The 56383-nt window shown below is 68.0% G+C and carries 50 protein-coding genes, 1 other RNA gene and 2 pseudogenes (1 of these 53 cut by a window edge); 23 read left to right on the top strand and 30 right to left on the bottom strand.

Going from position 1 to position 56383, the window contains the following annotated elements:
- The 3 genes in view from dxs to FHS82_RS17115 are tightly spaced (at most 30 nt apart) and all read left to right on the top strand, a layout consistent with a single transcriptional unit that may run on beyond the window.
- Nucleotides 1-1360: the 3' portion of a 1-deoxy-D-xylulose-5-phosphate synthase gene (gene dxs, locus FHS82_RS17125; protein WP_246225404.1), read on the top strand. 563 nt of this gene lie to the left of the window's left edge; only the last 1360 of its 1923 coding nucleotides appear in the window; its start codon lies off the left edge, out of view; the stop codon is at nucleotides 1358-1360.
- Nucleotides 1361-1390: 30 nt separating this feature from the next.
- Entirely contained in the window at nucleotides 1391-2119 is a 729-nt protein-coding gene (locus tag FHS82_RS17120; protein WP_166955108.1) for a TlyA family RNA methyltransferase, read from the top strand.
- A complete protein-coding gene (locus tag FHS82_RS17115) occupies nucleotides 2116-3450 on the top strand; it encodes a class I SAM-dependent RNA methyltransferase (RefSeq protein ID WP_166955106.1) in 1335 nt (444 codons plus the stop codon). Before FHS82_RS17120 ends, FHS82_RS17115 begins: the two co-directional genes overlap by 4 nt.
- Nucleotides 3451-3469: 19 nt before the next feature.
- Here FHS82_RS17115 and FHS82_RS17110 read toward each other — a convergent pair whose 3' ends face one another.
- The 19 genes from FHS82_RS17110 to FHS82_RS17020 all read right to left on the bottom strand — a co-directional run bounded on the left by FHS82_RS17110 (nucleotide 3470) and on the right by FHS82_RS17020 (nucleotide 26199).
- Nucleotides 3470-4378, bottom strand: coding sequence for an outer membrane protein assembly factor BamD (locus tag FHS82_RS17110; RefSeq protein ID WP_166955104.1), 909 nt, complete (start codon nucleotides 4376-4378; stop codon nucleotides 3470-3472).
- 134 nt (nucleotides 4379-4512) lie between these two features.
- Entirely contained in the window at nucleotides 4513-5463 is a 951-nt protein-coding gene (lpxC, locus tag FHS82_RS17105; RefSeq protein ID WP_166955102.1) for a UDP-3-O-acyl-N-acetylglucosamine deacetylase, read from the bottom strand.
- 411 nt (nucleotides 5464-5874) lie between these two features.
- Entirely contained in the window at nucleotides 5875-7632 is a 1758-nt protein-coding gene (ftsZ, locus tag FHS82_RS17100; RefSeq protein WP_166955099.1) for a cell division protein FtsZ, read from the bottom strand.
- A gap of 94 nt (nucleotides 7633-7726) precedes the next feature.
- The gene (ftsA, locus tag FHS82_RS17095) at nucleotides 7727-9079 is read right to left on the bottom strand and encodes a cell division protein FtsA (RefSeq protein ID WP_166955097.1); all 1353 of its coding nucleotides are present in this window, start codon (nucleotides 9077-9079) and stop codon (nucleotides 7727-7729) included.
- Nucleotides 9076-10002 (bottom strand): cell division protein FtsQ/DivIB, encoded by a 927-nt coding sequence (locus FHS82_RS17090; RefSeq protein WP_166955095.1) that lies wholly within the window; start codon nucleotides 10000-10002, stop codon nucleotides 9076-9078. Before FHS82_RS17090 ends, ftsA begins: the two co-directional genes overlap by 4 nt.
- 339 nt (nucleotides 10003-10341) lie before the next feature.
- Entirely contained in the window at nucleotides 10342-11271 is a 930-nt protein-coding gene (gene murB, locus FHS82_RS17085) for a UDP-N-acetylmuramate dehydrogenase (protein ID WP_166955093.1), read from the bottom strand.
- A complete protein-coding gene (murC, locus tag FHS82_RS17080) occupies nucleotides 11268-12677 on the bottom strand; it encodes a UDP-N-acetylmuramate--L-alanine ligase (protein WP_166955091.1) in 1410 nt (469 codons plus the stop codon). Before murC ends, murB begins: the two co-directional genes overlap by 4 nt.
- 102 nt (nucleotides 12678-12779) lie before the next feature.
- Nucleotides 12780-13916, bottom strand: a complete 1137-nt coding sequence (murG, locus tag FHS82_RS17075; RefSeq protein ID WP_166955089.1) for an undecaprenyldiphospho-muramoylpentapeptide beta-N-acetylglucosaminyltransferase — start codon at nucleotides 13914-13916, stop codon at nucleotides 12780-12782.
- Nucleotides 13909-15057: an FtsW/RodA/SpoVE family cell cycle protein gene (locus FHS82_RS17070; RefSeq protein WP_166955087.1), complete on the bottom strand. Its 1149-nt coding sequence runs from the start codon at nucleotides 15055-15057 to the stop codon at nucleotides 13909-13911. The genes murG and FHS82_RS17070 overlap by 8 nt, the downstream gene beginning before the upstream one ends.
- Nucleotides 15058-15068: 11 nt before the next feature.
- Nucleotides 15069-16481, bottom strand: a complete 1413-nt coding sequence (murD, locus tag FHS82_RS17065) for a UDP-N-acetylmuramoyl-L-alanine--D-glutamate ligase (protein WP_166955085.1) — start codon at nucleotides 16479-16481, stop codon at nucleotides 15069-15071.
- Nucleotides 16482-16597: 116 nt separating this feature from the next.
- Nucleotides 16598-17701 carry a phospho-N-acetylmuramoyl-pentapeptide-transferase gene (gene mraY, locus FHS82_RS17060; protein WP_166955083.1) on the bottom strand — a complete coding sequence of 368 codons (1104 nt, stop codon included), beginning with the start codon at nucleotides 17699-17701 and terminating at the stop codon, nucleotides 16598-16600.
- 47 nt (nucleotides 17702-17748) lie between these two features.
- Nucleotides 17749-19266: a UDP-N-acetylmuramoylalanyl-D-glutamyl-2,6-diaminopimelate--D-alanyl-D-alanine ligase gene (locus FHS82_RS17055; RefSeq protein WP_166955081.1), complete on the bottom strand. Its 1518-nt coding sequence runs from the start codon at nucleotides 19264-19266 to the stop codon at nucleotides 17749-17751.
- Complete coding sequence (locus FHS82_RS17050; RefSeq protein WP_166955079.1) at nucleotides 19263-20741, bottom strand: UDP-N-acetylmuramoyl-L-alanyl-D-glutamate--2,6-diaminopimelate ligase; 1479 nt, start codon at nucleotides 20739-20741, stop codon at nucleotides 19263-19265. The genes FHS82_RS17055 and FHS82_RS17050 overlap by 4 nt, the downstream gene beginning before the upstream one ends.
- A gap of 36 nt (nucleotides 20742-20777) precedes the next feature.
- On the bottom strand, nucleotides 20778-22580 hold the full coding sequence (locus tag FHS82_RS17045; protein ID WP_166955077.1) for a peptidoglycan D,D-transpeptidase FtsI family protein: 1803 nt from the start codon (nucleotides 22578-22580) through the stop codon (nucleotides 20778-20780).
- 34 nt (nucleotides 22581-22614) lie between these two features.
- Entirely contained in the window at nucleotides 22615-23004 is a 390-nt protein-coding gene (gene ftsL, locus FHS82_RS17040) for a cell division protein FtsL (RefSeq protein ID WP_246225403.1), read from the bottom strand.
- Nucleotides 23004-24044 carry a 16S rRNA (cytosine(1402)-N(4))-methyltransferase RsmH gene (gene rsmH / locus FHS82_RS17035; protein ID WP_166955075.1) on the bottom strand — a complete coding sequence of 347 codons (1041 nt, stop codon included), beginning with the start codon at nucleotides 24042-24044 and terminating at the stop codon, nucleotides 23004-23006. Before rsmH ends, ftsL begins: the two co-directional genes overlap by 1 nt.
- Nucleotides 24041-24526, bottom strand: coding sequence for a division/cell wall cluster transcriptional repressor MraZ (locus FHS82_RS17030; protein WP_166955073.1), 486 nt, complete (start codon nucleotides 24524-24526; stop codon nucleotides 24041-24043). The genes rsmH and FHS82_RS17030 overlap by 4 nt, the downstream gene beginning before the upstream one ends.
- A 383-nt stretch (nucleotides 24527-24909) precedes the next feature.
- Nucleotides 24910-25302: RNase P RNA component class A (gene rnpB, locus FHS82_RS17025), an RNA gene on the bottom strand.
- Between the two features lie 57 nt (nucleotides 25303-25359).
- Nucleotides 25360-26199, bottom strand: coding sequence for a lytic transglycosylase domain-containing protein (locus FHS82_RS17020; protein ID WP_166955071.1), 840 nt, complete (start codon nucleotides 26197-26199; stop codon nucleotides 25360-25362).
- Between the two features lie 565 nt (nucleotides 26200-26764).
- On the opposite strand from FHS82_RS17020, the gene FHS82_RS17015 reads away from it, so the two are divergent.
- Nucleotides 26765-26998, top strand: a complete 234-nt coding sequence (locus FHS82_RS17015) for a YMGG-like glycine zipper-containing protein (protein WP_166955070.1) — start codon at nucleotides 26765-26767, stop codon at nucleotides 26996-26998.
- 90 nt (nucleotides 26999-27088) lie between these two features.
- The gene (locus FHS82_RS17010) at nucleotides 27089-27904 is read left to right on the top strand and encodes an N-acetylmuramoyl-L-alanine amidase (RefSeq protein WP_246225402.1); all 816 of its coding nucleotides are present in this window, start codon (nucleotides 27089-27091) and stop codon (nucleotides 27902-27904) included.
- 9 nt (nucleotides 27905-27913) lie between these two features.
- On the opposite strand, the gene FHS82_RS17005 is transcribed toward FHS82_RS17010, so the two are convergent.
- From FHS82_RS17005 to FHS82_RS21370, 3 genes are all read right to left on the bottom strand, one after another.
- Nucleotides 27914-29395 (bottom strand): AMP nucleosidase, encoded by a 1482-nt coding sequence (locus tag FHS82_RS17005; protein WP_166955068.1) that lies wholly within the window; start codon nucleotides 29393-29395, stop codon nucleotides 27914-27916.
- 42 nt (nucleotides 29396-29437) lie between these two features.
- Nucleotides 29438-30766 carry a LysM peptidoglycan-binding domain-containing protein gene (locus FHS82_RS17000; protein WP_166955066.1) on the bottom strand — a complete coding sequence of 443 codons (1329 nt, stop codon included), beginning with the start codon at nucleotides 30764-30766 and terminating at the stop codon, nucleotides 29438-29440.
- Between the two features lie 107 nt (nucleotides 30767-30873).
- Entirely contained in the window at nucleotides 30874-30999 is a 126-nt protein-coding gene (locus FHS82_RS21370) for a hypothetical protein (RefSeq protein WP_281351147.1), read from the bottom strand.
- Between FHS82_RS21370 and FHS82_RS16995 the strand changes: the two genes are divergently transcribed.
- A complete protein-coding gene (locus FHS82_RS16995) occupies nucleotides 30998-31606 on the top strand; it encodes an LOG family protein (protein WP_166955064.1) in 609 nt (202 codons plus the stop codon). The genes FHS82_RS21370 and FHS82_RS16995 overlap by 2 nt on opposite strands.
- Here FHS82_RS16995 and cysS read toward each other — a convergent pair whose 3' ends face one another.
- Nucleotides 31607-33211, bottom strand: coding sequence for a cysteine--tRNA ligase (gene cysS, locus FHS82_RS16990; RefSeq protein WP_166955062.1), 1605 nt, complete (start codon nucleotides 33209-33211; stop codon nucleotides 31607-31609). It abuts the gene before it with no gap.
- Between the two features lie 182 nt (nucleotides 33212-33393).
- On the bottom strand, nucleotides 33394-34770 hold the full coding sequence (gene mgtE / locus FHS82_RS16985) for a magnesium transporter (RefSeq protein WP_166955059.1): 1377 nt from the start codon (nucleotides 34768-34770) through the stop codon (nucleotides 33394-33396).
- Between the two features lie 367 nt (nucleotides 34771-35137).
- On the opposite strand from mgtE, the gene pstS (FHS82_RS16980) reads away from it, so the two are divergent.
- The 8 genes from pstS (FHS82_RS16980) to FHS82_RS16945 all read left to right on the top strand — a co-directional run bounded on the left by pstS (FHS82_RS16980) (nucleotide 35138) and on the right by FHS82_RS16945 (nucleotide 42117).
- Nucleotides 35138-36169, top strand: coding sequence for a phosphate ABC transporter substrate-binding protein PstS (pstS, locus tag FHS82_RS16980; RefSeq protein WP_166955057.1), 1032 nt, complete (start codon nucleotides 35138-35140; stop codon nucleotides 36167-36169).
- A gap of 166 nt (nucleotides 36170-36335) precedes the next feature.
- Complete coding sequence (pstC, locus tag FHS82_RS16975) at nucleotides 36336-37304, top strand: phosphate ABC transporter permease subunit PstC (protein WP_166955055.1); 969 nt, start codon at nucleotides 36336-36338, stop codon at nucleotides 37302-37304.
- A 10-nt stretch (nucleotides 37305-37314) separates the two neighbouring features.
- On the top strand, nucleotides 37315-38214 hold the full coding sequence (gene pstA, locus FHS82_RS16970; RefSeq protein ID WP_166955053.1) for a phosphate ABC transporter permease PstA: 900 nt from the start codon (nucleotides 37315-37317) through the stop codon (nucleotides 38212-38214).
- Between the two features lie 21 nt (nucleotides 38215-38235).
- Nucleotides 38236-39069, top strand: a complete 834-nt coding sequence (gene pstB / locus FHS82_RS16965) for a phosphate ABC transporter ATP-binding protein PstB (RefSeq protein WP_166955051.1) — start codon at nucleotides 38236-38238, stop codon at nucleotides 39067-39069.
- Between the two features lie 11 nt (nucleotides 39070-39080).
- On the top strand, nucleotides 39081-40103 hold the full coding sequence (gene pstS / locus FHS82_RS16960; protein ID WP_166955049.1) for a phosphate ABC transporter substrate-binding protein PstS: 1023 nt from the start codon (nucleotides 39081-39083) through the stop codon (nucleotides 40101-40103).
- A gap of 305 nt (nucleotides 40104-40408) precedes the next feature.
- Complete coding sequence (locus FHS82_RS16955; protein WP_166955048.1) at nucleotides 40409-41080, top strand: hypothetical protein; 672 nt, start codon at nucleotides 40409-40411, stop codon at nucleotides 41078-41080.
- Nucleotides 41081-41241: 161 nt separating this feature from the next.
- A complete protein-coding gene (locus tag FHS82_RS16950; RefSeq protein WP_166955046.1) occupies nucleotides 41242-41544 on the top strand; it encodes a hypothetical protein in 303 nt (100 codons plus the stop codon).
- A 198-nt stretch (nucleotides 41545-41742) separates the two neighbouring features.
- Nucleotides 41743-42117 carry a hypothetical protein gene (locus FHS82_RS16945; RefSeq protein WP_166955044.1) on the top strand — a complete coding sequence of 125 codons (375 nt, stop codon included), beginning with the start codon at nucleotides 41743-41745 and terminating at the stop codon, nucleotides 42115-42117.
- A 30-nt stretch (nucleotides 42118-42147) separates the two neighbouring features.
- Here FHS82_RS16945 and FHS82_RS16940 read toward each other — a convergent pair whose 3' ends face one another.
- Together FHS82_RS16940 and pdxY are read right to left on the bottom strand one after the other, a co-directional pair.
- A complete protein-coding gene (locus tag FHS82_RS16940; RefSeq protein ID WP_208394304.1) occupies nucleotides 42148-42879 on the bottom strand; it encodes an NUDIX hydrolase in 732 nt (243 codons plus the stop codon).
- Nucleotides 42876-43724 carry a pyridoxal kinase PdxY gene (gene pdxY, locus FHS82_RS16935; protein ID WP_166955042.1) on the bottom strand — a complete coding sequence of 283 codons (849 nt, stop codon included), beginning with the start codon at nucleotides 43722-43724 and terminating at the stop codon, nucleotides 42876-42878. The genes FHS82_RS16940 and pdxY overlap by 4 nt, the downstream gene beginning before the upstream one ends.
- Nucleotides 43725-43889: 165 nt before the next feature.
- Between pdxY and FHS82_RS16930 the strand changes: the two genes are divergently transcribed.
- Both FHS82_RS16930 and FHS82_RS16925 read left to right on the top strand, forming a co-directional pair.
- Nucleotides 43890-44408, top strand: a complete 519-nt coding sequence (locus FHS82_RS16930) for a DedA family protein (RefSeq protein WP_166955034.1) — start codon at nucleotides 43890-43892, stop codon at nucleotides 44406-44408.
- A 257-nt stretch (nucleotides 44409-44665) separates the two neighbouring features.
- Nucleotides 44666-45826, top strand: a complete 1161-nt coding sequence (locus FHS82_RS16925) for a patatin-like phospholipase family protein (protein WP_166955031.1) — start codon at nucleotides 44666-44668, stop codon at nucleotides 45824-45826.
- A gap of 94 nt (nucleotides 45827-45920) precedes the next feature.
- Here FHS82_RS16925 and FHS82_RS16920 read toward each other — a convergent pair whose 3' ends face one another.
- On the bottom strand, nucleotides 45921-46133 hold the full coding sequence (locus FHS82_RS16920; RefSeq protein ID WP_166955028.1) for a hypothetical protein: 213 nt from the start codon (nucleotides 46131-46133) through the stop codon (nucleotides 45921-45923).
- A 280-nt stretch (nucleotides 46134-46413) separates the two neighbouring features.
- On the opposite strand from FHS82_RS16920, the gene FHS82_RS16915 reads away from it, so the two are divergent.
- The 5 genes and pseudogenes from FHS82_RS16915 (at nucleotide 46414) to sfsA (ending at nucleotide 52218) form a co-directional block, all read left to right on the top strand.
- A complete protein-coding gene (locus FHS82_RS16915) occupies nucleotides 46414-47025 on the top strand; it encodes an anthranilate synthase component II (RefSeq protein WP_166955025.1) in 612 nt (203 codons plus the stop codon).
- Nucleotides 47026-47051: 26 nt separating this feature from the next.
- Nucleotides 47052-48077: an anthranilate phosphoribosyltransferase gene (gene trpD, locus FHS82_RS16910; protein ID WP_166955022.1), complete on the top strand. Its 1026-nt coding sequence runs from the start codon at nucleotides 47052-47054 to the stop codon at nucleotides 48075-48077.
- Nucleotides 48074-48901: an indole-3-glycerol phosphate synthase TrpC gene (trpC, locus tag FHS82_RS16905; RefSeq protein WP_166955018.1), complete on the top strand. Its 828-nt coding sequence runs from the start codon at nucleotides 48074-48076 to the stop codon at nucleotides 48899-48901. Before trpD ends, trpC begins: the two co-directional genes overlap by 4 nt.
- Before the next feature lie 208 nt (nucleotides 48902-49109).
- Nucleotides 49110-50576: pseudogene (locus FHS82_RS21210) on the top strand (DEAD/DEAH box helicase); the annotation flags it as partial.
- A 916-nt stretch (nucleotides 50577-51492) separates the two neighbouring features.
- A complete protein-coding gene (gene sfsA / locus FHS82_RS16895; RefSeq protein WP_166955010.1) occupies nucleotides 51493-52218 on the top strand; it encodes a DNA/RNA nuclease SfsA in 726 nt (241 codons plus the stop codon).
- A 3-nt stretch (nucleotides 52219-52221) separates the two neighbouring features.
- Here the strand turns inward: sfsA and FHS82_RS16890 are convergent, their stop codons facing one another.
- Nucleotides 52222-53076, bottom strand: a complete 855-nt coding sequence (locus FHS82_RS16890; protein ID WP_246225401.1) for an FkbM family methyltransferase — start codon at nucleotides 53074-53076, stop codon at nucleotides 52222-52224.
- A gap of 140 nt (nucleotides 53077-53216) precedes the next feature.
- Here FHS82_RS16890 and map point away from each other — a divergent pair, with 140 nt between their 5' ends.
- Nucleotides 53217-54044, top strand: a complete 828-nt coding sequence (gene map, locus FHS82_RS16885) for a type I methionyl aminopeptidase (protein WP_166955006.1) — start codon at nucleotides 53217-53219, stop codon at nucleotides 54042-54044.
- A gap of 192 nt (nucleotides 54045-54236) precedes the next feature.
- A complete protein-coding gene (radC, locus tag FHS82_RS16880) occupies nucleotides 54237-54935 on the top strand; it encodes a RadC family protein (RefSeq protein WP_166955002.1) in 699 nt (232 codons plus the stop codon).
- A 67-nt stretch (nucleotides 54936-55002) separates the two neighbouring features.
- On the opposite strand, the gene FHS82_RS21535 is transcribed toward radC, so the two are convergent.
- Together FHS82_RS21535 and FHS82_RS21530 are read right to left on the bottom strand one after the other, a co-directional pair.
- Nucleotides 55003-55830, bottom strand: a complete 828-nt coding sequence (locus FHS82_RS21535; protein ID WP_465270102.1) for a methyl-accepting chemotaxis protein — start codon at nucleotides 55828-55830, stop codon at nucleotides 55003-55005.
- Between the two features lie 42 nt (nucleotides 55831-55872).
- A pseudogene (locus FHS82_RS21530) lies at nucleotides 55873-56301 on the bottom strand (PAS domain-containing protein); the annotation flags it as partial.
- Nucleotides 56302-56383 lie beyond the last annotated feature (82 nt).

Raw genomic sequence — 56383 nt, 5'->3', positions numbered from 1 at the left:
GCTCTCCGCGCATCTGGCGCGCATCGTCTCCAGCGGCACCTACCGTTCGCTGCGCGAAACCGGCAAGCAGATCGTGAGCCGCCTGCCGCGCTTCTTCTACGAGAAGGCGCAACGCGCCGAGGAATATGCCCGCGGCTTCTGGACCGGCGGCACCCTGTTCGAGGAGCTGGGGTTCTATTATGTCGGCCCGGTAGACGGCCACAACCTCGACCACCTGCTGCCCGTGCTGCGCAACGCCCGCGCCGCCGAGGACGGGCCGATCCTCGTCCACGTGGTGACGCAGAAGGGCAAAGGCTATGCTCCCGCCGAGGCCGCGGCCGACAAATACCACGGTGTGAACACGTTCGACGTCGTCACCGGCGCGCAGGCCAAGCCCAAGGCCAACGCCCCCACCTATACGCGGGTGTTCGCCGACAGCCTGATCCGCGAGGCGGAGCGCGACGAGAAGATCGTCGCCGTCACGGCCGCCATGCCGTCCGGCACCGGCCTAGACCTCTTCGGGCAGGCGTTCCCCAAGCGCACCTACGACGTCGGCATCGCCGAGCAGCACGCCGTGACCTTCGCGGCCGGGCTGGCGGCGGAAGGCTACAGACCGTTCTGTGCCATCTACTCGACGTTCCTGCAGCGCGCCTACGACCAGATCGTCCACGACGTGGCGATCCAGAACCTGCCAGTGCGCTTCGCCATCGACCGCGCCGGGCTGGTGGGGGCCGACGGGCCGACGCACGCGGGCTCGTTCGACATCGCCTATCTCGGCTGTCTGCCCAACATGGTGCTGATGGCGGCGAGCGACGAGGCGGAACTCGTGCATATGGTGGCGACCGCCGCCGCCCACGACGCCGGTCCCATTGCGCTGCGCTACCCGCGTGGCGAGGGCGTGGGCTTGGAGCTGCCCGAACGGGGCGAGGTGCTGCCCATCGGCAAGGGCCGCATCGTGCGCGAGGGCAACCGCGTGGCGCTGCTGTCGCTGGGCACGCGCCTTGCCGAGGCGCTCGCTGCCGCCGAGCAGCTGGAGGCGCGCGGCCTTTCCACCACCGTCGCCGATGCGCGCTTCGCCCGGCCGCTCGACCTCGACCTGCTGCGCCGCCTGGCGCGCGAGCACGAGTGCCTGATCACCGTCGAGGAAGGATCGCAGGGTGGCTTCGGCGCCTTCGTGCTGCACGCGCTCGCGCAGGAGGGCCTGCTCGACCAGGGCCTCAAGGTGCGCACCATGACGCTGCCCGACACGTTCATCGAGCACGACAAGCCGGAGTGTATGTACGCCGCCGCCGGGCTGGACGCGGCCGGCATCGTCGCCACGGTGTTCGCGGCGCTGGGCAACGCCTCCGCGATCGCGGACGTGCCGGCGCTCAGGGCGTGATCCCGGGACGCGGAAACGGATAGGGTCCGGATGTCGGAAAGGCGCAGGGCGGATGTCGTGCTGGTCGAGCGCGGCTTTTTTGACAGCCGCGCGCAGGCGCGCGCCGCCATCGAGGCGGGCGGCGTCAGCGTCGACGGCGCCGTGCTGCGCAAACCCTCGCAGACCATCCCCGCAGACGCCGGCATCGTGGCGCAGGCACCTCATCCCTGGGTGTCGCGCGGCGGTCTGAAGCTCGCTGCTGCTCTCGACGCCTTCGGCTTCGACGTCACGGGGGCCGCGGCGCTCGACCTCGGCGCCTCCACCGGCGGCTTCACGCAGGTGCTGCTGGCGCGCGGCGCGGCGCATGTGCACGCGGTCGATGTCGGCCACGGACAGTTGCATCCGCTCGTCGCGGGCGACCCGCGCGTCACCGCGCTGGAGGGCACCGACGCCCGCGCGCTCGCCGGGCGCGGCATCGGCCCGTTCGATATGCTGAGCGTCGACGTCAGCTTCATCTCGCTGAAGCTCGTGCTGCCGGCGGCGGTGCCGCTGCTGAAACCCGGCGCGGCGCTCGCGGCGCTGATCAAGCCGCAGTTCGAGGCCGGTCGCGCGCATCTCAGCAAGGGCATCGTGCGCGACGAGGCGGTGCGGACGCGCGTATGCGAGGACATCCGCGCCCACGTCGCCGGGCTCGGCTTCACCGTGAGCGGCCTCATCCCCTCCCCCATCGAGGGCGGCGACGGCAACCGCGAATATCTGATCGGAGCCCGCCTGTCATGACGCTGGACGCCACACTGACGCTGACGATAGCCCGCCTCGGAGCGCGCGGGGACGGCATTGCCGACACGCCTGCCGGTCCCGTCTACGTGCCCTATGCGCTGCCCGGCGAGACGGTGCGCGTCAGCCTGCCCGCGCCTGACCCCTCGACCGGACGCGCCGCGCGCTCCTCGATGGGCCGCGCGGACGCGCGCGCCGCCCTGATCGCCGTCGAGCACGCCGCGCCTGACCGGCGCGCGCCCGAATGCGTGCTGTTCACGCGCTGCGGCGGCTGCGTGACACAACATATGTCGGAGGCTACCTATGGCGCCTGGAAACGCGACAGCGTCGTCACCGCGCTGGCGCGCGCCGGCATCGACACACCCGTCGAACCGCTCGTGGATGCGCACGGCACAGGCCGCCGGCGGGTGACGTTCCACGGTCGGCGCAGGCAGGACGCGGACGGTGTCGACGACGCCGTCGGCTTCATGGCCGCGCGCAGCCACGATCTCGTGCCCGTCGCGCACTGCCCGGTGCTCGACCCCGCGCTGGCGCGCGCGCCGGCGGTCGCCCTCGATCTCGCCAGGCTGCTGCTGCCGAAAGGCAAGCCGCTCGATATTCAGATCACCGCCACGACCTCCGGCCTCGACATCGATGTGCGCGGCCACGGCCCTGCCGGCGAGGTGGAGCGGCGCGTGCTGACGGGCGCGGCCGAGCGGCTCGATCTCGCCCGCCTGTCGATCCACGGCGATCTCGTCGTCGAGCGCCGGCCGCCAGGCATCGCAATGGGGCGCGGGCTGGTGACGCCGCCGGCGGGCGGCTTCCTTCAGGCAACGGCGCTGGGCGAGGAAACACTGGCGCGGCTGGTGACGGAAGCCTGCGACAGCGCGCCCGGGCGCATCAAGCGCGCCGCCGACCTCTTCGCCGGCTGCGGGCCGTTCGCGCTGCGCCTGGCGGAACGCGCCGAGGTGCATGCTGTGGAAAGCGCCGCCGCCGCGTTGGCCGCGCTGGACCGCGCCTTCCGCGCCACGCCCGGCTTGCGCCGCATCACCACGGAGGCGCGCGACCTGTTCCGCCGCCCTCTGCTGCCGCTTGAACTGAACCGCTACGACGCCGTCGTCTTCGATCCGCCCCGGGCAGGGGCGGAAGCGCAAGCGCGCGAGATCGCCAAGAGCCAGGTGCCGCTCGTCGTCGCCGTTTCATGCGACGCCGGCACCTTCGCCCGCGATGCGAAAATCCTGACCGATGGCGGCTATGCCGCCGCGCGCATCACGCCGGTCGACCAGTTCCGCCACTCGCCCCATGTCGAGATGGTGGGCGTGTTCGTGCGGACCGGCAAGGCGAGGCGCCGGTGACGGCGCGGCCCGGCGGCCGTTACCTGAACTGGCCGCCGCTGAAGAGCTTGCTGATCCACGAGCCCGTGTCCTCGCGCGGTTCAAGGCCCTTGCTGGCGAGCAGCGCGTAGGCGTCCTTGTACCACGGGCTTTCCGGGAAGTTGTGGCCGAGCACCGCTGCCGCCGTCTGGGCCTCGCTGACGATGCCGAGGGCGACGTAGGCCTCTGTCAGGCGCATCAGCGCCTCCTCGACCGAGCGTGTCGTCTGGTAGCGCGCCACAACCTCACGGAAGCGGTTGATGGCGGCCGTGTAGTTGCGCTTGCCCAGATAGAAGCGGCCCACCTCCATCTCGTGGCCGGCGAGCTGGTCGCGCACCACCTGAAGGTTGAACTTGCCGTCCTTCACATATTCGGAACGCGGATAGCGCTCGATCAGCGTCTCGAACGCCTGCACGGCGCGCTGTGTGGACGCCTGGTCGCGGGTGACGTCCGGCACCTGCTTGTAGTAGGACATCGCCAGCAGATACTGCGCGTAGGCGGCGTCCTCGGAATTGGGATAGAGCGTCGTATAGCGTATCCCGCTGTTGGCCGCGTCGTCATACCGGCCGCCCTCGTAGGCGACGTAGGTCTGCATGATCAGCGACTTCTGCGCCCAGGTCGTGCCGGGATTCTGCCGGTTGATGGTGTCGAACGCCTTGTAGGCGCCCTCGAAATCGCCCTTCGCCGACCTCGCGAGGCCGTCGTTGTAAAGCTCTTCCGCCGGCTTCACCGGAACGATCTCGGGCTTGTAGACTTCCGGCTTGGAGAACGGATTAAGCGACTTCACCGAGTCGCAGGCCGCGACGGCAAGAAGGATCACACCGGCCGCTGCGAGACGGCCCGCGACGCGCAGGACCGGACGCCCGCCGGAAACCACGTTGTCGGAAAAAGGCAAGTGCGAGAAACGCATCCCTCGTCAATCCTCCAGATGGCGCGAGGGACACATGACACCCCCAACCCCGGGGTGTTTACCCCAAACAGACCTCATCCGCCAAGCACTCTGTTTCGCCCGCAGTCAAATCCGCACACAAGACATCGGAAAAATCAGGTCAGATCAGGCGCGTAGGCCGGAGCGGCCGCGCCCGCGGCGACTTCCGCGTAGCCGTATTCGCGGCGCGGGGCGAGCGAGTCGATGATGGCGTAATTCGCCCGGTCGCTGAACAGCGCGTCCAGCACCGCGACATTCATGCGGTGGCCAGCGCAGTAGGAGCGGTATTCGCCCTGCAGCGCGAAGCCCGCCAGCGCCAGATCGCCGACGGCGTCGAGCAGCTTGTGGCGCACGAACTCGTCGCCGTAGCGCAGCCCCTCGGGATTGACGATACCATCGTCAGCGATAGCGATCGAGTTGTCGAGCGACGAGCCGAGTGCCAGCCCCATGCCGCGCAGCTTCTCGACATCGCGCATGAAGCCGAAGGTGCGCGCGCGGCAAATCTCGTTGCGGAACACGGCGGCGTCCAGATCCACCACCTTGCGCTGGCGCCCGATCACCGCCGAATCGAAATCGATCTCGACATCGAGACGGAAGCCGCGGTCAGCGGGACGAAGCTCGGAGTAGCCGCGCCCGTGGTTGATCCGTACCGGACGCAGGATCTTCAGGTAGCGGCGCGACGCCTCCTGACGCACGATGCCGGCGGAGACGATCGCGTCGACGAAGCAGCCGGCGCTGCCGTCGAGAATCGGCATCTCCGGCCCGTCGATCTCGGCCAGCACGTTATCGATGCCAAGCCCTGAAAGGGCCGCCATGAGGTGTTCGATGGTAGCGACGGAGCCCGTGTCGGCCTCGCCCAGCACGGTGCAGAGTTCCGTGGTGCTGACGTTGGCGTAGCGCGCGTTGATCAGGCGTTCACGGCCATTCGACAGGCCGGTCCTTAAAAAAACAACGCCGTGGTGGGCGTCGGCGGGATGCAGCACAAGTCTCGCAGGCTTGCCAGAATGAACACCGGTCCCGGTGAGCGTTACGGCTTTACGAAGCGTCGTTTGCCTGCTGGCCTTCATCGAATGCGTCCCGGACCGGGGTACCAGATAGGCGGCGCCGAACCCCGGTCCCGGTCGGCGTGCCGTGTGAGGGAGCACTCGATTCGAGGCTGTCGACTCACGTTGCGGGCTTACATAAACACCCTCGTCCACTGACGCCAAATCACGCTTTCTTACCGTCTGTTACAAGCCCTTCAGACACATAATATGCTTTCAAAACAATCGTTTACACTTCGTTAACCTTTCCCCGGGAACGGATGCCGTGGCAGCTTGATTGCGGCAAAATTGCGACACAAGCGTCTGTTTCGCCCCCGACGCGCCGCATATCTGTCGTTGGAAAGTCCTTCTTTCATGAAACGCCAAAAAAACGGACAACGGGGCCTTTCGGCCCCGCTGTGGATAGTTCTGTAAAATGTGATCGGGTAAACTTGATCAATTGGCTTGACGACGGAGAAACGCCGGAATTTCAAGCTGCTCGTCGTCGATGGTGGCGTTGCGCGGCGCGGGAACGGAGGGCCGCACGGCCTGCTGCTCGGGCTGCGCGGGCCGATACACAGGAGGCTGAGGGACGGGCTGCGCATGTGGCTGCGCATGCAATTGCGGCTGCGCGTGCACTTGCGGCTGCGCGCCCTGGGGAGCGGCCTGCGGCTGGCTCCGGACCTGCGGCGCGTGCTGCGGTGCCGGCTCGTCCCGACGGCCGAGCCCGACAGAGGCGAGACGCTGCAGCAGCGACATGCGCTGGCGCGGATCATGCCCCTGCTGGCTCTGCGGCGCGTGCTGCGGCGCTTCGCCGCGGCTGGCGCGGATCTGGTTCTGCGCGGGCAGCGGCAGCTCGTCGACACGCGGCATGCGAGCCGGGCGCACCGTCTGCTCCGCGCGCGGCGGCAGGAAGTGCTCCGGCAGCGCTTCCGGCTGCGGCGCGGGCGCAGCCGCGAGCGCGGCGGCGGTCGGCACGATGTTCGGGCGTGGCTGCGCGGGCTCGAACACGACGTCGTGACGGCCCACCGCCGGCGCGGAAGACTGAGCGAGCGTCGGCGCGATGCCGGCGACCGGCACGGCCTGCGGCACCGTGAGGGAAGCCGCTGCCTGCGGCGCCTCGCCGCCCGCAACCGCGATCTGCCCGGAGCCCTGGACGGCGCGCAGGCGCGCCTCGGAGCGCAGCCGCTCCGCCACCTCGGCGATCCGCTGCTCGGTGGCGGTCACGTCCTGCGTGCTGCCGGCAAGGAGGGGCTCGATGCCGGTGGCGACCACGGACACGCGGATGATGCCCTCTAGCGCGGGGTCGAAGGTCGCGCCCAGGATGATGTTGGCGTCGGAGTCGACTTCCTCGCGGATGCGGGTCGCGGCCTCATCCACTTCATAGAGGGTGAGGTCGTTGCCGCCGGTGATCGAGATCAGCAGGCCGCGCGCGCCCTTCATCGACACGTCGTCGAGCAGCGGGTTGGCGATGGCCGCCTCCGCCGCCGTGATGGCGCGCTTCTCGCCGGAAGCCTCGCCCGTGCCCATCATCGCCTTGCCCATGCCGCGCATGATGGAACGCACGTCGGCGAAGTCGAGGTTGATGAGACCTTCCTTCACCATCAGGTCGGTGATGCAAGCGACGCCCGAGTAGAGCACCTGGTCGGCGAGCGTGAAAGCGTCGGCGAAGGTGGTCTTTTCGTTCGCGACGCGGAACAGGTTCTGGTTCGGGATGACGATCAGCGTATCGACCGACTTCTGCAGTTCCTGAATGCCCGCGTCAGCCACGCGCATGCGGCGCGCGCCTTCGAACTGGAACGGCTTCGTGACCACGCCGACCGTGAGGATGCCCATGTCGCGCGCGGCCTGCGCGATGACGGGCGCGGCGCCCGTGCCGGTGCCGCCGCCCATGCCGGCGGTGATGAACACCATGTGCGCGCCGGAGAGGTTGTCGCGAATCTCGTCGATCACCTCTTCCGCCGCCGCGCGGCCGATGTCGGGCTGGGAGCCGGCGCCGAGGCCCTCGGTCACCTGCGTGCCCATCTGGATGATGCGCTCGCAACGGGAACTCATGAGCGCCTGGGCATCGGTGTTGGCGCAGACGAACTCGACCCCTTGCAGGCCGGATTCGATCATGTTGTTCACTGCATTGCCGCCGGCTCCACCGACGCCGAAAACAGTGATGTGGGGCTTCAGTTCCCGGATATCCGGGGCTTGCAGGTTGATCGCCATGTTTGGCCTCTTCTCATCAATCGGCGCCCGGCTGCGCGCCCCTCTCTCTTCAGATAAATCCTGGACGTGGCGGCCGCCGCACCGCCGCCCGTGCTCAGAAACTGTCGCGTATCCAGCGGCCCATGCGGCTGAAGTACCCGTCCGTGCCGGTCCGCAGGCCATAGCCCGCCGAGCGCGGCTCGAAATGCTCCACATGCGCCATCTGCGGGTAAACCAGCAGGCCGACCGACGCGGAAAACGCCGGCCCCTTCGCAGCCTCAGGCAGACCCTTGATCCCGAGGGGCCGGCCGATACGCACCTGCCCCGTACCCTTTTCCCCGACGAGAATGCGCCGCGCCAGCTCCGGCAGGCCGGTGAGCTGGCTCGCGCCGCCCGTCAGTATCACCCGCCGCCCCGCCTCCGCGGCGAAGCCGGCCTCGCGCAGGCGTCCGCGCGCCAGCTCAAGAATTTCCTCGACGCGCGGCTTGATGATGCGCACCAGATGCGATTTCGGCACGTGGTTGGGCACGTCCTGTTCGCTGTCGTCGACCTGTGGCACCGCCACGATCTCGCGCTCGTCGGAGGGCGAGGAGATCGCCGCCCCGTAGAGCGTCTTCAGCCGCTCCGCCGCCGCCACGCGGGTGGACAGGCCGCGCGCCACGTCCATCGTCACGTGATGGCCGCCGACGGCGAAGGCATCCGCATGGACGAGGTGGCCGCCCGCGAAGACGCCCATGCTCGTGGTGCCGCCGCCAAGGTCGATCAGCACCGCGCCCATTTCCGCCTCGTCGTCGACGAGCGCGGAAAGGCCGGCGGCGTAAGGTGTCGCCACCACGGCCTCGACGTCGAGATGGCAGCGCTCCACCGCGAGCATCAGGTTGCGCACGGCGCCCCCGTCGGCATTGACGACATGCATGTCGACGCCGAGCTTCTCGCCGATCATCCCGGCGGGATCGAGCAGGCCGCGCTGGCCGTCGAGCGAGAAGCCGGTCGGCAGCGCGTGCAGCACCGCCCGCCCCGGCCGCGTGGCGTGGGCGGAGGCGGCGTCGAGCACCCGGCCGACGTCGCCCGTCGTCACAGCGCCGCCGCGCACCGCGACATGGGCCGCGAAACGCTGGGAGGCGAGCCGGCCGCCCGTGAGATTCACGATGACGGACTTCAGCTCCACCTGTGCCATCCGCTCCGCCGCGTCCACGGCGTGGCGAATGGCACGCTCGGCCGCGTCGAGATCGACGATGATGCCGCCCTTCAGGCCCATGGAGCGCTGGTGGCCGATGCCCAGCACGCGCGCCAGATGCGTGCGCCCGCGCAGCGCCTCCGTCTCGCCCGCGGGGTTGAGCTGGGCGATGAGGCAGACGATCTTGTTGGTGCCGACATCGAGCACCGACAGCGTGGCACTCTTGCGGGCGGAGAGCGGTTTCATCCGTGGCGTCAGCCCCGGGGTCAGGCGATTGCCGTTGGAGCTCATGTTTCGGGGGCCTTCCGCTTGGCGGGTTTCTTCTTCGCTTCAGCCATTGCCGCCGCGCCCTCCTCGCTCAGACGCATGGCGACGCGGTCCGGCTGACGCATGTCGATGGCGATGAGGTCCTTTTCGAGGAGACGCTCACGCTTCTCCAGCTCCACGAGACGCTGCATCGCTTCCACGGGTTCCATCTCGGGCAGGCGCACGATCAGGTCGTTGTCGAACTTGACGTCCCAGCGCCGGCCGGAAACCAGGATGCCGGCGCGGATGCGGCCGGCGATGGGGCCGGCGGCGCGCAGCACGTCGATGTATTCCTGGGAGCGGGTGTTCGCCCCGTCGCCCGCGACAAAGGGCAGGCGCGCGAAGCGCGCGTCGGTCATCAGGTCGATGACCGTGCCGTCGCCGGCGATGACGAACAGCTCGCCGTTGAGCTGCCACAGCGCGCGCGGCTCGCGCTCCACGATGTTGATCGCCAGCGCGTCCGGATAGAGCTTGCTGACCGACGCCTGGCGGATCATCGGCACCAGTTCGAGACGCTTGCGCACCTCGCCCGCGTCGAGGAAGGCGAGCGAGCGCAGGGGCGTGATGCCCGCCGCCGCCAGTACCTCGCTCTCGCGCAGCTCCACCATGCCGCTGATCTGCACCTCGTCGATGCCGAGGCCCACGGCCCGCGCGAACGCATCATACGGCTCGCCGTAGGTGGCGCGGAACGTCTCCATCTGGCCGCCGTACGACGCGCCGACAACGCCGACGAGCGTGAAGAAGGCGATTGTCATCGCCGTCCCGCTGCCGCGCGGCATGTAGCGCGCCGCCTTCTCGAACGCCGTCAGGCGCTGCGAACGCCGGTCACCCCCGGCGCGCGGGCCAGCGGCGGCGAAGGAGGGACCGCCGCTCTTCAGACCTCGCAGAAAATGCTTGCCACCAGCCATCGAAAGCCCGCCCGAAAAACTCGCCTGAGAACACATGTCGGGAACAGCCGCCGGAACGCCGACACATCGACAATCGCATCAACGGCGTCGCGGCCACCGTTAACGATGACTCTTCAGCCTTTTGGTAAATATTTGGTTTAAGGAGCGCGCGGCGCGGCGGCGGAAAATGCGGTTTTCCTCATCCCCCGGGCTCGGCGCCGGCGCGTTCCCTGCCCGGATAATCCGTTTTCCATCAAGGGGATGGATGGAGTTTCCAAGAGCCGTGATGAGCCGGCAAGGGGCTGGAGAAGCGGTTATTCACAACCATTAACCGTTCGCGAAATCCACTGTCCCCGGATGTTAAGATTTGAGGCTTTCCGCAGGCACGCCGACCCGCCTGATTTCCCATTGCAGGACAATTCCCGTTTTCTCATGGACCCTTCGGCGAACTTCCTCACCGAGCGTCTCAATGTCGGCGGCTGTGGCGCCGCCCGTGTTGACGAGAAAGTTGCAGTGCAGCTCGGACACCTGCGCCGCGCCGATTCGCAGCCCCCTGCAGCCGGCGGCGTCCACCAGCTCCCAGGCCTTGCTGCCCTCGGGATTGGTGAAGGTAGAACCGCCCGTGCGGGTGTTCACGGGCTGCGTGGCCGAGCGCGCCTCGGTGATGGCGCCCATGCGCGCCAGTATCTCTTCGGGATTGCCCGGCGTGCCCTGGAACAGCGCCCCGGTGAAGATGAGATCGTCGGGCGCGGCCGTATGGCGGTAGCTGAATCCCATGTCCGCATGGGTGAGGACGCGGCTTTCACCGCCGCGATCGAGCGCCCGCGCCTCCACCAGCACCTGCGCGACATCGCCGCCATAGGCGCCGCCGTTCATGCGCAGCGCGCCGCCGATGGTGCCCGGAATGCCGCGCAGGAAGGCGAGCCCGTCAATGCCGGCCTCGGCCGCCGCGCGGGCCACCTTCACGTCGGCAGCAGCGGCACCTGCGCGCACGCGGTGCCCCGGCTCGATAGCGATGGTGGAAAACCCCTTGCCCAGCCGCACCACAGCGCCCGGCACGCCACCGTCGCGCACCAGCAGGTTGGAGCCGAGCCCAATGACGAGCAGCGGCACGTCGGCCGGCAGATGCCGCAGAAACAGCGCGAGGTCTTCAGCGTCCGCCGGGGTGAACAGCAACTGGGCAGGGCCGCCGGTGCGGAACCACGTCAGCGGCGCCAGCGGCGCGTTGACGGCAAGACTTCCCCGCAGCGGCGCGTCGCGGAACGGCGCGGAGATGTCCGGAAACGTCATGCCACCTCGCTTGCCGCGAGTTCGCCCGGCAGCGCGTTCGCCCAGCCGGTGATGCTGCCCGCGCCCAGAAACACCACGTAATCGCCGGGCGAGGCAAGCGCCCGCACCTTGTCCGCGAGCCCTTCCGGACCGTCGATGGCGATGACGTCGCGGTGGCCGCGCGCGCGCAGGCCGGCCACGAGATCGTCGCGCCCCGCCCCGTCGATGGGCGCCTCCCCCGCTGCATAGACGGGAGCGACGAGCACGGCGTCGGCGTCGTTGAAGCAGGTGCAGAAATCGTTGAACAGCGACTGCAGGCGCGTGTAGCGATGCGGCTGCACCACCGCGATGACACGCCCGGCGGTCGAGGCGCGCGCCGCCTTCAACACGGCGGCGATCTCCACCGGGTGATGGCCGTAGTCGTCGAAGATGGCGACGCCGTTCCACTCGCCCGTGCGCGTGAAGCGGCGCTTCACGCCGCCAAAGCCCTCGATGGCCTTGCGGATGGCATCCGGCGTCATGCCGAGCCGGAAGGCGACGCCTATGGCCGCCGTGGCGTTCAGCGCATTGTGCAGGCCAGGCATTGGCAGCGTCAGGTTGTCGATGACGGTCGCGGCGTTCGACTGGCGCTCGCGGATCAGCACCGTGAAGCGGCTGCGGCCGCCGGTGAGATCGACGTCGAGCAGACGCACGTCGGCCTGCGGGTTCTGGCCGTAGGTGATGACATGCCGGTCCTCGATGGCGCCGACGAGATCCTGCACCACCGGATGGTCGATGCACATCACGGCGAAGCCGTAGAACGGCAGATTTTCCACAAAGGCGCGGAACGCTTCCTTGACCTTGTCGTACGTGCCGAAATGGTCGAGGTGCTCCGGGTCGATGTTGGTGACGACGGCAACGTCGGCAGGCAGCTTGAGGAAGGTGCCGTCGGACTCGTCCGCCTCCACCACCATCCAGTCGCCGGCGCCGAGGCGCGCGTTGGTGCCGTAGGCGTTGATGATGCCGCCGTTGATCACCGTGGGATCGAAGCCGCCGCCGTCGAGCAGCGTCGCCACGAGAGAGGTGGTCGTCGTCTTGCCGTGCGTGCCGGCGATCGCGACGCAGGTCTTCAGCCGCATAAGTTCGGCCAGCATTTCCGCGCGGCGCACCACCGGCAGGCGGCGCAGGCGCGCCTCCACCAGCTCCGGGTTGTCGCGCTTGATGGCCGTCGACACCACGACGACCTCCGCCTCGCCGAGATGGCTCGCGTCGTGGCCGGTGTAGACGGCGGCGCCCTTGTCGCGCAGACGCTTGACGTTGGCGTTGTCGCTGGCGTCGGAACCCTGCACGGTGTAGCCGAGGTTGATCAGCACCTCCGCGATGCCCGACATGCCGATGCCGCCAATACCGATGAAATGGATGGGGCCCAGTTCGCGCGGCAGTTTCATGAACCGCTTTCCTTCAGACTTGTTTCACGGACACCCTTGCTTCCGTGATTTCAGATTTCGATGTCACGTTCGCGTTTTGCGCCCGAGTGCGCCCGAATTCAACTATCCGGCCGCCGTTTCGGTTATCTTTTCGCCGCGCGCCACGCGCAGGACCCTGTCGGCGAGCCGCTCAGCCGCATCCGGATAGCCGGCCGTGCGCGCCGCCTCCGCCGCGCGCTGCAACGATGCCGGATCGTCGAAGCGGGCCGCGAGTTCGCGCGCCAGCCAGTCCGGCGTGAAGTCCTTCTGCGCCACGGCGGAGGCCGCGCCCGCGTGCACCAGCACCGCCGCGTTCGCCGCCTGATCCTGATCGAGCGAGCCGGGCAGCGGCACCAGAATGGACGCGCGCCCGATCACGGCGAGTTCCGCCACCGTGGAAGCGCCCGCGCGCCCGATCACGAGATGGGCCTCCGCCATCCGGCGCGGCAGATCGGTGAAGAAGGGCGCGATTTCCGCAGCCACGCCGAGCCGGGCGTAGGTCTCGCGCACGCGCTCCACATCCTCGGCGCGCGCCTGCTGGACGATGGAGAGGCGCCGGCGCAGGTTCTCCGGCAGCTGCTCGACAGCGGGCGGCACGATGTCGCTCATCACCCGCGCGCCCTGGCTGCCGCCCGTCACCACCAGGCTGAGCGTGCCCGCCGCATCCAGCGGCCGGAAGGGCACCGCCGCTGCCTCGCGCACCGCCGGGCGCACCGGGTTGCCGACATGCGCGACACGGCCCCGCGCGCCCTCGGGCACCTTGCCGACGCCGGGAAACCCCGTGGCGATCAGCGTGGCGAAGCGGCTCAGCATCAGGTTGGCGCGCCCCAGCACCGCATTCTGCTCATGCACGATGACGGGCACGCGCAGCGACGCGGCCGCCAGCAGCGGCGGAACTGTCGGATAGCCGCCGAAGCCGACGACGACCGCGGGCCGGCGTGCGCGGATGGCCCCGCGCGCGGCGAGGAAGCCGCGCGCCAGCGTCACCACCGCCTTCAGCGCCGTGAGTGGCGAGCGGCCGGACGGCGTCGCGGCGGGAAACTCGATGATGGCGTCGGCGGGAAAACTGCCGGCGAATTTCGCCGCGCGCGTATCGGTGGCGAGTTCCACCCGCGCGCCGCGCGCCTTCAGTGCCACTGTCAGCGCTTCGGCCGGGAACAGATGGCCGCCCGTGCCGCCGGCGGCGACGATGACAAGAGGCGCGTTCTGCGTGTCAACCATCGTAGCCATCCGCCGGAATGCCGCGGTCGAGGATCGCCGCGCGCGGGCGCTTGCGGGTGAGCGCGATCAGGAAGCCCATGGCGAGCGCCAGCGACCACAGCGACGAGCCGCCGTAGGAGACGAAGGGCAGCGTCATGCCCTTCGCCGGGAGAAGATGCACGTTCACCATCATGTTGATGCAGGCCTGCACGCCGAACAGCGTGATGAGCCCCGTCGCGGCCAGCCGGCAGAACGGGTCCTCGTTGCGCCGGGCCATGGCGAGACTGCGCAGCACGATGAAGGCGAAGAGCAGCACGAGGCCGATGCAGACGACGACGCCGAATTCCTCCGCGGTGGCGGCGAAGATGAAGTCGGTATGGGCGTCGGGCAGGATGCGCTTCACGGTGCCCTCGCCCGGCCCCTTGCCGAGCCAGCCGCCCTGCGCGAAGGCATCGAGCGCCGTATTGACCTGGAAGCTGTCGCCAGACGAGGGATCGAGGAAGCGCTCGATGCGCGCCCGCACGTGGCCGATGAACTCATAGGCCGCCACGAGCCCGAGCAGCGCGATGCCGCCGATGCCGAGCACCCAGAACATATGCAGCCCCGCCGTGAAGAACAGGCACGCCCATACGATCGTCGTGAGCATGGTCTGGCCGATGTCCGGCTGAAGGATCAGCGGCACGATGGTGGCGGGCAGTATCAGGATGGCGAGCAGCGTGCCGGGCATGTCCTTGCGGCGGTTACCCTCCGCGAACAGCCAGGCGGTGAGCACCACGAAAGCCGGCTTGACGAATTCGGACGGCTGCAGCGTGAGCCCGCCGAGCACGAACCAGCGCCGCGAGCCCTTCACCTCCGGCCCCATGTAGAGCGCGAGGACGATGAGCAGCATGCCGCCGAGATAGGTGAGCAGCGCCGCGCGGCGCACGTAGCGCGGCGGCAGCATGGAGGCGCCGAGCAGGATGACAATTGTCGGGATGAGGTGGAACACCTGCCGGTTGACGAAGTGGAAGTCCGACAGGCCCAGCCGCTCCGCCACGGGCGGACCGCCGCCCATCAGAAACACGAGCCCGGCCACCATCAGCGCGCCGACGGCGGCCAGCGACAGCCGGTCGACCGTCCACAGCCATTCCCCCGCATAGGTGCGCTCAGCCCGCGAAGCCATTCCTCAACCCCTCAAACCGGCGTAACTCCCGGCAAAGCCCGCACAGCATCGCGAAAACGATCGCCACGCACCTCAAAATTCGGGAACTGGTCGTAGGAGGCGCAGGCCGGCGACAGCAGCACGACCGCTTCACCTTGCGCCTCTCCCGCCCGGTCGTTGCCCGCCGCCACGGCCGCATCCCGCAACGCCTGATCGAGCGTGCCGCTCAGGCTGCAGGGCACCTTGCCGTCGAGCGTGCGCGCAAAGTCCGCGCTCGATTCACCGATGAGGTAAGCATGAACGATTTTTGGAAAATATTCCGTTAACGGCGCGATGCCGCCTTCCTTCTGCCGCCCGCCGACGATCCAGAAAATGCGGTCGAAGGCCGCGAGCGCCTTTTCGGTCGCATCCGCGTTGGTGGCCTTGGAATCGTTGACGAACAGCACGTTGCCCGCGCGCCCCACCGTCTCCATGCGGTGGGCGAGGCCCGGGAAGGTCGCGAGGCCCCGGGCGGCCACGTCGTCGGGCACGCCGATCGCCGTTACGGCGGCGAAGGCCGCGGCCGCATTCTGCGCGTTGTGCCGGCCGCGCAGCGAGCCGATGCCCGCCAGGTCCGCCACCGGGACGCCATCGCGCACGATCCGCGTGCCGGCAAGCGCGAAGCCCCGCTCCAGCGCCCGCGCCACGCTGAGCGGCACGACGCGCACGCCCGCCGCCGCGACGCTTTCCGCAAGCCTTGCCGAGAGCCTTGCCGCGATGGCGGCCGTATATGCGTCGTCGACGCCGATGACTGCCGTGCCGGATTTCGCCACCAGCCGCTCCTTGATAGCGGCATAGTTCTCCATCGAGCCGTGGCGGTCGATATGGTCCGGCGTGAGGTTCAGCAGCACACCCACCGTGGGATCGAGCGAGGGCGCGAGATCGATCTGGAACGACGAGCACTCGACGACGTGCACCCGCTCCCGCGCCGGCGGCTCCAGCGACAGGATGGCTGTGCCGATGTTGCCGCCGAGCTGCACGTCCCGCCCCGCCTCGCGCAGCAGGTGGGCGATCAGGGCCGTGGTCGTCGACTTGCCGTTGGTGCCGGTGATGGCGATGAAGGGCGCGTCGGGGGCGATCAGCCGCCGCTCGCGTGCGAACAGCTCGATATCGCCGATGACCTCGACGCCCGCCGCGCGCGCCAGCCTCACCGACCAGTGCGGCTCGGGATGGGTGAGCGGCACGCCGGGCGACAGCACGAGCGCCTGCGCCGCGTTCCAGTCCGCCTCGCGCAGATCCGCGACCGCGATGCCGGCGGCGCGCGCCTTCTCGCGCCCCTGCTCGCCGTCGTCCCAGGCGATGACGTCCGCGCCGCCCGCCACCAGCGCCCCGGCCGTGGCGAGGCCCGAGCCGCCGAGACCGAAAACAAGAACGCGCTTGCCCTTGAACGATGTTACCGGGGTCATTCCAAGTCAGCTTTCAATCTGAGGCATGATCCGGAAAGCGCGTGCCGCTTTCCGGAAAGATATGCTCGAACAAAAGGACAGAACACTTCCGCGTTTTAATGGAACGTAGAAGCGCTCTACCGCAGCTTCAGCGTGGAGAGGCCGACGAGCGCCAGCACCACGGCGATGATCCAGAAGCGGATCACGACCTGCGGCTCCGTCCAGCCGAGTTGCTCGAAGTGATGATGGATGGGCGCCATCTTGAACACGCGCTTGCCCGTGAGCTTGAAGGAAGCCACCTGCACGATGACGGACAGCGCCTCCAGCACGAACAGGCCGCCGACGATGGCGAGCACGATCTCGTGCTTGGTCGCGACCGCGATCGTCCCCAGCATGCCGCCGAGCGCCAGCGAGCCGGTGTCGCCCATGAAGATCTGCGCGGGCGGCGCGTTGAACCACAGGAAGCCGATGCCCGCCCCGATCAGCGCGCCGCAAAGCACCGAAAGCTCGCCCACGCCCTGCACGAAGTTGAGCTGCAGGTAGTTGGCGAAGATGGCGTTGCCGACGAGATAGGCGATGAAGCCGAAGGTCGCGGCAGCGATCATCACCGGCACGATGGCGAGGCCGTCGAGGCCATCCGTGAGGTTGACGGCGTTGCCCGCGCCCACGATGACGAGCGTGCCGAACACGGCGAAGAACCAGCCGAGATCTATCAGCAGATCCTTGACAAAGGGGATCGCCACCGACGTCGCCAGCAGCTCCCGCGCCGGCGGCAGCGTCTCGCGGCTCACCAGCACGATGACGACGCAGGCGACGAACCCGATCAGCCCCTCGATGCCGAGCCGCAGGCGGCCCGAAAAGCCCTTGTGCGACTGCTTGGTGACCTTCAGATAGTCGTCATAGAAGCCGATGGCGCCGAAGCCAAGCGTGACGAACAGCACCACCCAGACATAGGGATTGGCGAGGTTCGCCCACAACAGCGCGGAGACCAGCACGCCGGAGAGGATCATCAGGCCGCCCATGGTCGGCGTGCCCTTCTTGGCGAGGTGCGACTGCGGTCCGTCGGTGCGGATCGGCTGGCCCTTGCCCTGCCGCACCCGCAGCGAGGCGATGATGGCAGGGCCGAACATGAAGACGAAGAACATCGCGGTGGCGGTCGCCGCCCCGGTGCGGAAGGTGATGTAGCGGAACACGTTGAGCGCCGGCACCGAGGCACTCAGTTCCGCAAGCCAGATAAACATGCGCTGTCGGTCTCCGTCAGCCCTGAAGTTGCTGTTCCGATTGCCGGTCAGGCGGTGCGGGCGCCATTCGTGTTCACCGCCGGGAAATGGTTCTTCAGCGCCGCGACGATGCGCGACACTTTCGTGCCGTTCGATCCCTTGACCATGACGGCATCGCCGGCGCGGACGGTGCGCAGGACAGCGCCCTCAAGTTCGGCCGGCGTTTCGGCATACGCCCCGCGCGTCTCGGGTGCAAGGGCGCGCCACAGGTGATGCATGGCCGGGCCCGCCGCGAAGACGAGATCGATATCGTTGTCCACGATGGGGCCGTTCAGCGCCGCGTGCAGGCCGGCGCTGTCGGCACCCAGCTCCAGCATGTCGGCGAGCACCGCGATGCGCCTGCCGCGCAGGCCGACGTCCGCCTGCCCCAGCATGTTGAGCGCCGCCGTCATCGATGACGGATTGGCGTTGTAGCTCTCGTCGATCAGCAGGAACGCGCCTTCCGGATCGCTGAACTCGCCACCGGGCGCGGACAGCCGCACGCGCTCGCCGCGCCCCTCGGGGGGAGCGAGCTGGCCGAGCGCCAGCGCCGCCAGCGCGAGGTCGCCGTCCACCGCCTGAACGGCCGCGAGCACCGCGAGGCTGTTGAGCGCGATATGCCGCCCGGGCGAGCCGATGCGGTACACCACCGGCGCGCCGAACACCTGCGCCTCGACCACCGTCATCTCCGGCTTCAGGATGATCCGTTGGGCGCGCACGTCCGCCTGCTCATGCTCGCCGAAGGAAACGATCCGCCCGGCGCGGGAGGCGAGCGCATGCGCCTTCAGCCGCTCGAACTGGTCGTTGTCGCGGTTGAGGATGGCGACGCCGCCCGGCTCAAGCCCCGCGAAAATCTCACCCTTGGCATCCGCGATCGCCGCGACGGAGGGGAAGTATTCGAGGTGAACCGGCCCCACCGTGGTGACGATGGCCACGTGCGGGCGCACCATCTGCGACAGCGGCCGCACCTCGCCCGGCGCGTTCATGCCGATCTCGAAGATGCCGTATTGCGTGCGCCGCGGCATGCGCGCCAGCGACAGCGGCACGCCCCAATGGTTGTTGTAGGAGGCCGCGGAGGCATGCGTGCGCCCCTGGCCGCCGAGCGCCATCCGCAGCGCCTCCTTCGTGCTCGTCTTGCCGACGGAGCCGGTGACCGCGATGACATGCGCGCGCGCGCGGGCACGCGCGGCACGGCCGAGCGAGACGAGCGCGGCGAGCACGTCCTTCACCACGTAGAGCGGCCCCGTGCCTTGGAGCTGCGGCGCGTGCGCCTCGTCGACGACGGCCGCCGCCGCGCCGTTTTCCAGTGCCTGCGCGACATAGGCATGGCCGTCGCTGTTGCCGCCCCTGACGGCGAAGAACAGGTCGCCCGGCGCGAGCGTGCGGGTGTCGATGGAGATGCCCGTCACCCGGTCGGGCAGGCCGTCGGCGGCACGGGCGTTCAGCGCCGGGATGAGGTCGAGCCCCGACCAGAGCACCTCGGCGGGCGGTTGGGGCGCGCGGGGGGCAACCGAATCGGCATCCCCCGGCCGGATGGCAAGCGTCATGATGTCAGCTCCGCGACGGCGGCGAGCACCGCCTCGTGATCAGAAAAGTGAACCGTGGTTGACCCGATGATCTGGCCCGTTTCATGGCCTTTTCCGGCCACGACGAAGATATCCCCCGGTTGCAGCAGCCGCACGCCGTGGCGGATGGCCGCGAGACGGTCGCCGATCTCGATCACGTCGGCGCCCGGCACCTCGCGCGCCGCCGCCAGAATGGCCGCGCGGATGGCGGCCGGCTCCTCGGAACGCGGATTGTCGTCGGTGACGATGGCGACGTCCGCCTTGCGCGCCGCGATGGCGCCCATCAGCGGCCGCTTGCCCCTGTCGCGGTCGCCGCCCGCGCCAAACGCCACGACGAGCCGGCCCGTCGCGTAGCCGCGCAGGGTGTCGAGCACGGCGCCCAGCGCATCGGGCTTGTGGGCGTAATCCACCACGACGAGCGCGCCGTTGACCTCCGCGACCCGCTCCAGCCTTCCCCGCACGCCCTGAAGCGTCTCCAGCGCGGAGAATACGGCATCGGCCTCCTCCCCCGCCGCGATGGCGAGGCCGGCGGCGACGAGCGCATTCGAGGCCTGGAAATCGCCCGCGAGCGGCAGGCGGATGTCGCGGGTCACGCCCGCATGGCGGAGCGTCAGGCGCTGCGCGAAGCCCTCGCGCGCCGCGTTCAGCAGCGCGATCTCCCCGCCCGCCCTGCCGACGCCGACGAGCGGCAGGCCCCGGCGACGCGCGACCTCGGCCACGCGCGCGGCCTCCGGCGAATCGGCGTTGACGACGGCGGGCGCGCCGTCGGGCAGCAGGTCCGCGAACAGCCGCAGCTTGGCCGCGAGATAGGATTCGATGTCCGGATGGTAGTCGAGATGGTCGCGCCCCAGATTGGTGAAGGCTGCCGCCGTCAGGCGCACACCGTCGAGCCGGTGCTGGTCGAGGCCGTGGGAGGACGCCTCGAACGCCAGATGCGTCACGCCCTCGCCCGCGAGCTGGTCGAGCGTCTTGTGCAGGCTGATGCTGTCCGGCGTCGTCAGCGAGCCGTAGACCGCGCCGGACGGCGCGACGACGCCGATGGTGCCGAGGCTCGCCGCCTGGCGGCCGGCGCGCAGGAATATCTGGCGCGTGAAATCCACCACGGAACTCTTGCCGCTGGTGCCGGTGACGGCGACGATCCTCTCCGGCTGGCGGGGGTAGAACCTCGCTGCCGCCAGCGCCACGGCCCGGCGCACGTCGGCGACCTGAACATAGGCGACGGAGGGCGGCAGGACAGCGGGACGCGCGGCCTCCCCCACGACTGCGGCCGCGCCCTTCGCCGCCGCGTCCGCAGCGAAGGCGAGGCCGTCCGCCCGGTTGCCCGGCACGGCGAAGAACACGTCACCGGCAGCGACAGCGCGCGAGTCGAGGCGCAGCCCCGTCACCCGGATATCGGGAACGGCGACGCCCGGCAGCAGCTCGGCGAGGGCGGCCGCGCCGCGATCGTTGTCCGCCATGTCACAGCCTCCCACGGTCATCGCCCGTCATGCACGTCAGAGCCCCCAGGCGCCCAGCCGCGCCATGGTGGGGAACGGATTGGCCGGCTCATCGAAGCGCGGCGGCAGGCCGAGCAGCGGCGCCACCCGCGCCATGATCTTGCCCGTCGTCACGCCCGCGTTCCAGGCGGCGGTTGCGTAGCCGTAGCTGTCCGCCGTTGCCTGCGGCTCGTCGTAGACAGTCAGGAACAGGTATTTGGGATCGTCCGCCGGCAGCACTGTCATGAAGGTGGTGAAGTTCTTGTTCTTGGCGTAGCGGCCGTTGATGACCTTGTCCGCAGTGCCCGTCTTGCCGCCCACGAAGTAACCCGGCACATCGGCCTTGCGCGCCGACCCCTTCGTCGCGTTGAGGCGCATGACGAAGCGCATGGCCTCGCTCGTTTCGGGCTTGATGACCTGCGGCGCGTTCGCCCGCGCCTCCTGCTCCGTGCGCAGCAGGAAGGTGGGGTTGACGAGCTGCCCGCCGTTCACCAGCGCGCCGACGGCCGCCGCCGCCTGCATGGGCGCCACCGCGAGGCCGTGGCCGTAGGAGATGGTGATGGTGTTCAGCTCGCCCCAGTTGGGCGGCAGCAGCGGCGCGGAGCTTTCCGGCATTTCCGTGCGCATGCGGTCGAGCTGGCCCATCTTCTTGAGGAACGCCTTGTGCGCCGGCACGCCCTGCTGCAGGGCCATGCGGGCAGTGCCGATGTTCGACGAATAGATGAAGATTTCCGGCACGTTGAGAATGCGGTTCTTGCCGTGGTAGTCCTTGATGGTGAAGCGGCCGTAATGCAGGCCGCCGCGCGCGTCGTAGGTGGAGTTGATGTTGGCCTTGCCGGAGTCGAGGCCCATGGCCAGCGTCAGCGCCTTGAAGGTCGAGCCCATCTCGAACACGCCGACGATCATGCGGTTGATGCGGTCGGGCTGCAATGCGTCGACAGGATTGTTGGGATCGTAGTCGGGCAGCGAGACGAGCGAAACCACCTCGCCCGTGTTCACGTCGAGGATGAGGGAGGCTGCCGCTTTCGCCCGGAAGTACGCCAGGCCCTTCACCAGCTCGTCGCGCGCCGCAGCCGTGGCGCGCAGGTCGAGCGACAGGCGCACCGGCTCCAGATCGTCGGCGGAGCGGGCGAAGCCGTAGCCGGCCAGCGCCTTCAGCCCCTGGTTGTCCATGTATTTCTCGATGCCGGCGATGCCTTCGTTGTCCACGTTGGCGAAGCCGAGCACGTGCGCGCCAATGGGGCCGTTCGGGTAGACGCGCTTGTTCTCCGGCACGAAGCCGACGCCGGGAATGCCAAGACGGTGCACCTCCGCCTGCTGGCGCGGCGTGATCTGGCGCTTGACCCAGACGAAGCCCTTGCTGGTACTGAGCTTGTCGCGCAGTTCACGCGCGTCGAGATCGGGCAGGACGGCGGTCAGCAGCTCGGTCGCCTCGTCGGCGTCGATGATGTTGCGCGGCTCGGCGAATACCGACACCGTCTTGATGTCGGTGGCGAGCACGACGCCGTTGCGGTCGATGATATCCGGACGGGCCGCCGCCACCGTGGTGCCGCCCCTGAACTCGTTCGGCGCCTTGGGATGCATCGCCATCCACGACAGGCGGCCGATCAGCGTGGCGAACAGCACGACGAAGAACGCCCCCACCAGCGTCACCCGCTGGCCGGAGCGGTCGGACCGCATGCGGAAGAGATCGCGCACGAACAGCCACAGGCGCGCGCCGCGCGAGAGGTGCGGCTGCGGCGCCTCCTCGTAGACGGGCATACCCCGCGGGCCGGCGCCGGCGGCATCGCGTCCGTTCATCTCGTCCATCGCCTCTGTCATGACACCCTCTCGTCGATCCGTTCCATGTCGGGCCTCACGGGGTCGCCGTCGAGCCCGCCCGCCCGCCCTGCGGGCCGGAGGGCGTGCTGGTGGACATCGACAGTCCCAGCGACTCAAGCTTCTTGCCGATCTCGTCCACTTTCGCCCGGCGCTCCGGGATATCCGCGAAACGCACGATCTGCCCGATCTGGAGCGGCTGCGTGTCGAGATACTTGCCCGCGAGCACGGTCAGGCGGTCGGGACGCACATGAAACTGCCAGTCGGCGCGGGAGGCGGCGATGGCATCCTTCTCGCGCTGGATTTGCGCCTTCAGCTTGGACAGCTTCTCGGCATAGAAAATCGATTCGTACTTGATCGAATAGGCGTAGCCGGCCGAGCCGATCAGCGCCAACACCGCCAGGACGTGCAGCAGACGTACCAGCATCACCGCCCCCTCTTGCGAAAACGCCGCTCCGGCAACGTAGCCAGCGACATCACCGATTCATCCTCTTCCCGTGCCGGCGCGTCGGTGCGCTCGGCCGCCCGCAGCTTGGCCGAACGCGCGCGCGGGTTGGCGCGGCATTCAGCCTCGGACGGCGCCACCGCGCCGCGGGTGACGAGCCGGAAGGTCGGCGCCTCGCCCGCTTCCTCGGGCAGATGGCGCGAGCCGCCGCCGGCGCGGCCCGCGCGGCGGGCCAGGAACTGCTTGACGATACGATCTTCCAGTGAATGAAAGGTCACCACGGCCAGCCTTCCGCCCGGCCGCAGCAGGCGCTCGGCGGCATGCAGCGCCCGCGCGAGTTCGCCGAGTTCGTCGTTGACATAGATGCGCAACGCCTGGAACGTGCGGGTCGCCGGATGCGGCCCGTGCGGCTCGGCCCAGACGACGGATGCGACGAGATCGGCGAGTTCCTTCGTCGTCGCGATGGGCGCCGCCGCCCGCCGCTCCACGATGGCCCGCGCCACGGCGCGCGCGCGCCGCTCCTCGCCGAAATTGTAGATGATATCGGCAAGCAGCGCCTCATCCGCCGTATTGACCACCTCGGCCGCGCTCTCGCCCGCCTGCGCCATGCGCATGTCGAGCGGGCCGTCGAAGCGCAGCGAGAAGCCGCGCTCGCCCTCGTCGATCTGCATGGAGGACACGCCGATATCGAGCACAACGCCGTCGAGGCGATCCGCGCCCTGCCCGCGCGCCGCCGCCTCCATGGCGCCGAAGACCGTTTCCACCAGCGCGAGCCGCCCGCCCGCCGCCGCGACGAGCGGCGCACCTGCGGCGATCGCGTCGGGATCGCGGTCGAGCGCGATGACCCGCGCGCCGGGAACGGCGAGGATGGCGGACGTATAGCCGCCCGCGCCGAAAGTGCCGTCGAGGTAGAGGCCGCCGTCGCGCGGGGCGAGCGCTGCGAGCACCTCCCCCAGAAGCACGGGAACGTGACGGGCCGGTCCGCCTGCGACGCCGGCCGGGCCGTCGTCGCGACCCGTCATCGTTCCCGCGCTCCCGAAACCGCGGCTGGCACGCCGGATTGTCCGCCGAGCGCCTTCTTCAACGCCCGCACCTTCTCCCGCGCCGCGTCGAGGTGCGCGCGGAAGCGCTCCGGCTCCCACATCTGGAACTTGTACCCGTGCCCCACGAAGGTCACCGCCTGCGTCAGGCCCGCATGCTCGCGCAGCCCTTCCGTCAGGATGATGCGCCCTTCCGGGTCCACCTTGAGAATCTCGCTCGTGCCGAGCAGCGCCGTCGACAGATGGTCGCGCTCGTCCGAATAGGGCGGAAGCGTCGACAGCAGCCCATCGATCTCCCGCAACAGAAGGTTGCCCCCGGCGTCGAGCGCCGGGCTGTCCAGAGCCGGATGCACGTAAAGCCCCTCGAAACCGTCCCGCGCCAGCACCGCCCGGAACGACGCGGGGATCGACACCCGCCCCTTGGCGTCCAGCCGGTTGGTGAAGTTGGATACGAACCGATCCATGAAGCCCATATCCGCAGAGCCGCAGCCCGATCGCGGCGTTATCCGCCGCCCTCACCAACAAGGCCGCCGTCACGACCGCGACGCGCGCCCGCAACACCGGGCGAAAGCGCTGGCCGGCAAGGCAATTCGCCCGATGGGCAAACCGCGTCCGGCCGATCGCGAACGGGATGATTTGGGATATCATGGGATGCCATGGTCGTCAATGGAATCACGGCCACCGCGGCCGGGATTTCCACCCCCATCACAACCGCGTTAGGGTTAATGAACCGTTGAATCGGCACGGATTTCGCGCATTCCGGAAAAAATTCGCGCTATCCCATGAAAAAGAAAAACGTCCGGCCGAAAAAATAAGGCTGCGGATGCCTCGCGGCATCCGCAGCCTTGATGTCAGTCGGCCTGTAAGCCGGGTTCTGTATGGCGGATGCCCTGCGGCACCCGCGTGACGACCATTCATCTGGGACGGCTGTCGCCAGCCGCCTCTGGCAACCAACCCGGATAACCGGCGCGGAAACGCGCCTGACGGCCCGGCGGACCGGACCGTCCGTCATCCCTATTCGGTTTTGCTCCCGGTGGGGTTTACCTTGCCGTTCCCGTTACCGGGCCCGCGGTGCGCTCTTACCGCACCCTTTCACCCTTACCCCGGACGCATCCGGGGCGGTTTGCTTTCTGTGGCACTTTCCCTGGGGTCGCCCCCGCCGGACGTTATCCGGCACCGTGTTTCCGTGGAGCCCGGACTTTCCTCTGCCCTTCCGGACAGCGGCCGTCCGGCCGGCTGACATAATGCGAGATAAGGTCATGCGCACGCGCGGTCAAGTGCAAGTCTGTAGCCGCCTTCAGTCGACGACGACCGTACCGGTGTTTCCGGTCCCCGCCTGTGCCACCTTCTCGCGCGCCAGACTGGCGGCGATGGTGCGCACCTTGGCGCAGTAGGCGAGATTGGCGCGGTTGATGCGTCGGGCGTAGTGCCCGCTCTGGTAGCGCATCACCGTGCCGCAGGTGTCGCCGCCCGCGAGCCGATAGGCCTGGCCCAGATATTTCATGCCATACATGAGATTGGTCTCGGGCTCCATCAGCCCGCCGGCACCACCGCGATAGCCCATTCCGCGCGCCGTCGCCGGCTTGATCTGCATCAGCCCGACGGCGCCGCCGTTGCTGACGCGCGGCTGATAGCGGCTCTCCACCCGCACCACAGCGTCGCCCAGCGCGAAGGGCACACCGTTGGCGGCAGCGTGCTTGGCGATCAGCGCCCGGTAGCGCTCACGCGCCGGCTGATGATAGCCGAGCGGCTGCCCCCCCGTGAGAGTGCGGGAAACCCGCTCTGGCTCAACGGCCGCAAGCGCCGGCGGCGCAACGATCGCCCGCTTGCCGCGCGGTGCCTTGCCGCGCGACGCCTTGTCGGCACGGAATTTTCCGGATGAGCGCCTCTCGATGGAAGGTTTATCAAGGGAAGGCCTGCTGCGGGAGGCCCTGTCCGTTCCGCCTGCGTCCGCAACGGCGGCGCGCTTTCCGGCGGGAGCCTTGCCCGGCGCGACTGTCGCCGCCGCAGCAAGGGCCCTGGCCTTCTCGGCGGCCAGGAACTCATAAACACCTGCGTTATCCGATGCATACGCGGGAACCGCGCCCAAAGCGCCGGCCAATACGCCGGCCAGCGCGAACATCTGTACTCTATTCAATCCAATGCTCCTTGGCCGACCCGACGCTGATACGCCCGCGCCCCGATGGCGGGACGGCTTGACGATCCAGCCAGCGGCAGGCCGACAGAAAGCCTTCGGAGCGCAGACACGCTCCGTCCGGACATGACACAACAACTGCGGAAGATGCCGCCCCCGATCGGGCACGGCCCGGTGCGCGGCCAGAACATCAGCGCACCGGATCAGCTTATCCGGATGGGTACAAGTTCATGACAGACATGACACCAGTCTCCGCATGCCCCCCGGCCACGAACAGACGTACATTCAGCGGGCAAATGCGGCGATCTTCTGGCACAATAATAAATCATGTAAATTTATATATTAAGATTTATAAAAGTTAATCATTTTACATAAAATTTACATTCCATTATCCATTCTTTTCTTTTCATTTCCGCAGATATAAAGTTTTCGTGATGCGGCAAAAAATTGACGGGCCGCATGTCGTGCCTTCCCGTGTGCAAATAAGCTATAAAAAGGCTGCATTTTCCGCTCGTGCCCGTGGCGGTTTTCCCGCGGGCGAGGTTTTTGCAAGCATTCGGAGGTCATCATGGTCACGTCACGGCTCGTCGGTCTGGTCGCTGTGGGGGCGCTGGCGCTCTCGCTCGGTGCCTGCAGCTCGAATCCCCGTCAGCGCACGGTGGAGGGGGCGTTGATCGGCGGCGCCACCGGCGCGGTCGTCGGCGGTGCGGCGACGGGCCGCGCGGGCGGTGCGCTCGCCGGCGGCGCCATCGGCGCGGCGGGCGGCGCGATCATCGGCCACGCCACGGCACCCAGAAGGTAGGAACAGTTCCGCGCGGCGGTTTGCGGGCATGAGGCGAAGCGGATATAGAAGTCTGCCATTGACGCTCTCACCGTTCACGGCCCGCCCGACATGACATCCAGCCCCGGCCCCATGGCCCGCCCCACACCCGACAGTCCCGTCGCGTCGAAGGTGTTCCCGTCTCCCAACCACGGCGCGCGCGCCGCGAAGGCCGGCGTGGAAGGCGCGGCGCGCCGGCCGGACATCCTGCTGCTGCACTACACGGACATGAGCGATTCCGGGCAGGCGCTCAACCGGCTTTGCGACGCGACGTCGGAGGTATCCGCGCATTACTTCGTGTTCGAGAACGGGCACATCCTGCAGCTCGTGCCGGAGGCGCGGCGGGCGTGGCACGCGGGGGCGGCCGTGTGGGGCGAGGAGCGCGACATCAATTCCGCCTCCATCGGCATCGAGATCGCCCACCCCGGCCATTACCGCGAACCGGCGCAGCCGGAAGCGATGCCGCCCTATCCGCCCACGCAGATCGAGGCGGTGATCGCGCTTGCGCGCGACATCGTCGCTCGCTGGGGCATCCGCGCCGACCGGGTGCTCGCCCATTCCGACGTCGCGCCGCTGCGCAAGCGCGACCCGGGCGAAGCCTTCCCGTGGCAGGAACTGGCGAAGGCGGGCGTCGGCCACTGGGTGCCGCCGGCGCCGCTGCGCGGCGGGCGTTTTCTCTCACCGGGCGAGCGCGGCCAGCCGGTCGAGGCGCTGCAGGCAATGCTGGCGCTGTATGGCTACGGCCTCGACATCGATGGCCACTACGGCATCGCCACGGAAGCGGCGGTGCGCGCCTTCCAGCGCCATTTCCGGCCCGAGCGCGTCGACGGCATCGCGGACGCCTCCACCATCACCACCCTGCGCGACCTGATCGCCGCGCGGCCGTGAGAATCGATATTACCTGAACGGCGGCTCGTCGAAGCTGCGCAGCTTGCGCGAGTGCAGGGAATGCAGCTGGCTGCGCAGCAGGTCGAGCGCGGCGAGGCCGATGCGCAGGTGCTGCTCCACGGACCGCTCGTAGAAGGCGTTCGCCGCCCCTGGCAGCTTGATCTCGCCGTGCAGCGGCTTGTCGGAAACGCAGAGCAGCGTGCCGTAGGGCACACGCAGCCGAAAGCCCTGCGCGGCGATGGTGCCGCTTTCCATATCCACGGCGATGGCGCGCGAGAGGTTGATCAGCCGCCGCTCCTGCGACCAGCGCAACTCCCAGTTGCGGTCGTCATAGGTCACGACGGTGCCGGTGCGCAGGCGCCTCTTCAATGTCTCGCCGCGCTCGCCGGTGACGCTCGCGGCCGCCTCCTGCAGCGCCACCTGCACCTCGGCCAGCGCCGGGATCGGGATTTCCGGCGGAATCGCCCGGTCGAGGATGTTGTCCTGCCGCAGATAGGCATGCGCCAGCACATAGTCGCCGATGGACTGCGACTGGCGCAGGCCCCCGCAATGGCCGATCATCAGCCAGCAATGCGGGCGTAGCACGGCGAGATGGTCCGTGATGTTCTTGGCATTCGCCGGCCCCACGCCGATGTTGACAAGCGTGACGCCGTGGCCGTCCTCCGCCACGAGATGATAGGCCGGCATCTGGAAGCGATGCCAGGCGACGCCGGCCGCGAGTGCGACGGCCTCGTCCTCCGGCGTGCCACGCTCGATCACCGTGTTGCCGGGCAACACGAGCCGCGTGTAGCGCCCGCCTTCCCGCAGATAGGTGAGACCGATGCGGATGAACTGGTCCACATAACGGTGGTAGTTCGTCAGCAGGATCCACGGCTGCACGTGCCGCCAGTCCGTGCCGGTGTAGTGCACCAGACGGCGCAGCGAAAAGTCGACCCGCGCGGCATCGAAAAGCGACAGCGGCAGCGGGCGCCCCGCCTCGTAGCGCCACAGCCCGTCCGCCACTTCGTCGCCCACCTCGATGAGGTTGGGCACCGGAAAATGGCGGGCCAGTTCCGCCACCGTGCTGCCCGCGCCGAGTTCGTTGCCGCGCGCGATCACATATGGATAGGGAATTTGCTGCGTCCCGCGCCCGACCAGCACCCGCGCCGAAAAATCCTGAATCAGGTGGCTGAGCTGGTCGACGAGATAGTCGCGGAACGCCGCTGGCTGGGTGACGGTCGTCGCGTAGATACCGGAGCGCTGGAACTTCGCATAGGCGCGCGCGCTCACCGGGATCGACCCGTCCGGCTCGTAGACCACGCGCAATTCCGGATAGCAGAACGCCGCCCGCGTTTCGGCGTCGGGCGTGACGCGCGTCGTCACATAGGCGTCGAGCGCCTCGCGCTCGGCGGCGACGGCGGCATCGTGCAGGATAACGAGCTGGTCGACCGCCTCTCCGGCGTTCGCGCAGGCGACGAAGCCGGCGGCCGTGCCGGCGGGGACGAGGCTCATCCGCGCGTTCCTCTGCGAATCATGGCCGCACGACCGGAACGGTCACTGCACCACAACCGGATTTTCCGGGTCGCCCGGCAGGACGAACAACTGCCCCGGATAGATCAGGTTCGGATTGCGAATCTGATTCTGGTTGGCGCCATAGATCACCGTATAGCGCGTACCCTGGCCATAGACACGCCGGCTGATGCGCCACAGGCTGTCTCCGCGCTCCACGCGCGTGGTGCGCACCTCCGGCACCACGACATGCGATGCATCGCCCGCGGCCCCGTCCGCCTGTCCGGTGAGCGCCGGCGCCTCGCCAGGCGCCGCCAGCCGCGTCCCGTCCATCTCGAACGGCACTTCCGCGCGCGACACCACCGTCGCGCTGCCGGGCGCCACCTCGTCCAGGCGCACGCGATAATCGCCGTCGCCGAGGCCGGAGCCGATACTGAAGGCGAGCTGCCCGGCGGGCGAGGCTTTCGCGGCGGCAAGATAGCTGTCGTTCAGGTAAAGCCGCACGGAGGAGCCCGGCGGCGCCTGTCCCGAAACGTAGAGCCGTCCGGCTTCCGCCTCCACCGTGGTCACGGAAACGGCGGAGGGCGGCGGCCCGGCCTCCTGCTTGCCGTCCGCGCCCGCCGGCGCGGTCTGTCCGTTGCCGGCTGCGCCGTTGATGCCGGGGCCGGAGAGCACCAGCGTCGGCCTGTCCGGCTCCGCCAGCGCCACCACCGGCGGCGAGCGCCGATCCCCGGCAATGACCACGGTGACGGACTGGCGGGACTCCGTCACCTTGCCGTCGCCGGCGATCTCGCGCAGGGTCAGTTCGTGGTCGCCGGGCGGCAGCGGCGGCGGTGTCAGGGCGAAAGCGCCGGAGTTCTGCGCCTCGGCTCGGTCGTGCACGCGCCCGTTGACGAGCAGCTCCACGGCGCTGCCCGGCGTCACCCGGCCGGCGACGACCGAATCTCCCTCCGGCCCGACGCGCACAACGTCGAAACTCGGCATCGGCACCTGGCGGAGCGCCTCCTGCCCGGGAGCGGCGACGGGCTGGGTGGCCGGTGACTGGCCGGTCACGGAGTTGCCTATCACGGAGTTGCCGGTCGCGGATTGGCCGGCGGGGATCGGAGAAGCTGGCGCCTCCCCCCCGGCGATCGCGAGCGGCTGCGACGAATCCGATGGCGCGCGCGCGTCGGCGGAAGTTCCGGCCGGGGCCGGCGCTTTCTCGCCGGATGTGGCGGGCTGGCCGGAAATGGCGGTCTGCTGCGGCGCCGGTTGCGTCGGCGTGCCGGACGGGGGCGTCCTGGCCGGCGGCAGGCCGAAAACAGCGAGGACGGCCGCCAGAACCGCAGCGCCTGCCGCAACGATCGCCGCCTGCCCCTTGCCCGATATGGCCATCCGCCGCCCCTCTCGCCTTCAGCCCATGCGCCGTAACCGTCACCTGCCGCACAATTGTCTTTATATACGCCACCAAAGCGCTTGTCGCGCCATACGAAAGGTCTGGCTCAAAAAACCGTGATCGTGACATCGATGCCGCCCCCGGCGGCGCGCGGCGCCGGCGCGTCTTTCGCGCGGGAGCGATGATGCACGCTCTTGACCGCGCCCTTGCGGCAGTTCAAACCATGCTGCATGAGCACGATTCGATCCATCTGCGTCTATTGCGGCTCCGGCAACGGCAACGACCCGATCTTCACCGAAGAGGCGGTCGCGCTCGGCACGGCCATGGCGGAAGCCGGCATCCGGCTGATCTATGGGGGTGGCAGCATCGGCCTGATGGGCACGACGGCCCGCGCGGTTCTGGAAGCCGGCGGCGAGGTCACGGGCATTATTCCCGACTTCCTGAAACAGCGCGAGAGCCTGCTGAAGGACGTGCAGGAAACCATCGTCGTGCCGGACATGCACACCCGCAAGCGGCTGATGTTCGAGCGCGCCGACGCCTTCGTCGCGCTGCCCGGCGGCATCGGCACGCTGGAAGAACTCGTCGAGCAGCTCACCTGGTCCCAGCTCGGGCGCCACAAGAAGCCCATCCTGATGCTCGACACCAAGGGCTTCTGGCGCCCGCTGCTGTCGCTGTTCGCGCACATGAACTTCGCGGGTTTCATCCGCCCCGGGCTGAACGTCACCTATCTGGTGGCGGAAAAGGCCGACGACATCATCCCCATGCTCAATACCGCCGCCCACCGCGGCGCGCTGACGGAACCCGCGCCGGAAGCCGCGGTCATCGGCGAGCGATTCTGATCACGTAAGCCTCCAGCCGGTTGTACCGTCCTTGTTGTCGATCAAGGTGATCCCCTGACCGCTGAGTTCATTGCGCAAGCGGTCGGCCTCGGCCCAATTCTTGGCTGCCCGCGCGGCGATACGTGCACTGACGACGATTCTGACCGGTTCCGATAGCACTTCTTCCTTCATGGCACTCAGCGACCGCAAGCTGGCAATCTCCTGTAGAGCCCGTGTTACTGGGCCAGGGACGATTTCCCCGCTGGCAGAAAGGCTCGCTTTTGCCACCGAAACTAGTGATACGTTTATAACTCTCCCCGGCCTAGGAACCTCAGCTAGGTTGAGGCCCAACAGTTCAACGCCTGCTTTCAACTCAGAAAGGCCGCCTGCCGATTCAAGACCGTGAAGCACGGTGATTGCACTGTGCGTGTTGAGATCGTCGGCGAGCGCCTCCAGCAGCGCCGCAGGCGGATGTTCCGCTGCCTCCACGCCCTCCGTCGCGCGCGCCCACGCCGCGAGCGTCGCCGCGCTCTCCTCCAGCCCCTTCACCGTCCAGTCGATGGGCTGGCGGTAGTGCGTGCGCAGCATCGCGAGCCGCAGCACAGCCCCCGGCCACGCCCGCCCGCCGAAGACCTCCGTCTCCAGCAGGTCGTGGATGGTGATGAAGTTGCCGAGGGATTTCGACATCTTCTCACCCTCGACCTGCAGCAGGCCGTTGTGCAGCCAGTAGTTGGCCATGCGCGCCGTGTCCAGCGCGCAGCAGGTCTGCGCGATCTCGTTCTCGTGGTGGGGAAAAACCAGATCGATGCCGCCGGCGTGGATATCGAACGTCTGCCCGCCCGCGGGATCGTCGCAATGCAGCCGGCCGGCGAAGCGCTCGATCAGGTGGCGCCAGCTCATGGCGGAGCATTCGATGTGCCAGCCGGGCCGCCCCCGGCCCGCGATGCCGGCGGGGCTCTCCCAGCCCGGCTCATGCTCGCCGGAAGGCTTCCACAGCACGAAGTCCATCGCGTCGCGCTTGTAGGGTGCGACGTCGACGCGCGCGCCTGCCAGCATGTCGTCCAGGGAGCGGCGTGCCAGCGCGCCGTAGTGCGGCGGCCGCCCGAGGCTGCGTTCAGCCGCCGCCTGCATGGCCGCGACGGAGAACAGCACGTGATCTTCCGCCACGTAGGCGAAGCCGCGCGCGATCAGCCGCCCGATCAGCTCGCGCATCTCGGCGATGTGCTCCGTGGCGCGCGGCTCCACGGTGGGCGCCAGCACGCCGAGCGCCTGCGTGTCCTTGCGGTACTGCGCCTCGGTGGTGGTGGTGACGCGGCGGATGGCCTCGTTCAGCGGCAGGTCGGGAAAGTCGCGCGCGGCACGGGCATTGATCTTGTCATCGACATCCGTGAAGTTGCGCACGTAGGTCACCGCCCCCGCGCCGTAGCGGTAGCGCAACAGGCGGAACACGAGATCGAACACGATGACCGGGCGCGCGTTGCCGATGTGGGCGTAGTCGTAGACGGTCGGGCCGCAGACGTACATGCGCACGGCCTGCGGATCGATCGGAACGAAGTCCTCCTTCGTCCGCGTCAGCGTGTTGTAGAATCGCAGCGTCAAAGAACCGTTGTCCTGCGCCGAAGGCATGCGTCGTTCCCCCATTCCCGCCGGGATGACGCGCCGATCTCATCAAGACAGGACGGCCCCGGCCAGCGTATTCCGCTAGCAGCAAAGCGCCGATGACGCGCAAATGATAGCCATCCCTGTCATGGAACGGTTATTTGCCCTTTCGGCGCGGGTCCGTCAAGAGCGGCTACCGCCGGCTGCGCTCAGATATAGATGGTCGTCGCGATGATGAAGAAGATCAGCACGCCGACGACGTCGTTGGACGTCGTGATGAAGACGCCGGTCGCGACGGCGGGGTCGAGCCGCAGGCGCTTCAGCGCGAGGGGAACGAGCGAGCCGATGACGGACGCCTGAACCGTGACGACAAGTAGCGAGAGCAGCGCCGTGAGCGCCAGCATGAACGGCCGATCGATGCCGAGGAAGCCGGACAGGATCATGATGCCCGTGCCGATGATGAGGCCGACGATCGCGCCGTTGAGCAGCGCGCCGCCCAGCTCGCGCAGCACGCGCCCCCAGATGTCGCCGACCCACAGCGCATTCGACGCCAGCGCCTGCACGGTGATCGTCGACGACTGGATGCCCGCGTTGCCGGCAAGCGACATGACGATGGGGATCAGGCTCGCCAGAATGGCGGCCTCCGTCAGCGCATCCTCGTAGGAGCCCACGACCAGCGCCGCGATGCTCGACCCGATGAGGCCGGCGGAAAGCCACGGCAGCCGACGCGGCACGATGCGGAGCGGGCCGTCCATGGCGCTGGCGTCGGCGGCGAGGCCGGCCATCAGCCTCATGTCCTCCTCCACCTCCTCGCGGTCGATCTCGCGCAGTTCGGTGGCGGTGATGATGCCGACCAGCGCCCCGTTCGCGTCGACGACGGGCAGCACCGGCAGGTGCTCTCGCTCGGCGATGCGGGCCGCTTCCTCGCGGTCGGTGTCGGCTGCGACGGTAACGATGTCGGAGCGCATGATGGAGCCGACGGTCGCGTCCGTCGGGTGCAGCACCAGATCGCGGACCTTCAGATAGCCGACGAGCTGGCGGCCGCCGTTGGTGACGTAGACGGCATAGAGGCGGTCGATGACATCGGCACGCTGGCGGATCTCATCGATGGCCTGGCCTACCGTCCAGTCCTGCGGCACGGCGACGAGGCGGCGGCGCATGACGGCGCCCGCCGTCCCGTCGATATGGGTGATCGCGGCGCGCAGCGCCTCCGCCTGCGGGTGAGCGGCGAGCGCGGCCTCGACGAGATGCTCCGGCGCGTCGACCAGAAAGTCGGCGGCATCGGCGATTGGCAGCTTCGCGGCGATCCGGGCGACGCGCTGCTCGCCCTCGGCGTCGAGCAGGTACTTGCGGATGTCGGGGTCGAGTTCCTCAAGCGTGGCGAGGCCCGGCGCGTCCGGCAGCAGCCGCAGCAGCACGCGGGCGCGCCGGGGCTTCAGCAGCAGGATGAGCCGCGCCGCCTCGGCGGGCGATAGCTGGCTCACGGCGGCGAGGTCGGCCCCGGCGTCACCCTTGAGCAGTTCGTTGAGACGTTCGAGAGGCTCCGCCTCACCTTGGGATGCGCGCCTCAATTCATCGATCAGCATGGTTCCGCCTCATGAATGACTGTTGCCGTCGGCCGCCTCCCGCCGGGCGGGACGAAGCGGCGGCCCACTCATAAAGCGCGTCTGATACAATTTCTTGACGGGTTCCGTCCCGAAAAATCCGCCGCGACCGCGCCGCCTCGCCGGGCAGTCTGGCAATACAGGCCGCTCCGGCAGGTGTGACAGATAATCAACAGGCGTAATTTTATTTACAGCCCCTACGAATACAGGTTAGTTGACAAACCCTTGGTTGAACTCCGTTGATTCCTAACGATTTAATATTTCGCGCCGGCATTTTGCTGCCTTTTGTTATTAATCTGTCGCGAACTCATGACCATTAATCAGCGACAACCTGATTGGAGAGTTGACCATGAAATCCACCTTTCTCCGCTACGTGCTTGCCGCGCTGATCGGTCTGTTCGTGGCCGGTGGCCCGGCGTTCGCGCAGAACGTCCGGATCAGCGGTGCCGGCGCGAGCTTCCCGTTCCCGCTCTATTCTGCTTGGTTCCAGAAGTACAGCCAGATCACGCCCGGCGTGCGCATCGACTATCAGTCCACGGGCAGCGGCGCCGGCGTGCGCTCGTTCATCCAGCGCCTGGTGGACTTCGCGGGCAGCGACGCGGCCATCTCCGACGAGGAGAAGGCTCAGATCGACGGCGGCGTCGTGGTCCTCCCGCTCACGGCCGGTGAGGTCGTGCTGGCCTACAACCTGCCGGGCGTCAAGGAGCTGAAGCTCCCGCGCGAGGTCTACCCGCTGATCTTCACGGGTGACGTCAACCGCTGGAACGATCCGCGCATCGTCGCCGCCAACCCCGGCGTGACGCTCCCCGATCAGACCATCACGGTCGTCCGCCGTTCGGACAGCTCGGGCACGACCTTCGTGTTCACGCAGCACCTGTCCGCCATCAGCGAGCCTTTCAAGACCAAGCTGGGCTTCGGCACCACCGTGCAGTGGCCGAGCCTGCCGAACTTCATCGGCGCGCCGCGTAACGACGGCATCACCGCCACCGTCATGCAGACGCCCGGCGCCATCGGCTACATCGAGTACGGCTTCGCCCGTCTCTCCAACACGCCCTTCGCGCTGCTCGAAAACAAGTCGGGCAACTTCGTGAAGGCGGGTGACGAAGCCGGCCAGGCCGCGCTCGCCAGCGCCGACTTCTCGGGCGACGACCTGCGCATCTGGATCACGGACCCGACCGATCCCAAGGCCTACCCGATCGCCACCTTCACCTGGCTGCTGTTCTACAAGAAGCACGGCAACGAGCAGATCGCTGCCGCGCTGCGCGACTTCGTCAAGTGGGCTGCGACCGACGGTCAGACGATGGCTTCCGAACTCGGCTACATCCCGCTGCCGAAGATCGTCGTCGAGCGCGTCATCGCAGAGTCCGCCAACATCCAGTAAGCGGATGACGGCGTAACGGACAGCTCCCGGATTTCGCATCCGGGAGCGAAAAGCGCCGGCCACTTTCCGGGGTGGCCGGCCTATCCGCGACAGTGCCGCAACTGCACGACGGGCTGTGCACTGCGGGTGGTTCGTGGCCGATCTTTCAGCAACAAGGTGACGCAAGATGGCTCAGCTCAAGCCTACCTCACTGTCCGAGAAATCCATTTCGCAAAATCCCTCCGGTGCCGAATATGCCACCGACCGCGGCTTCAAGTGGCTGGCACGTGCCAGCGGCGTCGGCACGATCGTGCTGCTGGTCGCGGTTCTGATCGTGATCGGCGCCGAGGCGCTTCCCGCGATCTCCAAGCATGGCCTCAGCTTCCTCACGAGCGCCGTCTGGGCGCCGGGGCGCAACGAGTTCGGCATCCTGGCCGAAATCTGGGGTACGCTTTACAGCTCCATCCTTGCACTCATCATCGCCGGCTTCTTCGGTGTCGCGATCTCCATCTTCCTGACGCAGGACTTCCTGCCGCCGGCGCTCGCGCAGGTGTTCCGCACCATCGTCGAGATGCTGGCCGCCATCCCCAGCGTCGTTTACGGTCTGTGGGGTATCTTCGTCGTCATCCCCGCAATCCGGCCGGTGGCGAACTGGCTGCACGAATATCTCGGCTTCATTCCGCTCTTCAGCACGTCGTTCGGTGGCCCCGGCATGGCGCCGGCCGTGATCGTGCTGGCCATCATGGTGCTGCCGACGGTGGCCGCCATCTCGCAGGACGCCTTCCGCCTCATCCCCTACAAGGTGAAGGAAGCCGCCTACGGCATGGGCACCACGCGCTGGGAAGCGATCCTGAAGGTCATGGTCCCCACCGCCGCCAACGGCATCTTCGCCTCGCTCGTGCTCGGCTTCGGCCGCGCCCTCGGCGAAACGATGGCGCTCGCCATGATCATCGGCAACGCGAACCAGATCAGCCTGTCGCTGTTCTCGCCCGCCAACACGCTGGCCTCGCTGCTGGCGTCGACCTTCCCGGAGGCGGGGCAGATCGAGCGCGAGGCGCTGATGTTCGCGGCGCTGACCCTGCTCTTCATCACCTTCATCGTGAACGTCGCGGGCACGATCATCATGTCCTTCGCGTCCAAGCAACAGACCAGCTGAGGGGGCATCCATGACCATGACGACAGCCGATTTCTCGCAGGCAGCCGCCGCGAAAGCGGTGCCCAGCATGCGCCGCTCGTTCGCCGAGCCGCGTAACCTGCGCAGCTACCTCCTCACGCTTTCCGTTTGGCTCATCGCCATCATCGCCTCGGTGCCGCTGTTCTCCGTGCTCTACATGCTCATCTCGCAGGGCGGCGCGCGGCTGAGCTTCGATCTGTTCACGCAGCTCCCGCCCGCCGGCTTCATGCCGGGCGGCGGCTTCGGCAACGCCATCATCGGCACGCTGGTGATGGTGGGCATCGGTTCGCTGATCTCCATCCCGATCGGCATCCTGGGCGGCATCTACCTCGGCGCGATCTCGCCCGACAGCAAGCTGTCCGAGACGGTCCGCTTCGTCGGCAAGGTGCTGACCGGCTTCCCCTCCATCCTCGTCGGTGTGTTCGTCTTCGGCGCACTGGTGCAGGCCATGGGCACCTTCTCGGCCCTCGCCGGCGGTGTCGCGCTGGCCATCGGCATGCTGCCCACCGTCCTGCTGACCTCCGAGCAGGCCATCCGCATGGTGCCCCAGCGCATGAAGGACGCGGCCGTGGGCATCGGCTGCACCACGACGCAGACCGTCTGGAAGGTGGTGCTGCCGACCGCGCTGCCCGGCATCATGACCGGCATCATGCTCGGCATCGCCTCCGCGGCCGGTGAATCCGCGCCGCTGCTGTTCACCGCGCTGTTCAGCAACTTCTGGCTGGAGAGCCTGGTCGAGCCGACCGCCTCGCTGTCGATCCTGATCTACAACTTCTCGGGCATGCCTTTCCCGAACCAGATCCAGCTCGCCTGGTCCGCATCGCTCGTGCTGGTGCTGATCGTTCTCGTCTTCAACATCCTCAGCCGGCTCTTCGGAAACCGGAAAGTCTAACGTTGCCGTCGGAGTAGGCCCATGACCACGAATCTGTCCACCCCGTCCGCCGCTGCCGCCACGACCGCAGGCGCCAACGCCCCTCAGTACGCGATCTCGGCGGCGATCGACAAAATCTACTACGGTGACTTTCTGGCCGTGCGCGACAGCGTCATCGGCGTCGAGAAAGGCAAGATCACCGGCTTCATCGGCCCCTCGGGCTGCGGCAAGTCCACGGTGCTGCGCAGCCTCAACCGCATGAACGACCTCATCCCGATCTTCCGCCTCGAAGGCCGGGTCGATTTCATGGGGCAGGACATCTACGCCAAGGACATCGACCCCGTGTCGGTGCGCCGCCACATCGGCATGGTGTTCCAGCAGCCGAACCCGTTCTCCATGAGCATCTACGAGAACGTGGCCTTCGGCCTGCGCCTCAACCGCTACAAGGGCAACATGGACGAGCAGGTGGAGCGTTCGCTGCGCCGCGCCGGCCTGTGGAACGAGGTGAAGGACAAGCTGAAGCAGAACGGCCTCGCCCTCTCCGGCGGCCAGCAGCAGCGCCTGTGCATCGCCCGCGCCATCGCCATTGAGCCGACCGTGCTGCTGATGGACGAGCCCTGCTCGGCGCTCGACCCGATCGCGACGCGCATCGTGGAAGAGCTGATGCTTGAGCTGAAGCAGGACTACAGCGTCGCCATCGTGACCCACAACATGCAGCAGGCCCAGCGCGTGGCCGACATCACGGCGTTCTTCTCCGTCGACGTCTCCAAGGGCGGTCGCACCGGCTACCTCGTGGAAAAGGGTCCGACGAAGGAGCTGTTCGACCATCCTCGCGAGCAACTGACGCGCGAATACGTTTCCGGCCAGTTCAGCTAAGGAGATGGATCATGGAGCGCGCAGGTCTTGACAGGACGCTGCCTCTCGCGGCGCTTGCAATGTTCGTCTGTCTCGCCGAAGGGGCGAAGGCCGTTGAACTCAACGGGGCGGGGGCGACCTTCCCCGCCAACCTCTACAAGGAATGGATCGAGACGTTCAACCGTGCCAACGCCGACATCACCGTCACCTACGACGCGGTCGGCAGCGGCGAGGGTATCCGGCGGTTCACGCAGGGCACCGTCGCTTTCGGCGCGACCGAACGTCCGATGTCGGAGAAGGAAGTCGCCAGCGTCGCCGAAGGCGTGCTGCATGTGCCGACGACGGCCGGCATGGTCGTTCTCGCCTACAACATCCCCGGCTTCACCGGCGACCTGCGGCTGAGCCGCCAGGCGCTCGTCGGTGTCCTGAGCGGCCAGATCACGCGCTGGGACGACCCGCTCATCCGCGCGGCCAATCCGGACGCCAACCTGCCCGAGCGCAACATCGCCCTCGTCGCCCGGCGGGACTCGAGCGGCACGACGTTCTCCCTCACCAACCATCTGGCGAAGGTGAGCGATACGTGGAAAGAGGTCGGCACCAGCATCGCCTGGCCGGCCAACGCCCAGATCGTCTCCGGCAGCGAAGCCGTGGCGGGGCGCATCGCCATCGCGGAATATTCGATCGGCTACGTCGAGTATTCCTTCGCCGCCCGCCTCAACCTGCGCTCCGCGCTCGTCGAGAACAAGGCCGGGCAGTTCATCCGCGCGGACGGCTCCTCGGGCGCGGCGGCTCTCGCCTCGGCCCTGGACGCCATGCCCGAGGACGGCCGCCAGCTCATTCCCGATCCCGCGGGCGACGCGGTCTATCCGATCGTATCCTACAGCTGGGTGCTGCTTCGCAAGGCCAACAAGGACCAGCAGGTCGCCGCCGGGCTGAAGCGCTTCGTGGGCTGGGGACTGACGGACGGCCAGTCCTTCGCCGACAAGCTCGGCTACATCCCGCTGCCGGCGCCGGTCGTGACCCGCGCGCAGGCAATCCTCGGGACGCTGAACTGAGCGGACGCCGTCGCCGGCCGCGATAACAAAACACCGGATCGGGACGGGTTTCCGCTGAAACGCCATCCCGGTCCGATCCTTTAGAATCCGTCCCGTTTACGTTGAAACAGGACAGACTCTCGATTCCTTATTTTGAGCGAGTTCCGATCGATCAGACGATTCCATTTGATCGGAAAGCGCTCTGGGCAAGCATGACCTTTCCCGAAAGCGGTATCGACTCTCCGGCTTCCGGCACGTATCGCATGCGGGACAATTCAGGCTGAAGAACAACGATACGGCTGCTCGCGCGGCGCGGGAGGACATGGGTGAGGCTGGTGATGAACCTGCAGGAAGTCGAGGTTGCACTGGCGCATCTGATGACGGCATCGGCCAAGCCGGACACGCATGTCTTCGACGACAAGGAGCCGCTGTCCGACGATGTCGTGCGCCGCATGATCAGCGGCTATGCCCATGTCAACGACCTGCTGCGCACCGGCGTCAACCTGTTCGACTACGGCTGCTCCAGCCACTGGCTCGAACTCAACCACCTCGTCCTGTGCGGCACCACGCCCGGGCGCCGGGAGCAATTCCGCGACCATATCGAGCAGACGGAGCGGCGCTTCTACGACGATTCCATCGGCGGCATCGGCGAGCGGATCGAATGGCTGCGGCGGCACCGCTCAAGCGCTCCGGAGGCGCTGGCGGCGGGCATCTTCCTGCACATCACCAGCGCGCCGCAGCTCTTCATCGAGGGCAACCGCCGCACCGCGACGCTGATCGCGAGCTATGCGCTGGTGTCGCACGCGCGCCCGCCGCTCGTGGTGACGGACAGCGACTACCAAGCGTTCTTCTCCCTCACCGACGACTGCAAGCATATCCACAGGGATCGCTGGGACCATTTCCTATCGTACTACGCCGTCAGCTACCGCATCGAGCGTTTTCTCCGGAAGACGGCGGACGGGCGCTACCTGACCACGGACGGCGGCGATCCGGGGTGACGGGACGTGCGTATTCCACCGGCACACACCTGTTTCCCGGCAAGCCCCCTTCCCTGCGCGCCGCGAATGGGGCATACGTCCCCTCGAAACCGGCACACCTTCAATCTTTATTCATTCTCCCCTGCCAGTGTGCGCTGCATGCCAGCCTTCGAGTGCGATAGATGACCATGATTCGCGTTCTTCTCCTGTCCGGGTTTGCGTCTCTCCTTGCCCTGCCCACGGCCGCCACGGCCGGGCCTGCCCTCGCCAGCACCGGCAAGCTGGACAGCCCCACCTTCGTGCTGCCCGCCAACGATGGCTACGGCGTCGCCGACTGCCTCTCCCACGGCGGCGCGTGCGCCATTCAGGTCGCCAACGCCTGGTGCGCCGCGCAGGGCTATCACCACGCTTCCGGAATGAAGACTGTCGCCCGGGAAGGCACGTCGTCGCGCGGGCCGGCAGTCGCCGTCACCTGCGACCCGTGACGCGGCCGATGGGCCGCGATTGACGGGACCGGCCATTTTGACGATCTTGCGCTGGATCGGGGCGGGCTTTCACTAAATCGCCGTCCCGGTCCATTTCTTTGTCCAAGCTTGACTTTCCCGAGAAGCGGCATCCGCTTTTAGGGATCGCGCGCCGGCCGGACGGGATCGCTTCCGGCCTTGTTTCCCCGGGAGGTTTCCGTGACTTTCACCGCATCCGTTCCGTCCCGCATCGGGACGCGCGCCGCACTCGCCGGCGCCCTCCTCGCCGCGCTGGCCACGGCGTCCTGCAACACGGCCATGAACGCGCCCGTGAAGCCCGAGGCGCTGGACGGCACCGTCTATGCCGCGCCGCTCAACACGGCCGAATTGTCGAAGCATTCCTGCGGCGCGCCGATCATCGCCTACCGCAACCTGATCGACAGGGACGTGCGCACGGGCTTCCTCAGCCAGTCCGTCTATGACCGGATCGCGCCGCAGATCGCCAGCGCCGCCTCCACCTGCGTGGCCGGCAACGACGCGGCCGCCATCGCATCGCTGCGCGCCACCAAGCGCCAGTTCGGCTATCCCGTCTGACCGTCCATGCCGGCCCGGATGGCGTGGCCCTCACGCCGCCCGGGCAAGCCGTTCCGTGACGAAGCGCACGATGTAGGCGGGCATCGCGGCGGTATCGATGTCCGCCGCCGTGCGTACGAGGCGCACGCCCGACAGCTCGGGCTCCGTCTCCCGCGCCAGGAAATCGTCAATGCGCGCCTTGAGCGCGCTGGCGGGCAGCGGCGAGCGGGCTTCCCGCAGCAGCGCGGTGCGCGGCCCGTCAAGCACCGCCGTCCAGCCGGTGTCGAAGGTCACGGCATCGGGGCCGAGGCCCGTTTCCTCCAGCAGCTCGCGCGCGACGCTTCCCGCGACATCGATGCTGCCGTCCGGGCGCACATCCGTGCGATCGAGGCTTCCGCCGGGGAAATATACCTTGCCGCCGTTCGCCGTGTGCGCCGCCATCTCGCCCATCACGAAGGCGCCGTCCGCGGAGCGCAGGGCCGCGAGCCCGAAGCAGTTGCCCACGCCGGGCTCCGGAAAGCCGAAGTCCTGCATGGCGAGGAAACTCGCGTAATCGGCCTCGCGAAAGCGTGCGGCGAACACGCCGTCAGTGACGGCGCGGCGGGTGCAGACCAGCACGATGCCGTTGAACAGGGCCGGCTTCTCCCGCAGGCGCCGCGCCCAGTTCTCGGCAATGCGCGCGCGGTTCTCTTGCGCCCAGCCCCACGGCTCCCGCTCGATGGCCGCATCGATATGCTGAAGGGAAACGATCTCCACGCCGTCCGGCTCCTGTGCTGGCGTCACACCCGTTCCGCCGTGAAGCGGACGGAGGGCGCGACGAATTCTTCCTGCGCCTCGATCAGCCGGATCTCGCGTCCGCCGAGTTCCACCGTCTTGCGCAGCAGGCCGTGCATGGAGGATGCCGCCGCTTCCAGCGCCACCACCGCCGACCTGCTTTTCAGGTAATGCACGAAGAACAACGCTGCTGTGACATCGCCGCCGCCATTGACGGTGATCGGCAGGCGCGGCGTGCGCACCCTGTGGAGGCCGCCGCCGTTGGAGGCAAGCAGGTCGAGACAGTCGGCGGGCGTGTCCTCGGTGATCACGGAAGTGACGAGCACGACCTTCGGCCCCCGCGCATGCAGGCTGTCGATGGCGGCGCGCGCCTCCGTCAGCGTGGGGGCGGCGCGCCCGGCCAGCAGTTCGAGTTCGAAATGGTTGGGCGTGATGATATCCGCCGCCGGCACCGCGTGGTCGCGCATGAACTCCTCGATGCCCGGCCGCACGAAGACGCCGCGCCCGACGTCGCCGATCACAGGGTCGCAACAGTAGAGCGCGGCCGGATTGGCCTCGCGCACGCGCGCGACTGTGGCGAGGATGGCGCTGCCGATGTCGGCGGAGCCCATGTAGCCCGACAGCACGCCGTCGCAGGAGCCGAGCACGCCGCGCTCGCTGATGCCGTCGACCAGTTCCTCGATCGAGTGGCCGTCGAACACCCGCCCCTTCCACGAACCATAGCCCGTGTGGTTGGAGAACTGCACCGTGTGTATGGACCAGACATCGACGCCGAGCCGCTGCATGGGGAAGACGGCCGCCGCATTTCCGACATGGCCGTAGGCGACATGAGACTGGATGGAAAGAACGTTCATTGTTATCTGGAACCCCGACTGGAGACTTCGCCGCCTCGCGGCGAAAAAATCGCAGGCAGCGTTTTTACGTCCACGCGCGCCCCGCCGCAATCCCCGTTTCCGCCCTGCGTCCATCCCGCGTGGGGCGTCCTTCCACCCCCGATTCGCCGCTCGTAGTTCACTGCCATGACCATTGCCAGCCTCATCGACACCGTGATCGCCGCCACGCGCGACAATGCCCAGTGGGCCGCGCCGATCGTGTTTCTGGTCGCCTTCGCGGAATCGTTCGCGCTGCTGGCGCTGCTGGTGCCGGGATGGGCGATCCTGATCGGCATTGGCGCGCTGATCGGTGCCTCCGGCATCGACTTCTGGCCCGTGTGGGCGGCGGCGGCCTCCGGCGCGGCGCTTGGCGACTGGATTTCCTACTGGGTGGGCCATCATTTCAAGGACCGCGCCACCCAATGGTGGCCGCTCTCCCGCCATCCGGCGATGGTGGAGCGCGGGCGCGCCTTCTTCCAGCGCTTCGGCGCGTGGAGCGTCTTCATCGGCCGTTTCTTCGGCCCGCTGCGCGCCGTGGTGCCGCTGATCGCGGGCATCTTCGGCATGCGGCAATGGTCGTTCCAACTCGCCAACATCACCTCCGCCCTGCTGTGGGCGTTCGTCCTGCTCGCTCCGGTGGCAGCGGTGTTGCGGCAGTTCATGTGACCGGGGGCGGGCGGCCCGCCGGCACGAGGGGCGGATATTTTCCCGGCACTGTGCTCATGCGACAATAGCGCGCGGGCGGGAATTGGCATATGTACCGTTGCGCCGCACGCATAGCCGCCGCGCCAGAGGCGTCGCGGCGCCAGGATCCCACCGGGCCATGTTCCGGCCGCGCGCCAGCCATGCCCGGTTCGCCGTTTTTATTTTTCGATTTACCGATACGACGTTTTCTGCCGACGCCGGACAGGAAAGAACATCACATGGACGCTGCATCTCCCGCCTCCAGAAGCGCCGTGCCTCCCGGCTGGCGGCCCGACCGTTGCGACCGCGTCGCGCTCGTGCTGCAGGGCGGCGGCGCGCTCGGCGCCTACCAGGGCGGCGTCTACGAGGCGCTGCACGAGGCCGGGCTGGAGCCGGACTGGGTTTCGGGCGTCTCGATCGGCGCCATCAACGCCGCCATCATCGCCGGCAACCCGCCCGACCGGCGGCTCGAAAACCTGCGCACTTTCTGGGAGAGGATCACGGAGCGCAAGGTCTGGGCCTACACGCCGGACGGCGATATCTTCCGGCAGATGCGCAACGCCAACAGCGCCTTCCTCACCTACCTGCTGGGGCAGCCGGGCTTCTTCAAGCCCCACCTTACGAACCCCTTCTTCAGCCCGGCGGGCGCACGCACGGCGACGAGCTTCTACGACATGTCGCCGCTCGCGGAGACGCTGGCGGAACTCGTCGATTTCTCGCTGATCAACAAGCAGAGGATGCGGTTCGCGGTGGGTGCGGTCAACATCCTGACCGGCAATTTCACCTACTTCGACAACGCCCACGAAGAGATCTCGGCAGAGCACATCATGGCCTCCGGTGCCCTGCCGCCCACGCTGCCGATGCAGAAGATCGGGACGGATTTCTACTGGGACGGCGGCCTCGTCTCGAACACGCCGCTGCAGCATCTGCTCGACCAGTCCGACCACCTGAACTCGCTGGTGTTCCAGGTAGACCTGTTCAGCGCGCGCGGGTCGCTACCACGCGACATCTTCGACGTGTTCAGCCGGCAGAAGGACATCATGAACTCGTCCCGAACCCGCTACAACACGGACGTCTACCGCCAGTTGCACGAGTGGAAGAGCCGCCTGCAGGCAGTGCTGGAAAAGGTTCCCGACGAGCTGCTCACGGACGAGGAGCGCTATCTGCGCCACCAGCTGAGCGACATGCCGGAAATCACCATCCTGCAACTCATCTACCAGCAGACGGCCTACGAGGGTGCCGCGAGGGACTACGAGTTTTCCGGCACGTCGATGCGCGAGCACTGGAGCAGCGGCTACGACGACACGCGCCGCACCCTCAAGCAGCGCGAATGGCTGGAGATGCCGCCGCCCGGCGCGGGCATCGTGGTGCACGACGTGCACCACAAGCGCGCCCTCTGAAGCGGAGAAGCGGATCAGACACCTCGGACCTGAACAACGGGCACCGTTTTAGGGTCGATTTGTCTGTCCTGTTTCAACGTAAACAGGACAGATTCTATCGGGTGGCAGGCGCCCGCAGGCCCGGGGCGGCGGGCGCGGGCGCCGCGGCCTGGGAATTGACACGCGAAGGCACGCGGTGCTGTTCGGACGGCGGCGGCGGCATGTTGTCGCCACCTTCGAGCACGCCGGGCGGCAGCTTGCGTGCACAACCCGCCAGCACGGCGGCAGCCGACAGGGCGATGACCAAGGCCAATCCACTTCTCGTCATGATAGCTCCCCTGGGCGGCATGCAACGCTATTGCATGCGGGCCCCGTTGACACACCAAACTTGCGCGAATCCCGCCGGCATCCGTCCGGCAATTTACAGCATTTTTCCCGCGATGCGAGCTTGCGCGCCGTCGGCGGGCGCACGGCTGCCGTGCGCATGAAGAAATCGTGTCAAGAAGCTTGACCCGGCAACGCGCGGAGCGCTAACAGACCAGATCAGGCCTTCATGAATCGGGCGCTACCGGCCCGGTGAACAGGGTACGCAGCAGGAAAGTTCCGCCATGGCGCGTATCGTCCTCATCGACAACTACGATTCCTTTACGTGGAATCTGGTGCATCTCGTCGCGTCCGCCGGCCCGACGGAGGTCGATGTTTACCGCAACGACGCCATCACCGTCGAAGGAATCCGCGCGCTGTCGCCGGACGCCGTGGTGCTCTCGCCCGGCCCCTGCACACCCAACGAGGCGGGCATCTGCCTCGACGTCATCACTGAGCTGGGCCGGGAGATCCCGCTGTTCGGCGTGTGCCTCGGCATGCAGGCGATGGGACAGGCCTATGGCGGCGACGTGGTGCGCGCGCCGCGGCCCATGCACGGCAAGCTGTCCGAGGTGCGCCACGACGGGCGCGGCCTGTTCCGCGGCATCAACGGCCCCTTCCAGGCAACCCGCTATCACTCGCTGATCGTGGACCGCGCCACGCTGCCGGCGGAACTGACGGTGACGGCACAGGCGGACGACCTGATCATGGCCGTGTCGCACAGGACGCTGCCGGTGCACGGCGTGCAGTTCCATCCGGAAAGCATCCTTTCCGAGCACGGCGCCACCATCGTCCGCAACTTCCTCGACCTCGCGGCCCAATGGAACGCGCACACGCGCCTTCCCGAACCCGCCTGATCCGACCGTCTACGGGAACCTGTTCCATGGATGCTTTCAAGCCCTTCATCGCCAAGGTCGCCACCGGCGCTTCGCTGAACCGTGAAGAGGCGCGCGCGGCCTTCGACACCATGCTCTCCGGCGAGGTGACGCCCGCGCAGGGCGGCGGTTTCCTGATGGCGCTGCGCGTGCGCGGCGAAAGCGTGGACGAGATCGCCGGCGCGGTGGAGGCGCTGCGCTCGCGCATGCTGCGCGTGGAAGCGCCCGCCGATGCCGTCGATATCGTCGGCACCGGTGGCGACAACTCCGGCAGCTACAATGTCTCCACGCTGGCGGCCATCATCACGGCGGCGGCGGGCGTGCCGGTCGCCAAGCACGGCAACCGCGCGGCCTCGTCGAAGTCCGGCGCGGCGGATGTGCTGGTGGCGCTCGGCGTCAACCTCAGCAACGATCCCGCCAACATCGCCCGCGCCGTCCGCGAGGCCGGCGTCGGGTTCATGTTCGCGCCCAACCATCACGCCTCGATGCGCCACGTCGGCCCCGTCCGGGTGGAGCTTGGCACGCGCACGCTGTTCAACATCATCGGCCCGCTGTCCAACCCGGCCGGCGCCAGGCGGCAGGTGCTCGGCACCTATTCCTCCTCGCTGCTCGCGCCGCTCGCCGAGGTGCTCCGCTCGCTGGGCTCGGAACGGGTCTGGCTCGTGCATGGGCTCGACGGCCTCGACGAGCTGTCGACGGCAGCCCCCACCGATGTCGTCGCGCTGGAGGACGGCAGCATCCGCCGCTTCACCGTCACGGCGGAGGAAGCGGGCCTTCCCCAGGCGCGGCCGGAAGACCTGCGCGGCGGCGATCCCGAACACAACGCGAAGGCGCTTCTGGCCGTGCTCGCCGGCGAGAAGACGCCCTACCGCGACATCTCCGTGCTCAACGCGGCAGCAGCGCTCGTCGTGGCGAAAAAGGCGGCGAACCTGCGCGAGGGTGCGGCAATCGCCGCCGCAGCGCTTGATTCGGGCAAGGCCCGCGCCACGCTGGACAAGCTCGTCGCGGTCTCCAACGACGGGAGCGCCGCATGACCGCCGCTACCGATGTGTTGGCCCATATCGAGGCCTACAAGCGCGCCGAGATCGCCGCCGCGAAGGAGGCGATCCCGCAGGCCGCCATCGAGCGGCGCGCGGCGGACGCCCCGGTCCCGCGCGGATTCGCGGCGGCGATCGCCCGCCATCTCGGCGAGGGGCGACCGGCGCTCATCGCGGAGATCAAGAAGGCGAGCCCCTCGAAGGGCCTCATCCGGGCGGACTTCGATCCGCCCGCCCTCGCCCGCGCCTACGCGAAAGGCGGCGCGACCTGTCTTTCCGTGCTCACCGACGGTCCGTCGTTCCAGGGCGATCCGGCCTATCTCGGCGCGGCGCGCGAGGCGTCCGGCCTGCCCGCCCTGCGCAAGGACTTCCTGTTCGACCCCTATCAGGTCTACGAGGCGCGGGCCTGGGGCGCGGACTGCATCCTGATCATCCTGGCGAGCGTCGACGACGCCACAGCCCGCGCACTCGCCGACACCGCGCGCGATCTCGGGATGGACACGCTCGTTGAGGTGCATGACGCGGCGGAACTCGACCGCGCGCTCGCCCTCGGCACGAAGCTCGTCGGCATCAACAACCGCAACCTGCGCACGTTCGAGACATCGCTCGCCGTGAGCGAGGCGCTGGCGCCGCGCGTGCCGGGCGACCGCATCCTGGTGGGGGAGAGCGGCATCTTCACCCACGCCGACATCGTTCGCCTGCAAGCCGCCGGAATCAACACGTTCCTCGTTGGCGAAAGCCTGATGCGGCAGGAGGATGTGGAGGCCGCGACACGCGCGCTGCTGTTCGGCGATGATGCCGCCGCCGCGACGAAAGCGTGATGCAAAGTCATCAGCGACGAAAAAAACGGACTTAAACCCGCCCGGCGCGAATGACATGTCAGCGTATTCGTTGACAAGAAAGCGTAAACTTCTATGTTCCGCAACGAGGATGCGGGGTGTTCCCCATCCAGGGACGGGCCGTTTGCGGCCCCGCGTCGCCATTCGGGACATACGGTTCCGTTCTCCGGCGCATCTTTAGCGGAATACGATGTCGTTTGCGGAACTCGGTCTGAGCGAAAAGGTGTTGCAGGCGGTCGCGGCTGCCGGCTACACCTCCCCCACCCCCATCCAGGCGCAAGCCATTCCCCATGCTCTGGCGCGGCGCGACGTGCTGGGCATCGCCCAGACAGGCACCGGCAAGACGGCCGCCTTCACGCTGCCGATGCTGAACCTGCTGGAGACGGGACGCGCCCGGGCGCGTATGCCGCGCACGCTCATCCTTGAGCCGACGCGCGAACTCGCCGCGCAGGTGGAGGAAAGCTTCGTCAAGCTCGGCGCCAGCCACAAGCTGTCGGTGGCGCTGCTGATCGGCGGCGTTTCCTTCGCCGATCAGGACGCGAAGATCACGCGCGGCACCGACGTGCTGATCGCGACGCCGGGCCGCCTGCTCGACCATTTCGAGCGCGGCAAGCTGCTGCTGACCGGCATCGAGGTGCTCGTCATCGACGAGGCCGACCGCATGCTCGACATGGGCTTCATTCCCGACATCGAGCGCATCTGCAAGATGGTGCCCTTCACCCGCCAGACGCTGTTCTTCTCCGCCACCATGCCGCCGGAAATCCAGCGGCTGACGGAGACGTTCCTGAGCAACCCGGTGAAGATCGAGGTCGCGCGCCCCTCCTCCACCGCGAGCACCATCACCCAGCGGTTGGTGGCCTCGGGCGCGGAGGCGCACGACAAGCGCGCCGTGCTGCGCCGCCTCATCAGGGGGGCGGAAGACCTGCAGAACGCCATCATCTTCTGCAACCGCAAGCGCGATGTGGCCATCCTGCTGCGCTCGCTCGAACGCCACCATTTCAATGTGGTCGCACTGCACGGCGACATGGACCAGATGTCGCGCATGCAGGCGCTCGACAAGTTCCGCAGTGGCGGCGCCACGCTGCTGGTGGCGAGCGACGTTGCCGCGCGCGGGCTCGACATTCCCGAAGTGAGCCACGTCTTCAACTTCGACGTGCCGTTCCACGCGGAAGACTACGTGCACCGCATCGGCCGCACCGGCCGCGCCGGGCGCTCGGGCCATGCCGCCACCATCGTGACCAGCCACGACGCCAAGGCGCTCGCGGCCATCGAGTCGCTGACGGGCCAGCCAATCCAGTGGGAGGGGCCGAACATCGAGGAACTCATCGCCGAGCATCCCGAACTCGACCAGCCCGACTCCCGGCGTGGGCGCGGGCGGTCTGCCGCGAAGCGCGACGGTGAAACGCGCGAGCGGCGTGGCAGCCAGTCCGGGCGCCCTGCCCCGCGCGGCGAAGCGCAAGCCCCGAGGGAGCCCGCGCAGAGGGAACCTGCCCAGCGCGAGAGAGAGCCTGCCCAGCGCGGCGAGCGCACGCGGGCCGTGGCCGTGCGCCAGCACGAGCCGATTCGCGCCGGCGACCGCCAGAGCCGCCACCGGCGCGAGGACGACGACCTGCCGGTCGTGGGCTTCGGCGATCACATCCCGGCCTTCCTGCTGCAGGCCGTGAACCTCGACGCCCTCATGTCCGATAACGATTTCTCCGCCGGGGAGAACGAACTCGAGATCGTCGAGGACGTCGCGGAAGAGGCCGTCGAGGAAGCGGTCGCACACACCGCCGACCGTGAAAAACCCGCGCGGCGCGGCCGCTCGCGCCGCGCGAAGTCCATTGCCATCCGCACGCCGGACGACGGGAAAACCACGCCGCCGGCGGACGAAACGCAGCCTGTCGCGGCGGACCCCGAAGCAGTCCCGGAAACCGCCGAAGCCGCCGCCGCTTCGGCCCTCGAAGCGGCGGGCGAGACCTTGACTGCCGTCGCGGACGCCGCCTTTGCGGAAACGACGGAGGCCGTGCCGGCCGATGCGCCCGTGCCGGAACAGCTGGCGGAGCCCGCCGGGCCGGAGCAGGCAGCGCCGGTCGATGCCGCGCAGGAACTGGTGCCGGCGAAGCCGGCCCGCCGCACGCGCCGCGAGGCAGCCGTTACGGAGACCGCCGCCGAGACGCCTGTGGTGGCGGACGCTACGCCCGACGCGCCGGAGACAGCACCGGTCAAGAAGCCGGCCCGCACGCGCCGCAAGGTCGCCTCCGCGGAGACCGCCGCCGAAGTGCCGGCGCCCGACGCCGGCGCCGGAACCGTCGCGGCGGAGGCGCCCGCGGCAAAGCCGGCGCGTGCGCGCAGAAAGGCGGTCGCGGAGACCGCCGTCGACGAGGCGCCGAAAAAGGCGGTGCGCCGGACCAAGAAGGCCGTTGTGGCCGAGGAAACCGGCGAAGCGGCGGCAACGGAAACGGCGGTCAAGAAGCCCGCCGCACGCCGGCCGCGCAAGAAGGCGGAGCCGGTGGAAGCCCCCGACACGACGTCAGCATCCGCCGAAACGCCTTCCGACGCCAAGGCGCCATCGGAAGCGTGACGGAGCCGGGATGCGTTTCGACGTCCCTCTGGTGGAAGGCAGGCTGGTGCGGCGCTACAAGCGCTTCCTGGCCGATGTGGAGGTGGCCGGCGAGATCGTCACCGTCCACTGCGCCAATCCGGGCGCGATGACCGGCCTCACGGCACCGGGCAACCGCGTCTGGCTGTCACGCTCGTCGAATGTGAAGCGCAAGCTGCCATTGTCGTGGGAGATGGTGGAAGCCGCGTTTGGCGACAGGCTGCATGTCGTCGGCATCAACACCGCGCATCCGAACCGCATCGCGGCCGAAGCGATCGCGGAGGGCGCCGTCCCCGAACTCGCCGGCTATGGCGCGCTGCGGCGCGAGGTGCGATACGGCAAGGCGAGCCGCGTCGATATCCTGCTCGAATCGCCGGACAGACCCGCCTGCTATGTGGAGGTGAAGAACGTCCACCTGATGCGCGAGCCCGGCCTTGCGGAGTTTCCCGATTCCGTCACGGCGCGCGGCGCGCGCCACCTGGAGGAACTCGGCGACATGGTGGAGGCAGGCCACCGCGCCGTGATGCTCTTCGTCATCCAGATGCCCGCCGACCGCTTCACGCTCGCCGCCGATATCGACCCGTTCTATGCGAAGGCGTTCGCGCCCGCCCGTGAGCGCGGTGTCGAGGCCCTGGCCCTCGCCTGCCACCTCGACCCCGGCAACGCCGACGCCCCGGCGGCCATCGCCGTCAGCCATCCCGTGCCGATCGTTCCCTGATCTTCAGCCGTGTGTGTAAACGGCATTGAGCCGCGTGCGCGCGATCTCGCGGAAGCCGTAGCGCTTCAGCAGCGCATGCAGATCGGTCTGCCAGCGGCTCTCGCTGTTTTCGAGAATGAGCAGGCGTGGCCACAGGCTTTGCGGCGCCATGGCGAGGAACGGCTCCAGAATGAGGTCCTCCGCCCCCTGCACGTCGAGCTTGATGGCGTCCACATGGTCGAAGCGCTCGTCGCGGATGACGTCGAGCATGGTTCTCGCGGGCACGCGCAGGGTGGGCGCGTTGGCGGAGCCGACGATCTTGATGCTGGCCTCGCCGATGTTGGAGGGATCGAGGAACAGCGTCACCTCCCCCGCCCTGTCGGCGAGCGCGCAGGCGATGGCCTTGACTGTGCCGAAGCGGTTGACGCCGATGTTCCACACCAGCCGCTCGAAAATCTCCGGCTGCGGCTCGATGGCGAGGATGCGCGCGCGCGGCCCGGCGTGCGCCGCCGCGTGCAGGGCATAGAAGCCCGCATTCGCGCCCACGTCGAGGAACACGAAATCCTCCGTGATGGCGCTGCGCAGTATCGCGAGTTCCTCGGCGTCGAAGAATTGCGGCGTGAACAGAACCTTCTTCTCGGAAATGTTGTTGTAGGGCTTGATGCGCATGCGCGCGCCCAGCGCCTCGATGTCGAGCGGCGCGCCGGCGAGGCTGCGCAGCACGAGATTGCGCAGGAAGAACGCGCAGCGCCGCCCGGCCCACGTATCCGGCAGCTTGCCTGTCAGCGAGAGCGCCGACCGCACGAACGGCGACGGCGCGTAAGCACCGAAAGGCGCCGCGTCGGTAGGCATGGCTTGTGCGATCACGTCTGTCACCATGAAACGATCATTACACCCCACCCGGCCCGTAGGCCAGTCCCACAAACATCGCAGCAAGGTCGACGGGAATATCTTGCATGATGCGCCGTCTCGCTTAGATTGGAAAGGATCATCATGCAAGGTTCCGAAACAGGTCTCTTATGAACGAATTCGATGCCGCCGTCGTTGCGCGCCGGTCCAACGACATCATCATCTACGGTCCGGACGCTTTCGTCGGCATGCGCAAGGCGGGTCAGGCGGCGGCCGTGTGCCTCGATCTCCTGACGGATTTCATCAAACCGGGCGTCACGACCGCGCAAATCGATGAACTCGTCGCCAGCTACGGCGAGGAACACGGTTACCTACCCGCCCAGTTGCTTTACCGCGGCTTCCGCCACACCTGCTGCACGTCGATCAACCATGTCGTGTGCCACGGCCAGCCGAACGACAAGCCGCTGCGCGACGGCGACATCGTCAATGTCGACGTGACGTTCATCGTCGACGGCTGGTATGGCGACTCAAGCCGGATGTACTTCATCGGCGAGGTGTCGCGCAAGGCCCAGCGGCTGGTCGAAGTCACCTACGAATCGCTCGTGCGCGGCATCGCCGCGGTGAAGCCCGGCGCGACGCTCGGCGACATCGGCGCCGCCATCCAGGAATACGCGGAGGGCGAGCGCTGCTCTGTCGTGCGCGATTTCTGCGGCCACGGCGTCGGCCGCTCTTTCCACGAAGCGCCGAGCGTGCTGCACTACGGAAGGCGCGGCGAGGGCGCAAAGCTACAACAGGGCATGATCTTCACCATCGAGCCGATGATCAACCTCGGCCGCCCGCATGTGAAGGTGCTGTCGGACGGATGGACTGCCGTGACGCGCGACCGCTCGCTCACTGCCCAGTTCGAACACGCCGTCGGCGTGACCGAAACCGGCTGCGAGGTGTTCACCACCTCGCCGGCGGGGCTGCACCATCCGCCGTTTTCCGCGGATGCCTGAGCACGCTTCCTGCGCATCGGCAGCAGGCGCCGGCAGGCCGCAATATGCCGGAACGTGATTCTGCCAGTCCGGGCGGCATCACGTTCCGTGATTCCCCGATTCTTGCGATTGCCTGATTTCAAGGCGCCGCCCGCGTCCGGGACCACGCTTCAGGTCCGCGCGTGACCTTAACCAGCAGCGAACCTCAGCCTCATGACAGAGCCGGCTTCGTCCGACGAGACGCCCCATTTTCACGGCCATCGCGACCGGTTGCGCGCGCGTTTCCGCGAGGCGGGCGCCGATGCGCTGGCCGATTATGAACTGCTTGAGCTGGTGCTGTTCCGCGCCATCCCGCGCCGCGACGTCAAGCCCATTGCCAAGGATCTGATTCGCCGTTTCGGCAGCTTCGCGGAAGTGCTCACCGCGCCGGAGCGCCTTTTGAGCGAGACGGACGGCATCGGCCCCGGCGCCGTCACCGACCTGAAGCTCATCGAGGCTGCCGCCCGCCGCCTGACGCGCGGCGCCATCGCCGGCCGCTCCGTGCTCGATTCATGGACCGCCGTGCTGGATTACTGCCGCACCGCCATGGCCTTCGCGCCGAAGGAACACTTCCGCGTGCTGTTCCTCGACAAGCGCAACCAGCTCATCGCCGACGAGGAGCAGCAGCGCGGCACCGTCGACCATACGCCGGTCTATCCGCGCGAGGTGGTGAAGCGGGCGCTGGAACTGTCGGCGAGCGCCCTCATCCTGGTGCACAACCATCCCTCGGGCGACCCCGCGCCCTCCGCCGCCGATATCCGCATGACGCGCGAGATCGTCGACATCGCCAGCCCGCTCGGCATCACGGTCCACGATCATGTCATCGTGGGGCGCAAGGGCCACGCCAGCTTGCGCGGACTGGGCGTCATGTGAGAAACGCGGCCCGGCGGGCCGCGTTGTCGCGCGCCGGTGCTTCCTGGGAGGCGCTGGCGCCTGTCGTCTATCGGCTGCGAATGTCGGCGAAGAAGGTGTCGATGCGCTGCTTGAGCAGCGTGGTCTGATCGTTCACGCTGCCGGCCGCGGCCAGCACGCGCCCGATACCCTCGAACGCCTCCGTGGCACCCTTGTCGATGCCGGCGATATCCCTCGATATCTGCTGGGAGCCCCGCGCCACGTCCTGCACATTGCGGGCGATCTCGCGCGTCGCCGCCTCCTGTTCCTCGATGGCGGCGGAAACGGACGTCGCAATCTGCCCGAGTTCCTCAACCACCTGGTCGATCGACGCGACGGCCTGCGCCGTTGCCCCCGACACCGTCTGGATATCACTGACGTGGCGGGCAATTTCCTCGGTTGCGCGCGCCGTCTGTGAGGCGAGGTTCTTGACCTCGGACGCCACCACGGCAAAGCCGCGTCCCGCCTCGCCGGCCCGCGCCGCCTCGATGGTGGCGTTGAGCGCGAGCAGGTTGGTCTGCGCCGCGATGGAACTGATCAGCGCCACCACCTCGCCGATCTTCTGGGCCGATTCGACCAGGTTCCTGACCGTGCCATCGCTCTTGGCCGTCTCCGCCTCCGCGACTCGCGTCACTTCCTGCGAATGGACCATCTGCCGGGCGATCTCCTGAATGGAACTCGACAACTGTTCCGAGGCGGAGGCCACCGTCTGGCTGGCGCTGGCCGCCTGCCCTGTCGCAACGGCGATGGTGTTCGCCATCTGCATGTCGCGCTGCGCCCCTTCCGATATCTGGCGCGCGATGGCCGTCACCGCGGCGATCGATTCCATCACCGTGCCGATGGTGGCGTTCATCTCACTGTCGAGCCGGGCGATCAGCTCATCGAGCCGCGCGGCATGATGCTCGGCCTTCTGCTCCGCCGCGATCTGCTCGTGGATGTCGATCAGCGACCCGCAAGCCCGCACCGCCCGGCCCTTCGCATCCCGCGCCACGCCGCCCGTGGCCTTGAACCAGCGGTAGCTGCCGTCCTTCATCTTCAGGCGGTTGAGCACCTCGTAACTGCGCGTGCGCCCGGCGAGCGCATCCTGAAAGGCCGCGAAGGTCCGTGCCGCGTCGTCCGGATGCAACCGGTCCGACCAGGCGCTCATGCTGTCGGGAAACTCGGACACCGTCTCGAAACCGAGCAGCCGGCGAAATCCGCCTGTCCATGTCCAGCGGCTGTTGGCGTGGGCGGGATTGCCCTCATAAAGCTGCGCATCCCACAGGCCGATGCCCGCATGGTTGCTCCACAGGTCGACAAGCTGGTCGCCATGGGAGGCCAGCGGCAGGATTTTCTCGAAAACGCCCATCATTCCCCCGACAACACTGAAACGGCGCATGCCGGCACGGCAGCACCGGCGACAGGATCGTCGATGGAGAGGTGATCTCAAA

Source organism: Pseudochelatococcus lubricantis, from assembly GCF_011762225.1.
GTDB classification, from domain to species: domain Bacteria; phylum Pseudomonadota; class Alphaproteobacteria; order Rhizobiales; family Beijerinckiaceae; genus Pseudochelatococcus; species Pseudochelatococcus lubricantis.
The sequence above is the reverse complement of the archived record's forward strand: the minus strand, read 5'-3'. Positions and strand labels throughout refer to the sequence as shown.

Excerpts from the sequence above, each read along its gene's own strand:
- FHS82_RS16890 (WP_246225401.1), bottom strand. The coding sequence starts at position 53,076 with ATGGTGACAGACGTGATCGCACAAGCCATGCCTACCGACGCGGCGCCT.
- FHS82_RS16930 (WP_166955034.1), top strand. The coding sequence starts at position 43,890 with ATGACCATTGCCAGCCTCATCGACACCGTGATCGCCGCCACGCGCGAC.
- FHS82_RS17010 (WP_246225402.1), top strand. The coding sequence starts at position 27,089 with ATGACATCCAGCCCCGGCCCCATGGCCCGCCCCACACCCGACAGTCCC.
- FHS82_RS17120 (WP_166955108.1), top strand. The coding sequence starts at position 1,391 with ATGTCGGAAAGGCGCAGGGCGGATGTCGTGCTGGTCGAGCGCGGCTTT.
- ftsA (WP_166955097.1), bottom strand. The coding sequence starts at position 9,079 with ATGAGCTCCAACGGCAATCGCCTGACCCCGGGGCTGACGCCACGGATG.
- pstS (WP_166955049.1), top strand. The coding sequence starts at position 39,081 with ATGGAGCGCGCAGGTCTTGACAGGACGCTGCCTCTCGCGGCGCTTGCA.
- mraY (WP_166955083.1), bottom strand. The coding sequence starts at position 17,701 with ATGTTTATCTGGCTTGCGGAACTGAGTGCCTCGGTGCCGGCGCTCAAC.
- FHS82_RS17045 (WP_166955077.1), bottom strand. The coding sequence starts at position 22,580 with ATGACAGAGGCGATGGACGAGATGAACGGACGCGATGCCGCCGGCGCC.
- murD (WP_166955085.1), bottom strand. The coding sequence starts at position 16,481 with ATGACCCCGGTAACATCGTTCAAGGGCAAGCGCGTTCTTGTTTTCGGT.
- map (WP_166955006.1), top strand. The coding sequence starts at position 53,217 with ATGAACGAATTCGATGCCGCCGTCGTTGCGCGCCGGTCCAACGACATC.
- FHS82_RS17115 (WP_166955106.1), top strand. The coding sequence starts at position 2,116 with ATGACGCTGGACGCCACACTGACGCTGACGATAGCCCGCCTCGGAGCG.
- rsmH (WP_166955075.1), bottom strand. The coding sequence starts at position 24,044 with ATGACGGGTCGCGACGACGGCCCGGCCGGCGTCGCAGGCGGACCGGCC.
- FHS82_RS16925 (WP_166955031.1), top strand. The coding sequence starts at position 44,666 with ATGGACGCTGCATCTCCCGCCTCCAGAAGCGCCGTGCCTCCCGGCTGG.
- trpC (WP_166955018.1), top strand. The coding sequence starts at position 48,074 with ATGACCGCCGCTACCGATGTGTTGGCCCATATCGAGGCCTACAAGCGC.
- FHS82_RS16920 (WP_166955028.1), bottom strand. The coding sequence starts at position 46,133 with ATGACGAGAAGTGGATTGGCCTTGGTCATCGCCCTGTCGGCTGCCGCC.
- pstC (WP_166955055.1), top strand. The coding sequence starts at position 36,336 with ATGGCTCAGCTCAAGCCTACCTCACTGTCCGAGAAATCCATTTCGCAA.
- murB (WP_166955093.1), bottom strand. The coding sequence starts at position 11,271 with ATGACGTTTCCGGACATCTCCGCGCCGTTCCGCGACGCGCCGCTGCGG.
- FHS82_RS17015 (WP_166955070.1), top strand. The coding sequence starts at position 26,765 with ATGGTCACGTCACGGCTCGTCGGTCTGGTCGCTGTGGGGGCGCTGGCG.
- FHS82_RS17005 (WP_166955068.1), bottom strand. The coding sequence starts at position 29,395 with ATGAGCCTCGTCCCCGCCGGCACGGCCGCCGGCTTCGTCGCCTGCGCG.
- murC (WP_166955091.1), bottom strand. The coding sequence starts at position 12,677 with ATGAAACTGCCGCGCGAACTGGGCCCCATCCATTTCATCGGTATTGGC.
- pdxY (WP_166955042.1), bottom strand. The coding sequence starts at position 43,724 with ATGAACGTTCTTTCCATCCAGTCTCATGTCGCCTACGGCCATGTCGGA.
- ftsL (WP_246225403.1), bottom strand. The coding sequence starts at position 23,004 with ATGCTGGTACGTCTGCTGCACGTCCTGGCGGTGTTGGCGCTGATCGGC.
- trpD (WP_166955022.1), top strand. The coding sequence starts at position 47,052 with ATGGATGCTTTCAAGCCCTTCATCGCCAAGGTCGCCACCGGCGCTTCG.
- pstA (WP_166955053.1), top strand. The coding sequence starts at position 37,315 with ATGACCATGACGACAGCCGATTTCTCGCAGGCAGCCGCCGCGAAAGCG.
- FHS82_RS16915 (WP_166955025.1), top strand. The coding sequence starts at position 46,414 with ATGGCGCGTATCGTCCTCATCGACAACTACGATTCCTTTACGTGGAAT.
- FHS82_RS16950 (WP_166955046.1), top strand. The coding sequence starts at position 41,242 with ATGACCATGATTCGCGTTCTTCTCCTGTCCGGGTTTGCGTCTCTCCTT.
- FHS82_RS17110 (WP_166955104.1), bottom strand. The coding sequence starts at position 4,378 with ATGCGTTTCTCGCACTTGCCTTTTTCCGACAACGTGGTTTCCGGCGGG.
- pstB (WP_166955051.1), top strand. The coding sequence starts at position 38,236 with ATGACCACGAATCTGTCCACCCCGTCCGCCGCTGCCGCCACGACCGCA.
- FHS82_RS17030 (WP_166955073.1), bottom strand. The coding sequence starts at position 24,526 with ATGGATCGGTTCGTATCCAACTTCACCAACCGGCTGGACGCCAAGGGG.
- FHS82_RS17000 (WP_166955066.1), bottom strand. The coding sequence starts at position 30,766 with ATGGCCATATCGGGCAAGGGGCAGGCGGCGATCGTTGCGGCAGGCGCT.
- mgtE (WP_166955059.1), bottom strand. The coding sequence starts at position 34,770 with ATGCTGATCGATGAATTGAGGCGCGCATCCCAAGGTGAGGCGGAGCCT.
- cysS (WP_166955062.1), bottom strand. The coding sequence starts at position 33,211 with ATGCCTTCGGCGCAGGACAACGGTTCTTTGACGCTGCGATTCTACAAC.
- FHS82_RS17090 (WP_166955095.1), bottom strand. The coding sequence starts at position 10,002 with ATGGCTGGTGGCAAGCATTTTCTGCGAGGTCTGAAGAGCGGCGGTCCC.
- FHS82_RS17055 (WP_166955081.1), bottom strand. The coding sequence starts at position 19,266 with ATGACGCTTGCCATCCGGCCGGGGGATGCCGATTCGGTTGCCCCCCGC.
- FHS82_RS21370 (WP_281351147.1), bottom strand. The coding sequence starts at position 30,999 with ATGCAGCATGGTTTGAACTGCCGCAAGGGCGCGGTCAAGAGCGTGCAT.
- murG (WP_166955089.1), bottom strand. The coding sequence starts at position 13,916 with ATGGTTGACACGCAGAACGCGCCTCTTGTCATCGTCGCCGCCGGCGGC.
- pstS (WP_166955057.1), top strand. The coding sequence starts at position 35,138 with ATGAAATCCACCTTTCTCCGCTACGTGCTTGCCGCGCTGATCGGTCTG.
- radC (WP_166955002.1), top strand. The coding sequence starts at position 54,237 with ATGACAGAGCCGGCTTCGTCCGACGAGACGCCCCATTTTCACGGCCAT.
- FHS82_RS17070 (WP_166955087.1), bottom strand. The coding sequence starts at position 15,057 with ATGGCTTCGCGGGCTGAGCGCACCTATGCGGGGGAATGGCTGTGGACG.
- FHS82_RS16995 (WP_166955064.1), top strand. The coding sequence starts at position 30,998 with ATGAGCACGATTCGATCCATCTGCGTCTATTGCGGCTCCGGCAACGGC.
- lpxC (WP_166955102.1), bottom strand. The coding sequence starts at position 5,463 with ATGAAGGCCAGCAGGCAAACGACGCTTCGTAAAGCCGTAACGCTCACC.
- sfsA (WP_166955010.1), top strand. The coding sequence starts at position 51,493 with ATGCGTTTCGACGTCCCTCTGGTGGAAGGCAGGCTGGTGCGGCGCTAC.
- ftsZ (WP_166955099.1), bottom strand. The coding sequence starts at position 7,632 with ATGGCGATCAACCTGCAAGCCCCGGATATCCGGGAACTGAAGCCCCAC.
- FHS82_RS17050 (WP_166955079.1), bottom strand. The coding sequence starts at position 20,741 with ATGGCGGACAACGATCGCGGCGCGGCCGCCCTCGCCGAGCTGCTGCCG.